This is a genomic window from Brevibacillus daliensis (assembly GCF_021245735.1).
Taxonomy (GTDB): Bacteria; Bacillota; Bacilli; order Brevibacillales; family Brevibacillaceae; genus Brevibacillus_B; species Brevibacillus_B daliensis.
This window is the reverse complement of the sequence record NZ_JAJISB010000041.1, coordinates 1-56625: the sequence shown is the minus strand read 5'-3', so window position 1 is coordinate 56625 and position 56625 is coordinate 1. Positions and strand designations below refer to the sequence as shown.

70 protein-coding genes and 2 other annotated features (1 of these 72 only partly in view) are annotated in these 56625 nt (G+C 42.7%); of the genes, 2 read left to right on the top strand and 68 right to left on the bottom strand.

The features are described from left to right. From LM917_RS21825 to rpsJ, 33 genes are all read right to left on the bottom strand, one after another. Positions 1 to 701 carry the 5' portion of an energy-coupling factor transporter transmembrane component T family protein gene (locus LM917_RS21825; RefSeq protein ID WP_232699824.1) on the bottom strand. The gene continues 103 nt to the left of window position 1, outside the view, so the window shows 701 of its 804 coding nt (coding positions 1-701); the start codon lies at positions 699 to 701; its stop codon lies beyond the left edge, outside the window. Next, positions 698 to 1576 (bottom strand): energy-coupling factor transporter ATPase, encoded by an 879-nt coding sequence (locus tag LM917_RS21820; protein ID WP_232699823.1) that lies wholly within the window; start codon positions 1574 to 1576, stop codon positions 698 to 700. Before LM917_RS21820 ends, LM917_RS21825 begins: the two co-directional genes overlap by 4 nt. After that, positions 1552 to 2415, bottom strand: coding sequence for an energy-coupling factor transporter ATPase (locus LM917_RS21815; protein ID WP_373688819.1), 864 nt, complete (start codon positions 2413 to 2415; stop codon positions 1552 to 1554). Before LM917_RS21815 ends, LM917_RS21820 begins: the two co-directional genes overlap by 25 nt. Positions 2416 to 2526: 111 nt before the next feature. Then, positions 2527 to 2889 (bottom strand): 50S ribosomal protein L17, encoded by a 363-nt coding sequence (gene rplQ, locus LM917_RS21810; RefSeq protein WP_232699821.1) that lies wholly within the window; start codon positions 2887 to 2889, stop codon positions 2527 to 2529. Positions 2890 to 3007: 118 nt separating this feature from the next. Next, on the bottom strand, positions 3008 to 3952 hold the full coding sequence (locus LM917_RS21805) for a DNA-directed RNA polymerase subunit alpha (RefSeq protein ID WP_232699820.1): 945 nt from the start codon (positions 3950 to 3952) through the stop codon (positions 3008 to 3010). A gap of 159 nt (positions 3953 to 4111) precedes the next feature. Beyond that, on the bottom strand, positions 4112 to 4510 hold the full coding sequence (gene rpsK, locus LM917_RS21800) for a 30S ribosomal protein S11 (protein WP_232699819.1): 399 nt from the start codon (positions 4508 to 4510) through the stop codon (positions 4112 to 4114). A gap of 17 nt (positions 4511 to 4527) precedes the next feature. Next, on the bottom strand, positions 4528 to 4896 hold the full coding sequence (rpsM, locus tag LM917_RS21795) for a 30S ribosomal protein S13 (RefSeq protein WP_232699818.1): 369 nt from the start codon (positions 4894 to 4896) through the stop codon (positions 4528 to 4530). Positions 4897 to 4918: 22 nt separating this feature from the next. Beyond that, the gene (gene rpmJ, locus LM917_RS21790; protein WP_003333770.1) at positions 4919 to 5032 is read right to left on the bottom strand and encodes a 50S ribosomal protein L36; all 114 of its coding nucleotides are present in this window, start codon (positions 5030 to 5032) and stop codon (positions 4919 to 4921) included. A gap of 31 nt (positions 5033 to 5063) precedes the next feature. Next, a complete protein-coding gene (gene infA / locus LM917_RS21785) occupies positions 5064 to 5282 on the bottom strand; it encodes a translation initiation factor IF-1 (protein WP_003333772.1) in 219 nt (72 codons plus the stop codon). 133 nt (positions 5283 to 5415) lie between these two features. Continuing rightward, a complete protein-coding gene (gene map / locus LM917_RS21780) occupies positions 5416 to 6162 on the bottom strand; it encodes a type I methionyl aminopeptidase (protein ID WP_232699817.1) in 747 nt (248 codons plus the stop codon). A 6-nt stretch (positions 6163 to 6168) separates the two neighbouring features. Continuing rightward, positions 6169 to 6813, bottom strand: a complete 645-nt coding sequence (locus tag LM917_RS21775; protein WP_232699816.1) for an adenylate kinase — start codon at positions 6811 to 6813, stop codon at positions 6169 to 6171. A 77-nt stretch (positions 6814 to 6890) separates the two neighbouring features. Further along, positions 6891 to 8186: a preprotein translocase subunit SecY gene (gene secY / locus LM917_RS21770; protein WP_232699815.1), complete on the bottom strand. Its 1296-nt coding sequence runs from the start codon at positions 8184 to 8186 to the stop codon at positions 6891 to 6893. Beyond that, entirely contained in the window at positions 8186 to 8626 is a 441-nt protein-coding gene (gene rplO, locus LM917_RS21765; RefSeq protein WP_232699814.1) for a 50S ribosomal protein L15, read from the bottom strand. The genes secY and rplO overlap by 1 nt, the downstream gene beginning before the upstream one ends. 32 nt (positions 8627 to 8658) lie before the next feature. Beyond that, positions 8659 to 8847, bottom strand: a complete 189-nt coding sequence (rpmD, locus tag LM917_RS21760) for a 50S ribosomal protein L30 (protein ID WP_232699813.1) — start codon at positions 8845 to 8847, stop codon at positions 8659 to 8661. A gap of 16 nt (positions 8848 to 8863) precedes the next feature. After that, positions 8864 to 9361 (bottom strand): 30S ribosomal protein S5, encoded by a 498-nt coding sequence (gene rpsE, locus LM917_RS21755; RefSeq protein WP_232699812.1) that lies wholly within the window; start codon positions 9359 to 9361, stop codon positions 8864 to 8866. Between the two features lie 30 nt (positions 9362 to 9391). Then, on the bottom strand, positions 9392 to 9754 hold the full coding sequence (gene rplR, locus LM917_RS21750) for a 50S ribosomal protein L18 (RefSeq protein WP_232699811.1): 363 nt from the start codon (positions 9752 to 9754) through the stop codon (positions 9392 to 9394). A 33-nt stretch (positions 9755 to 9787) separates the two neighbouring features. Further along, positions 9788 to 10324 (bottom strand): 50S ribosomal protein L6, encoded by a 537-nt coding sequence (gene rplF, locus LM917_RS21745; RefSeq protein ID WP_232699810.1) that lies wholly within the window; start codon positions 10322 to 10324, stop codon positions 9788 to 9790. 30 nt (positions 10325 to 10354) lie between these two features. Then, positions 10355 to 10753: a 30S ribosomal protein S8 gene (rpsH, locus tag LM917_RS21740; protein ID WP_232699809.1), complete on the bottom strand. Its 399-nt coding sequence runs from the start codon at positions 10751 to 10753 to the stop codon at positions 10355 to 10357. A 27-nt stretch (positions 10754 to 10780) separates the two neighbouring features. Then, a complete protein-coding gene (locus tag LM917_RS21735; protein WP_232699808.1) occupies positions 10781 to 10966 on the bottom strand; it encodes a type Z 30S ribosomal protein S14 in 186 nt (61 codons plus the stop codon). Positions 10967 to 10990: 24 nt separating this feature from the next. After that, on the bottom strand, positions 10991 to 11533 hold the full coding sequence (rplE, locus tag LM917_RS21730; RefSeq protein WP_232699807.1) for a 50S ribosomal protein L5: 543 nt from the start codon (positions 11531 to 11533) through the stop codon (positions 10991 to 10993). 26 nt (positions 11534 to 11559) lie between these two features. Then, complete coding sequence (rplX, locus tag LM917_RS21725; RefSeq protein WP_232699806.1) at positions 11560 to 11874, bottom strand: 50S ribosomal protein L24; 315 nt, start codon at positions 11872 to 11874, stop codon at positions 11560 to 11562. 47 nt (positions 11875 to 11921) lie between these two features. Continuing rightward, complete coding sequence (rplN, locus tag LM917_RS21720) at positions 11922 to 12290, bottom strand: 50S ribosomal protein L14 (RefSeq protein WP_232699805.1); 369 nt, start codon at positions 12288 to 12290, stop codon at positions 11922 to 11924. 43 nt (positions 12291 to 12333) lie between these two features. Further along, positions 12334 to 12600, bottom strand: a complete 267-nt coding sequence (gene rpsQ / locus LM917_RS21715; RefSeq protein WP_232699804.1) for a 30S ribosomal protein S17 — start codon at positions 12598 to 12600, stop codon at positions 12334 to 12336. A 22-nt stretch (positions 12601 to 12622) separates the two neighbouring features. Beyond that, complete coding sequence (rpmC, locus tag LM917_RS21710) at positions 12623 to 12820, bottom strand: 50S ribosomal protein L29 (protein ID WP_232699803.1); 198 nt, start codon at positions 12818 to 12820, stop codon at positions 12623 to 12625. Continuing rightward, positions 12810 to 13244 carry a 50S ribosomal protein L16 gene (rplP, locus tag LM917_RS21705; protein ID WP_232699802.1) on the bottom strand — a complete coding sequence of 145 codons (435 nt, stop codon included), beginning with the start codon at positions 13242 to 13244 and terminating at the stop codon, positions 12810 to 12812. The genes rpmC and rplP overlap by 11 nt, the downstream gene beginning before the upstream one ends. Before the next feature lie 2 nt (positions 13245 to 13246). Further along, positions 13247 to 13909, bottom strand: coding sequence for a 30S ribosomal protein S3 (gene rpsC, locus LM917_RS21700; protein ID WP_232699801.1), 663 nt, complete (start codon positions 13907 to 13909; stop codon positions 13247 to 13249). A gap of 13 nt (positions 13910 to 13922) precedes the next feature. Continuing rightward, positions 13923 to 14255, bottom strand: coding sequence for a 50S ribosomal protein L22 (rplV, locus tag LM917_RS21695; RefSeq protein ID WP_232699800.1), 333 nt, complete (start codon positions 14253 to 14255; stop codon positions 13923 to 13925). 30 nt (positions 14256 to 14285) lie between these two features. Further along, a complete protein-coding gene (rpsS, locus tag LM917_RS21690) occupies positions 14286 to 14567 on the bottom strand; it encodes a 30S ribosomal protein S19 (RefSeq protein ID WP_232699799.1) in 282 nt (93 codons plus the stop codon). A gap of 54 nt (positions 14568 to 14621) precedes the next feature. Next, entirely contained in the window at positions 14622 to 15452 is an 831-nt protein-coding gene (rplB, locus tag LM917_RS21685) for a 50S ribosomal protein L2 (protein WP_232699798.1), read from the bottom strand. A gap of 36 nt (positions 15453 to 15488) precedes the next feature. Then, on the bottom strand, positions 15489 to 15779 hold the full coding sequence (gene rplW, locus LM917_RS21680; RefSeq protein WP_232699797.1) for a 50S ribosomal protein L23: 291 nt from the start codon (positions 15777 to 15779) through the stop codon (positions 15489 to 15491). Next, positions 15779 to 16402, bottom strand: a complete 624-nt coding sequence (rplD, locus tag LM917_RS21675) for a 50S ribosomal protein L4 (protein WP_232699796.1) — start codon at positions 16400 to 16402, stop codon at positions 15779 to 15781. Before rplD ends, rplW begins: the two co-directional genes overlap by 1 nt. A 17-nt stretch (positions 16403 to 16419) precedes the next feature. Further along, positions 16420 to 17046, bottom strand: coding sequence for a 50S ribosomal protein L3 (gene rplC, locus LM917_RS21670; RefSeq protein WP_232699795.1), 627 nt, complete (start codon positions 17044 to 17046; stop codon positions 16420 to 16422). Positions 17047 to 17183: 137 nt separating this feature from the next. Next, complete coding sequence (gene rpsJ, locus LM917_RS21665) at positions 17184 to 17492, bottom strand: 30S ribosomal protein S10 (RefSeq protein ID WP_003333796.1); 309 nt, start codon at positions 17490 to 17492, stop codon at positions 17184 to 17186. Between the two features lie 263 nt (positions 17493 to 17755). On the opposite strand from rpsJ, the gene LM917_RS21660 reads away from it, so the two are divergent. After that, positions 17756 to 18160, top strand: coding sequence for a globin domain-containing protein (locus tag LM917_RS21660; protein WP_232699794.1), 405 nt, complete (start codon positions 17756 to 17758; stop codon positions 18158 to 18160). 43 nt (positions 18161 to 18203) lie between these two features. Here the strand turns inward: LM917_RS21660 and LM917_RS21655 are convergent, their stop codons facing one another. From LM917_RS21655 to LM917_RS21530, 26 genes are all read right to left on the bottom strand, one after another. After that, positions 18204 to 19130 carry a DMT family transporter gene (locus LM917_RS21655; RefSeq protein ID WP_232699793.1) on the bottom strand — a complete coding sequence of 309 codons (927 nt, stop codon included), beginning with the start codon at positions 19128 to 19130 and terminating at the stop codon, positions 18204 to 18206. Between the two features lie 160 nt (positions 19131 to 19290). Beyond that, positions 19291 to 20481, bottom strand: a complete 1191-nt coding sequence (gene tuf, locus LM917_RS21650; protein ID WP_232699792.1) for an elongation factor Tu — start codon at positions 20479 to 20481, stop codon at positions 19291 to 19293. A gap of 165 nt (positions 20482 to 20646) precedes the next feature. Continuing rightward, positions 20647 to 22725, bottom strand: a complete 2079-nt coding sequence (fusA, locus tag LM917_RS21645) for an elongation factor G (RefSeq protein WP_232699791.1) — start codon at positions 22723 to 22725, stop codon at positions 20647 to 20649. Between the two features lie 69 nt (positions 22726 to 22794). Then, the gene (gene rpsG, locus LM917_RS21640) at positions 22795 to 23265 is read right to left on the bottom strand and encodes a 30S ribosomal protein S7 (protein ID WP_232699790.1); all 471 of its coding nucleotides are present in this window, start codon (positions 23263 to 23265) and stop codon (positions 22795 to 22797) included. Between the two features lie 56 nt (positions 23266 to 23321). After that, positions 23322 to 23744 (bottom strand): 30S ribosomal protein S12, encoded by a 423-nt coding sequence (gene rpsL, locus LM917_RS21635; RefSeq protein WP_232699789.1) that lies wholly within the window; start codon positions 23742 to 23744, stop codon positions 23322 to 23324. A gap of 118 nt (positions 23745 to 23862) precedes the next feature. Continuing rightward, on the bottom strand, positions 23863 to 24117 hold the full coding sequence (locus LM917_RS21630) for a 50S ribosomal protein L7ae-like protein (protein ID WP_232699788.1): 255 nt from the start codon (positions 24115 to 24117) through the stop codon (positions 23863 to 23865). A 171-nt stretch (positions 24118 to 24288) separates the two neighbouring features. Then, positions 24289 to 27909, bottom strand: coding sequence for a DNA-directed RNA polymerase subunit beta' (gene rpoC, locus LM917_RS21625; RefSeq protein WP_232699787.1), 3621 nt, complete (start codon positions 27907 to 27909; stop codon positions 24289 to 24291). A 28-nt stretch (positions 27910 to 27937) separates the two neighbouring features. After that, on the bottom strand, positions 27938 to 31477 hold the full coding sequence (gene rpoB / locus LM917_RS21620; protein ID WP_232699786.1) for a DNA-directed RNA polymerase subunit beta: 3540 nt from the start codon (positions 31475 to 31477) through the stop codon (positions 27938 to 27940). A gap of 333 nt (positions 31478 to 31810) precedes the next feature. Next, positions 31811 to 32407: a class I SAM-dependent methyltransferase gene (locus LM917_RS21615; protein WP_232699785.1), complete on the bottom strand. Its 597-nt coding sequence runs from the start codon at positions 32405 to 32407 to the stop codon at positions 31811 to 31813. 91 nt (positions 32408 to 32498) lie between these two features. Further along, complete coding sequence (rplL, locus tag LM917_RS21610; protein ID WP_232699784.1) at positions 32499 to 32861, bottom strand: 50S ribosomal protein L7/L12; 363 nt, start codon at positions 32859 to 32861, stop codon at positions 32499 to 32501. A 29-nt stretch (positions 32862 to 32890) separates the two neighbouring features. Continuing rightward, a complete protein-coding gene (gene rplJ, locus LM917_RS21605) occupies positions 32891 to 33406 on the bottom strand; it encodes a 50S ribosomal protein L10 (RefSeq protein ID WP_232699783.1) in 516 nt (171 codons plus the stop codon). A gap of 28 nt (positions 33407 to 33434) precedes the next feature. Then, positions 33435 to 33588: a sequence feature (ribosomal protein L10 leader region), on the bottom strand. Between the two features lie 47 nt (positions 33589 to 33635). After that, positions 33636 to 34319, bottom strand: a complete 684-nt coding sequence (gene rplA, locus LM917_RS21600; RefSeq protein ID WP_232699782.1) for a 50S ribosomal protein L1 — start codon at positions 34317 to 34319, stop codon at positions 33636 to 33638. Positions 34320 to 34422: 103 nt separating this feature from the next. Next, positions 34423 to 34848: a 50S ribosomal protein L11 gene (gene rplK, locus LM917_RS21595; protein ID WP_232699781.1), complete on the bottom strand. Its 426-nt coding sequence runs from the start codon at positions 34846 to 34848 to the stop codon at positions 34423 to 34425. 178 nt (positions 34849 to 35026) lie between these two features. Beyond that, positions 35027 to 35563 carry a transcription termination/antitermination protein NusG gene (gene nusG / locus LM917_RS21590; protein WP_232699838.1) on the bottom strand — a complete coding sequence of 179 codons (537 nt, stop codon included), beginning with the start codon at positions 35561 to 35563 and terminating at the stop codon, positions 35027 to 35029. 48 nt (positions 35564 to 35611) lie between these two features. Continuing rightward, a complete protein-coding gene (gene secE / locus LM917_RS21585; protein ID WP_232699780.1) occupies positions 35612 to 35806 on the bottom strand; it encodes a preprotein translocase subunit SecE in 195 nt (64 codons plus the stop codon). A 28-nt stretch (positions 35807 to 35834) separates the two neighbouring features. Continuing rightward, entirely contained in the window at positions 35835 to 35987 is a 153-nt protein-coding gene (rpmG, locus tag LM917_RS21580; RefSeq protein ID WP_255668496.1) for a 50S ribosomal protein L33, read from the bottom strand. A gap of 291 nt (positions 35988 to 36278) precedes the next feature. Continuing rightward, positions 36279 to 36929, bottom strand: coding sequence for an RNA polymerase sporulation sigma factor SigH (gene sigH, locus LM917_RS21575; RefSeq protein ID WP_232699779.1), 651 nt, complete (start codon positions 36927 to 36929; stop codon positions 36279 to 36281). A gap of 83 nt (positions 36930 to 37012) precedes the next feature. Next, positions 37013 to 37537, bottom strand: a complete 525-nt coding sequence (locus LM917_RS21570) for an NYN domain-containing protein (protein WP_232699778.1) — start codon at positions 37535 to 37537, stop codon at positions 37013 to 37015. Position 37538: 1 nt separating this feature from the next. Continuing rightward, positions 37539 to 38294: a 23S rRNA (guanosine(2251)-2'-O)-methyltransferase RlmB gene (gene rlmB / locus LM917_RS21565; RefSeq protein ID WP_232699777.1), complete on the bottom strand. Its 756-nt coding sequence runs from the start codon at positions 38292 to 38294 to the stop codon at positions 37539 to 37541. Continuing rightward, entirely contained in the window at positions 38291 to 38704 is a 414-nt protein-coding gene (locus LM917_RS21560; RefSeq protein WP_232699776.1) for a Mini-ribonuclease 3, read from the bottom strand. The genes rlmB and LM917_RS21560 overlap by 4 nt, the downstream gene beginning before the upstream one ends. A 13-nt stretch (positions 38705 to 38717) precedes the next feature. After that, on the bottom strand, positions 38718 to 40124 hold the full coding sequence (gene cysS / locus LM917_RS21555) for a cysteine--tRNA ligase (protein WP_232699775.1): 1407 nt from the start codon (positions 40122 to 40124) through the stop codon (positions 38718 to 38720). After that, a complete protein-coding gene (cysE, locus tag LM917_RS21550) occupies positions 40090 to 40770 on the bottom strand; it encodes a serine O-acetyltransferase (protein WP_232699774.1) in 681 nt (226 codons plus the stop codon). The genes cysS and cysE overlap by 35 nt, the downstream gene beginning before the upstream one ends. Before the next feature lie 107 nt (positions 40771 to 40877). Next, positions 40878 to 41113, bottom strand: a binding site (T-box leader). Positions 41114 to 41122: 9 nt separating this feature from the next. Beyond that, positions 41123 to 42589: a glutamate--tRNA ligase gene (gltX, locus tag LM917_RS21545; RefSeq protein ID WP_232699773.1), complete on the bottom strand. Its 1467-nt coding sequence runs from the start codon at positions 42587 to 42589 to the stop codon at positions 41123 to 41125. Between the two features lie 48 nt (positions 42590 to 42637). After that, complete coding sequence (ispF, locus tag LM917_RS21540; protein ID WP_232699772.1) at positions 42638 to 43111, bottom strand: 2-C-methyl-D-erythritol 2,4-cyclodiphosphate synthase; 474 nt, start codon at positions 43109 to 43111, stop codon at positions 42638 to 42640. Further along, positions 43108 to 43809, bottom strand: coding sequence for a 2-C-methyl-D-erythritol 4-phosphate cytidylyltransferase (gene ispD / locus LM917_RS21535; protein ID WP_232699771.1), 702 nt, complete (start codon positions 43807 to 43809; stop codon positions 43108 to 43110). The genes ispF and ispD overlap by 4 nt, the downstream gene beginning before the upstream one ends. Before the next feature lie 31 nt (positions 43810 to 43840). Continuing rightward, complete coding sequence (locus LM917_RS21530; RefSeq protein WP_232699770.1) at positions 43841 to 44932, bottom strand: PIN/TRAM domain-containing protein; 1092 nt, start codon at positions 44930 to 44932, stop codon at positions 43841 to 43843. Positions 44933 to 45246: 314 nt separating this feature from the next. Between LM917_RS21530 and LM917_RS21525 the strand changes: the two genes are divergently transcribed. After that, positions 45247 to 45642: a nucleoside triphosphate pyrophosphohydrolase family protein gene (locus LM917_RS21525; protein ID WP_232699769.1), complete on the top strand. Its 396-nt coding sequence runs from the start codon at positions 45247 to 45249 to the stop codon at positions 45640 to 45642. Between the two features lie 318 nt (positions 45643 to 45960). On the opposite strand, the gene pssA is transcribed toward LM917_RS21525, so the two are convergent. The 9 genes from pssA to LM917_RS21480 all read right to left on the bottom strand — a co-directional run bounded on the left by pssA (position 45961) and on the right by LM917_RS21480 (position 56219). Further along, on the bottom strand, positions 45961 to 46680 hold the full coding sequence (gene pssA, locus LM917_RS21520) for a CDP-diacylglycerol--serine O-phosphatidyltransferase (RefSeq protein ID WP_232699768.1): 720 nt from the start codon (positions 46678 to 46680) through the stop codon (positions 45961 to 45963). Between the two features lie 139 nt (positions 46681 to 46819). Next, positions 46820 to 47866 (bottom strand): DNA integrity scanning diadenylate cyclase DisA, encoded by a 1047-nt coding sequence (gene disA, locus LM917_RS21515; RefSeq protein ID WP_232699767.1) that lies wholly within the window; start codon positions 47864 to 47866, stop codon positions 46820 to 46822. 10 nt (positions 47867 to 47876) lie between these two features. Further along, positions 47877 to 49241: a DNA repair protein RadA gene (gene radA / locus LM917_RS21510; protein WP_232699766.1), complete on the bottom strand. Its 1365-nt coding sequence runs from the start codon at positions 49239 to 49241 to the stop codon at positions 47877 to 47879. A 224-nt stretch (positions 49242 to 49465) separates the two neighbouring features. Continuing rightward, the gene (locus LM917_RS21505; protein WP_232699765.1) at positions 49466 to 51922 is read right to left on the bottom strand and encodes an ATP-dependent Clp protease ATP-binding subunit; all 2457 of its coding nucleotides are present in this window, start codon (positions 51920 to 51922) and stop codon (positions 49466 to 49468) included. 40 nt (positions 51923 to 51962) lie between these two features. Further along, complete coding sequence (gene mcsB / locus LM917_RS21500; RefSeq protein WP_232699764.1) at positions 51963 to 53036, bottom strand: protein-arginine kinase McsB; 1074 nt, start codon at positions 53034 to 53036, stop codon at positions 51963 to 51965. A 23-nt stretch (positions 53037 to 53059) separates the two neighbouring features. Continuing rightward, positions 53060 to 53596: a protein-arginine kinase activator protein McsA gene (gene mcsA, locus LM917_RS21495; RefSeq protein WP_232699763.1), complete on the bottom strand. Its 537-nt coding sequence runs from the start codon at positions 53594 to 53596 to the stop codon at positions 53060 to 53062. A gap of 172 nt (positions 53597 to 53768) precedes the next feature. Further along, the gene (locus LM917_RS21490) at positions 53769 to 54233 is read right to left on the bottom strand and encodes a CtsR family transcriptional regulator (protein WP_232699762.1); all 465 of its coding nucleotides are present in this window, start codon (positions 54231 to 54233) and stop codon (positions 53769 to 53771) included. 176 nt (positions 54234 to 54409) lie between these two features. Beyond that, a complete protein-coding gene (locus tag LM917_RS21485) occupies positions 54410 to 55081 on the bottom strand; it encodes an HAD family hydrolase (protein WP_232699761.1) in 672 nt (223 codons plus the stop codon). 16 nt (positions 55082 to 55097) lie between these two features. After that, positions 55098 to 56219: an MGDG synthase family glycosyltransferase gene (locus LM917_RS21480; RefSeq protein WP_232699760.1), complete on the bottom strand. Its 1122-nt coding sequence runs from the start codon at positions 56217 to 56219 to the stop codon at positions 55098 to 55100. Positions 56220 to 56625: the final 406 nt, after the last annotated feature.

Here is a 56625-nt window from a genome sequence, read left to right as displayed (position 1 = left end):
ACATCTCCTCGGTACCCTCTGGCCTCCATAGCAAGAGCAAGGTCCTCAGCACGTCGAAATGCACTGACAAACAACGGAATAACGATCGCAATCATCGCTTTTGCCCGTGATATCATTCCACCACTTTCAAAATTGGCCCCTCGTGACATTTGTGCCTTCATGATCTTGTCCGTCTCCTCCAATAGCGTAGGAATGAAACGAATAGCGATGGAAAGCATCAAAGCCAGCTCATGGACGGGTAGCCCAATCTTTTTGAAGGGACCTAACATTTTCTCTATACCATCAGTCAAATCCATAGGCGATGTCGTCAAGGTCAACAGAGAGCTCATTACAACAATCAACCCAAGGCGCATGGCTATAAAAAATGCCTGTCGTACACCATCTTCCTCAATAGAAAACCATCCCCACTGTACATACACCTCTCCACCTTTCGTCAAGAAAAGCTGGAGAATAATCGTAAATACGAGTAAGAACCATACTGGCTTTAATCCACGGAAAATATAGGCGAGTGACAATTTAGAAAGTCGTAAGGAAAAAATAAGGATAGCGGTAAATACTGCATATAACCATATTTGATTAGACAAAAAAACGACTACTGCGTAGACAAGCAAAAACAAGAACTTACTTCGGGGGTCTAAACGGTGAACAAACGAATCACTAGGAACGAACTGTCCTAATGTAAAATTTTGCAGTATGCTCATCTGCCTTCCCCCTTCTTTTGTTGCAATAGGGTAAGCAGATAGGCAGTCAAATCCTCTTCTTTATAAAGCGTTGGAGATAACTGCTGGTCTTTAGGTAACCTTTCATTGAGACGGTGCACGAACGAGACCGTTTCCGGTACATCAAGTGCCAACTCACGAAGTTCCTCTTTTTTCGAGAACACTTCTTCAGGTGTACCCTGCATAGCTACACGACCATTAGCAAGTACCAACAACTGATCGGCATAACGTGCCACTTCTTCCATGCTATGTGTAACTAACAAGGTAGTCAGTTGCTCAGCCTTGTGAATTTGATAGATTCCGTTAAGAATTGCTTTTCTTCCAGCAGGATCTAATCCAGCTGTCGGTTCATCTAGCACAAGCACTTTCGGTTGCATCGCCAATACCCCAGCGATAGCTACCCGACGCATTTGTCCACCACTCAGATGAAAAGGAGAGCGATCTTTGATTTCCTCAAAAGGAAGACCTACAATTTCCAAAGCTTCTTTCGCTCTTTGGTACGCAAGGTCTTTAGGCAAATCAAAATTCAGTGGCCCGTACATGACGTCTTGTATAACCGTCTCTTCAAACAACTGGTGCTCAGGATATTGAAACACAAGTCCAACTTTACTTCTCAGTGAGTGGACTTTCTTGGTTTCAGGAGTTATTGCTATCTCCCCAACACGTATTGTGCCAGCTGAAGGTTTCAACAGACCATTGACGTGTTGAATCAGTGTTGATTTACCCGAACCAGTTTGCCCGATCACTCCGACAAAAGAGCCAGATGGAATAGAAAAGGAAACATCAGATATAGCAGCCTTTTCAAAAGGCGTTCCCTTTCCATACACATAGCTCACGTTTTCAAAAGAGATTTGCATAGTTCGTCAACCAACTCCTCCTGATCCAGCACTGTTGAAAGAGAAAAGCCATGCTGCTGTAAGAAATGATGCAAACGAACGGCAAAAGGAACATCCAGCCCAATCGCTAGTAACCCTTCCACATCAGCATATACCTCGGATGGTGTACCATCCGCATATATTTTCCCTTGTTCCATGACAATGATTCGATCTGAACCTAGTGTTTCTTCCGGGAAGTGGGTAATATTTACGATGGTAAATCCCTCTTCCAGATGTAACTGATGAACCAGTTGCATGACCTCTTTACGTCCTTGTGGATCAAGCATGGCTGTAGCTTCATCCAGGATAATAATAGATGGACGCATCGCTAGAATGCCGGCAATCGCTACACGTTGTTTCTGGCCCCCGGATAATCGCTGAGGTTGAGATTTTAAATAGGCAGACATCTTGACTGCAGCCAGAGACTCGTCAATGCGTTTGCGCATTTCCTCTCGTTCAATCCCCAGATTCTCCAGACCAAACGCAACATCATCCTCCACAATTGTCCCAACAATTTGGTTATCAGGATTCTGAAAAACCATTCCAACCTGTTGCCTGATCTCCCACAGATACTCTTGTTCACTTGTGGAAAACCCACTAACGATAATAGCACCTTCTGACGGAACTAATAAGGCATTTATTAGCTTGGCTATTGTTGATTTACCAGAACCATTATGACCAATGATAGAGACGAAAGAGCCCTTCTTAATAGAAAAGCTGACATTCTGTAACACGGGAGTAGAGGAACCATCTTCCGATTCATATTGGAACGCAACCTGCTTGGCTTCAATTGTTTGCTCCTGATCTTTCAATGTCTCCACATCCTCAGTTGGCAATATCAATTCATTAAAAAGTTTTCGGGTAAAAGAAAAAAGGGTTGAATCAGAACCCGGATAAACCAGACCCTGTCCTCACCCTTTCTCAACCCGATACTATTCAACTAATTCGATAAAAGCCATTGGTGCTGCGTCTCCACGACGAGGACCAATTTTCAGGATACGAGTGTATCCACCGTTACGCTCAGCATAACGAGGAGCGATATCATCGAACAATTTTTGAACAGCTGTTTTGCCTTCCTCAGTAGCTACTTCGTTACGAACGAAAGCTGCCACTTGACGACGAGCATGAAGATCACCACGTTTTGCTAGAGTGACCATTTTATCAGCGATAGAACGAAGTTCCTTCGCTTTCATTTCAGTCGTTTCAATGCGCTCATTGATGATAAGGTCAGTAACCAAATCACGGAATAAAGCTTTACGAGCCGCACTGCGACGTCCTAGTTTACGGTATGCCATGTTCTTACCTCCTTCTTTCTGGCAGGTTGTGTTCAATCAGCTTGCTTGCCAGATTTGACCCTCTCCCGAATCAAGGAGTGGTGATAAACAATCTGTATCGAAATCTATGCGAAAAGCTCTAATCGTCGTTACGCAATCCCAGACCAAGTTCTTGAAGTTTTTCTTGAACTTCTTCCAGAGATTTACGTCCCAAGTTACGAACTTTCATCATGTCTTCTTCAGACTTCTGTGTTAACTCTTGAACCGTGTTGATACCAGCACGTTTCAAGCAGTTGTAAGAACGAACAGAAAGATCAAGCTCTTCGATAGTCATCTCCAACACTTTTTCTTTCTTATCTTCTTCTTTTTCAACCATGATTTCTGCATCTTTCGCTTCGTCAGTTAGACCAACGAACAGGTTAAGATGTTCTGTCATGATTTTTGCACCAAGGCTGACAGCTTCCTCAGGACGAATGCTTCCATTGGTCCATACTTCCAACGTCAACTTGTCATAGTTGGTCATTTGCCCTACACGGGTATTCTCAACTTGATAGTTTACACGCTTAATAGGAGTATAAATGGAGTCAATTGGAATTACACCGATTGGCTGATCTTCAGACTTATTGCCATCTGCTTGGACATATCCGCGTCCACGACCAGCTGTCATGCGAATATGCAGACGACCACCGTTTGCTAACGTTGCAATATGAAGATCAGGGTTTAAGATCTCCACGTCACTATCAGCACGGATATCTCCTGCTTTAACAATGCCTTCGCCTTCTGCATCAATCTCAAGGATTTTTTCTTCATCAGAGTGGATCTTTAATGCAAGACCCTTGATGTTGAGGATGATCTCGGTTACGTCCTCCACGACTCCATCGATTGTAGAGAATTCGTGCAGTACACCATCAATTTGCACTGAAGTGACCGCCGCGCCTGGCAATGAGGATAGAAGTATCCGTCTGAGTGAGTTGCCAAGGGTTGTACCGTAACCACGCTCAAGGGGTTCAACGACGAATTTTCCGTACAAGTTGTCGTCGTCTAACTCCACAACCTCGATTCTAGGTTTTTCTATTTCTATCATTCTTAACAAACCCTCCTTCAAAACGTCGAAATTCAAGGTGGGCTGTACAGAGCCCACTCAGGAATTTCTTTCGGCGGTTTACCGTTTGCATGCATGTCAAGCCAAAAAAGCAGAATCTACCATTCTATTATGGACATGTTCTGAGTTTTATAAACCCGACTACACGCGGCGACGTTTTGGCGGACGGCAGCCGTTGTGTGGGATTGGTGTAACATCTTTGATCATGTTAACTTCCAAACCTGCAGCTTGCAAGGAACGGATAGCAGCCTCACGACCGGATCCAGGACCTTTAACCAGTACTTCCAAAGATCGCATACCGTGTTCCATAGCAACTTTAGCAGCTGTTTCAGCAGCCATTTGCGCAGCAAAAGGCGTGCTCTTTTTGGAGCCTCTGAAACCGAGGGCACCAGCACTGGACCAAGAGATCGCGTTGCCATGCGGGTCAGTGATCGTTACGATTGTGTTGTTAAAAGTAGAACGAATGTGTGCTATGCCGACTTCAACATTCTTACGATCACGGCGACGGGTACGAGTAGCAGCTTGTTTTCTTTTAGCCATGTCTTATTTACCCTCCTTTACTTCTTCTTGTTAGCTACAGTACGACGAGGACCTTTACGCGTACGAGCATTTGTTTTAGATTTTTGACCTCGAACTGGCAACCCGCGACGATGGCGGATCCCACGATAGCAGCCAATTTCCATAAGACGTTTAATGTTAAGGGATACTTCACGACGAAGGTCACCTTCAACTTTAATGTTCTTATCGATGAATTCACGAAGTTTGTTTACTTCGTCTTCTGTCAAATCGCGAACACGAGTGTTTCCATCTACGCCAGCTTCAGCGATGACGCGTTGGGCAGTGGAGTTACCAATACCAAAAATGTAGGTAAGAGCAATAATAACTCGTTTTTCACGAGGCAAGTCAACGCCTGCAATACGTGCCATTTCTCAAATGCACCTCCTTGATTTATCCTTGTTTTTGCTTATGTTTTGGATTCTCACAAATAACCATTACATTACCTTTGCGACGGATAACTTTGCATTTTTCGCAAATCGGTTTAACCGACGGTCTTACTTTCATGGTTCTTGCCTCCCTTTTCTAGGGGTTTTCATTATTTGTAACGGTACGTAATACGCCCGCGAGTTAGATCGTACGGCGACAATTCGACTGTTACCTTGTCTCCTGGCAAAATTCGAATGAAGTGCATTCTGATTTTGCCGGAAACATGCGCCAAAACTTTGTGTCCGTTCTCCAGTTCAACACGGAACATTGCGTTTGGCAATGGTTCGATGACGGTACCTTCTACTTCAATTACGTCGTCTTTGGCCATCGGCTAGTCTCCTTTCAACTGTTATACAGTCAGACCATGAGTTTTGGCAACTACATGCCTCGAGAAACTTCTCGGTTACTTGAACAAACTTATCGTCAACACGTTGAACGACAATCTTCCAGTTCACCTACGTTTAAGGTCTAGTCAAGATCTCATAGCCATCTTCCGTAATCGCGATGGTGTGTTCATAGTGCGCACACTTTTTCCCATCAACTGTCACGACCGTCCAATTGTCCTCCAAAGTGCGGACATAACGTTCGCCAGCATTCACCATCGGTTCGATTGCTAAAACCATTCCAGGTTTTAAACGTGGTCCCCTGTTCGGAGGACCGTAGTTAGGAATTTGTGGATCTTCATGCAAACTTTGACCGATTCCATGTCCCACATACTCACGGACAATCGTGAAGCCAGCAGCTTCAGCATGTAGCTGAATCTCATGAGAGATATCAGAAAGCCTTGCTCCAGGGACTGCTTTCGCAAGACCTTTGAGTAAGGACTCTTCTGTGACTTGCATGAGTTGCTGATCCGAAAGAGATACTGTACCAACAGCATAGGTCCAAGCTGAATCTCCATGATAACCATCGAATTTAGCTCCGATATCTATACTGATGATATTTCCTTCCTGCAATGTCCGCTTTCCTGGAATTCCATGTACGAGTTCCTCATTAACTGAGGCACAGATACTACCAGAAAACCCACCGTACCCTTTGAACGACGGTATCGCATTTTTACTGCGAATAAAAGTTTCGGCCAGCTCATCAAGTTCCTTCGTAGTGACCCCTGGCTTAATATGCTTCGCCAATTCTTGATGGGTAAGAGCAACAATTCGTCCAGCTTCGCGCATAATTTCGAGCTCTGCTTTTGACTTGATTGTAATCATTATTGGTTACCCTCGTAATAACGCCGCAATATCCTCAAACACTTCCTGAATTTCACGTTCTCCATTGATTGTACGCAAGATACCTTCATTAGAGTAGTAATCCATTAAAAGTTTAGCTTGAGAAATATTGACATCTAGACGTTGCGCTACCACTTCTTCTTTATCATCGTCTCTCTGGAATAGTTTGCTGCCATCTTTATCACAGATTCCTTCCACTTTAGGTGGGTTAAATACTGTGTGATAGCTAGCACCGCATGTAGAACAAATCCAGCGACCAGTTAAACGTTCGATTAACAAATCACGGTGAACATCAATGTTAATCACATGATCGAGTTCACGGCCCAACTCTTTAAGCATTGAGGACAAAGCCTCAGCTTGCGGAACTGTACGCGGAAAACCATCGAGTAGAAATCCCTTTGCACAATCTTCCTTGCTCAAACGTTCACGCACAATACCAATTGTGATCTCGTCTGGTACCAGATTACCTTGATCCATGAAGGACTTAGCTTTCTTTCCCAATTCGGTTTCATTTTTGATAGCTGCACGGAACATATCACCAGTTGAAATATGCGGGATGTTAAATGTTTCAACGATTCGTTCTGCCTGTGTACCTTTACCAGCACCAGGTAGACCCATCAAAATAATGTTCATTAGTATATTCCCCCGTACACTTACAACACGATTTTATCATTTCCTCCTAAGAGGGAAACGATGAAGCCATCTACTCTTTACTTAATAAAGCCTTGATAATGGCGCTGAATCAATTGACTCTCAATTTGCTTCATTGTATCTAGAACTACCCCAATCATGATCAGTAGTGATGTACCACCGATATAGATAGAATCAGGAAGTCCGAAGATCTTGCCAAAAACAAATGGCAATAGCGAAATGGCAGTCAAGAAGATAGCTCCAGTGAACGTCAGGCGGTATAAAGTACGAGTAATGTATTCCTCGGTGTTTTTACCAGGACGGATGCCGGGAATATAACCGCCATTCTTTTTCATATTCTCTGCCATTTGTGCAGGATTCATCTGTACAAATGTGTAGAAGTACGTAAATCCGATAATCATCAATGCGTACAATGTCATACCAAGAGGTGAGTTAATCTGGAAGTTAGTATAAATCCAGTTAGCAACTCCCTCTTCTCCTGAACTAAGCCAGAAGCTGGCAATTGTTGACGGGAACATTACCAGGGATACAGCAAAGATAACCGGGATAACCCCTGCGGAGTTAATCTTCAACGGAATATGAGAAGATTGTCCACCAAACATCTTGCGTCCAACAACTTTTTTTGCATATTGAACAGGGATCTTACGAATACCCTGTTGCATGTAGATAATACCTACAATCAATGCAATGACTGCGACGAGGATCAACAAGATATTAATGATACCAAAGAACATGTTAGCGTTTGGAGCACCAAACTGCATGTCATAAACAACTTTAACTCCACTAGGTATATTGGCGACGATACCCGCCATGATGATAATGGAAATACCATTACCAATGCCCTTCTCGGTAATCTGTTCCCCTAACCATAGCAGAAAGGCAGTACCAGCTGTTAGGGTTAAGGCTATCAGCAAGAAGCTGCTAATCGAAGTGTCAGTTACCAATCCGTTCATCATTCGGTTGAAGCCGTAGGTCATACCCAAAGACTGGATAAAACCTAAAACAATAGCACCATAGCGTGTTACTTGAGAAATTTTACGACGGCCTGCTTCTCCTTCCTTCGACCATTGCGTAAACTTCGGTACTACATCCATAGACAGAAGCTGCATAATGATCGAGGACGTGATGTATGGCATAATACCCATCGCGAAGATGGAGAATTTAAGCAATGCACCACCAGAGAATGTGTCCAAAAGTCCTAAGAAGTTACTCTCGTTACCTTGCAGTAAGGACACATTAATGTTTGGCACTGGAACATGGGTTCCAATTCGGAAGACGACAAGCATCAAAAGAGTGAAAATCACCTTTCGACGCAGGTCGCCTATCTTAAAGATGTTAGAAAAAGACCCTAACATTAGATCACCTCAGTGGTTCCACCGACTTGAGCAATCTTTTCAGCAGCTGCACCAGAGAACTTGTGAGCTTTAACTGTAAGTTTTACAGTAAGTTCACCGTTAGCCAAGATCTTAACGCCATCACGCAATGCGCTAATTACGCCAGTTTCCTTAAGCAACTCAGGTGTAACCACTGTACCTTCAGCGAAACGATTCAACGCATCCAGAGATACGATCGCATACTCTTTGCGGTTGATGTTATTGAAGCCTCGTTTTGGTAAACGACGGAATAATGGGTTTTGACCACCCTCGAATCCAAGGCGAACACCGCCACCAGAACGAGCATTTTGTCCTTTATGACCTTTACCAGCCGTTTTTCCAGTTCCACTACCAATACCACGTCCAAGACGTTTGCGCTCGTGACGAGAGCCTTCTGCTGGTTTCAGTTCATGCAATTTCATAGGTTGCACCTCCTCACTAATAAATCTGTAGCTTATTCTTCGATTTCCTTCACATCAACAAGATGTTTAACTTTAAAAATCATCCCACGCATTGCTGCGTTATCTTGCTTTTGTACTGTTTGATGGATTTTGCGAAGGCCAAGGGCTTTCACAGTTTCCTTCTGGTCAGTCGGACGACCGATAAGGCTACGTGTCAGCGTGATTTGTAATGATTTCGCCATGTCCCGTTCCCTCCTTCTAACCTAACAGTTCTTCGACAGTTTTTCCGCGAAGTTTTGCCACATCTTCAGCAGTTTTCAAACGGCCAAGACCTTCAAGAGTTGCATTAACTATGTTGATAGGGTTGTTAGAACCCAAAGATTTACTCAACACGTCACCTACACCTGCAAGCTCAAGTACAGCACGTACAGGTCCACCAGCGATAACTCCAGTACCTTCAGAAGCTGGCTTGATCAAAACGCGGCCAGAACCAAAGTGGCAGAGTACTTGGTGAGGGATTGTCGTTCCTTTTAGAGGTACGCGAATCAAGTTTTTCTTCGCGTCATCAATTGCTTTACGAATAGCATCTGGTACTTCTTGGGCTTTACCCATACCAGAGCCTACATGACCGTTCTTATCGCCTACTACTACTAGTGCGCTAAAGCTGAAGCGGCGACCACCTTTAACCACTTTTGCTACGCGGTTAACAGCGACGACTCTTTCTTCTAGCTCTAATTTGCTAGGGTCGATACGCATTCTTTTCCCTCCTTGTTTCTTTACGTCTTCTTAGAATTGCAGACCAGCTTCACGAGCTGCATCAGCAAGTGCTTTTATGCGTCCATGATACAAGTATCCACCACGATCAAACACGATTTCCTCGAGACCTTTTTCTTGAGCGCGCTTTGCGATCAATGCACCAACAGCAGTTGCTGCTTCGATGTTAGAACCATTTTTCAGATCCAATTCTTTATCAAGTGAAGATGCAGAAGCAATAGTTGTACCTGCTGCATCATCGATTAGTTGAGCATAAATGTGCTTGGAAGAACGAAAAACGTTCAAACGAGGGCGTGCAGCAGAACCGATCACACGCTTACGGATACGAAGTTGACGTTTTTTCCGAGCTTTGTTTTTATCGCCTTTTGTAAACATTAAGCGGCCTCCTTTCTGATGAAGCTAAGAACCTTATTTACCTTTTTTACCTTCTTTACGGCGAACAACCTCGTTGCTGTATTTAATACCTTTACCTTTGTACGGTTCAGGTTTACGTAAAGCGCGAATTTCAGAAGCAACTTGGCCTACACGCTCTTTACTAATACCTTTAACAACTAGAGTTGTTGGGTTTGTTAGTTCAAGTTCGATTCCTTCTTCAGGAGTAACCTCAACTGGGTGAGAGAAACCTAGAGAAAGACTTACACCGTTAGCACTTTTAGCTCCACGATAACCTACACCTACAAGTTCAAGTGTACGAGTGAATCCTTCAGAAACACCAGTTACCATGTTCGCAACCAAGGCACGAGTAGTACCATGAAGAGAACGATGAAGTTTATTATCAGACGGACGTTCAACCACTACCTCGTTTTCAGCAATGTTAATGTTAATGTCCGGATGAAAACTACGAACGAGAGTACCCTTAGGGCCCTTTACAGTTAACTCAGTATCGTTCAGAGTTAATGTAACGCCTGCAGGAACCGTAATCGGTTTTTTACCGATACGCGACATGACTTGCACCTCCTGTGCGTAAATCTAAGATTACCAAATATATGCTAGCACTTCTCCACCAACGTGTGATTGACGAGCTTGCTTGTCAGTCATAACACCTTTGGATGTAGAGATTAGAGCGAGACCAAGACCACCCAAAACGCGAGGAACTTCATTAGTGTTTGCATAAACACGGTGACCTGGTTTAGAAATACGTTTCAAACCAGTGATTACACGCTCATTGTTAGCACCGTATTTAAGGAACAAACGGATCATTCCTTGCTTGTTATCATCAATAAATTCTGCATCACGGATAAAGCCTTCTTCTTTAAGAAGACGAGCAATTTCCTTCTTCAGGTTAGATGCAGGGATCTCAACCTTCTCGTGGCGAACCATGTTCGCATTGCGGATGCGAGTTAGCATATCTGCAACTGGATCAGTCATTACCATGAGAGAAAAACCTCCTTCCCGTCTATATTACCAGCTGGCTTTCTTTACACCTGGAATTTGGCCTTTATAAGCCAATTCACGGAAGCAAATACGGCACAGTTTGAATTTGCGAAGCACAGAGTGCGGACGACCGCAACGTTCGCAACGAGTGTACGCACGAACTTTAAACTTAGGCTGACGCTGTTGCTTCACGACCATTGATTTCTTTGCCACAATTGTCCCTCCTTACGATAGGGTTTATTTACGGAATGGCATACCCATTTGAGTCAGAAGTTCACGAGCTTCTTCATCAGTCTTCGCAGATGTAACAACTACGATATCCATACCGCGTACTTTATCGATTTTATCGTACTCGATCTCTGGGAAGATCAGTTGTTCTTTCAAACCTAGAGTGTAGTTACCACGACCGTCAAATGCTTTGGATGAAATCCCACGGAAGTCACGTACACGAGGCAGAGAAACGTTCATCAGTTTGTCTAGGAATTGATACATACGCTCGCCACGAAGTGTTACCTTCGCGCCGATTGGCATACCTTCACGTAGTTTGAAACCAGCGATTGATTTCTTAGAACGTGTTACAACAGGTTTTTGACCAGTGATCAATTGTAGATCTTCGATAGCAGTGTCAATAGCTTTTGCATTCGCTACAGCTTCGCCCACGCCCATGTTGATTACGATTTTCTCAACTTTAGGTACTTGCATGATGGACTTGTAGCTAAACTTAGTCATCAAGCTAGGAACGATTTCATTCAAGTACTTATCTTTCAATCTTGCTGCCATTTACGACAACCTCCTTTCCGACCTGACTACTTGTCGATTACTTCGCCAGATTTTTTCGCAACCCGAACTTTATTACCGTTCTCTAATACTTTGTAACCTACACGGGTAGGTTTACCAGATTTAGGGTCAATTAGAGAGACATTAGAAACGTGGATAGCAGCCTCTTGTGTTACAATTCCGCCTTGCGGATTTGCTTGAGAAGGACGAGCATGCTTCTTCACAAGGTTAATACCTTCTACCAACACACGGTCTTTTTTAGGGAAAGCAGCCAATACTTGACCTTCTTTACCTTTGTCTTTGCCCGTAATAACGATAACCGTATCGCCTTTTTTCACGTGCATCGCTGGGTGCACCTCCTATCGAACAAAATGCTAATTTCACTTCAAAACTAGATAACCTCAGGAGCTAGGGAGATGATCTTCATGAAATCTTTTTCACGAAGTTCACGAGCTACCGGTCCAAAAATACGTGTACCACGTGGAGAGTTATCATCTTTAATAACTACAGCTGCATTTTGGTCAAAACGGATATAAGAACCGTCGTTACGGCGAACACCACTAACAGTACGCACGATAACTGCTTTAACTACTTGACCTTTCTTGACAACTCCACCGGGTGTAGCGGTTTTGACAGAGCAAACGATAACGTCCCCGACATTCGCAGTCTTACGACCAGAACCTCCAAGAACTTTAATGCACATCAATTCTTTTGCACCAGAGTTATCAGCAACAGCTAATCTGGATTGTGTTTGGATCACTTTCAGTCACTCCCTTCGGATGTGATTTTTATCCGAGTCTTCCTTATACAATAACTGCTTCTTGTACTACTTTAACAAGACGGAAATTCTTGTCCTTAGAAAGAGGACGAGTTTCCATAATTTCTACGATATCACCGGTCTTAGCGGTATTGTTTTCATCATGTGCTTTGAACTTTTTAGAGTACTTCACACGTTTACCGTAAAGAGTGTGCTTTTTGTAGGTTTCAACCTGAACAACGATGGTTTTATCCATTTTGTCAGATACTACACGACCTACCAGAGTTCTACGCAAATTGCGTTGTGCGGTCATCGTTGGAACCTCCTTCCTTATATTAGCCGATTCCTAATTCACGTTGGCGTAGGATGGTTTTCGCACGAGCGATATCCTTACGCACTTGCTTAATGCGAGCCGTGTTTTCCAATTGGCCAGTCGCTAATTGGAAACGAAGGTTGAACAACTCTTCTTTCAAAGAAGATACGTTTTGTTCGATCTCGGCAGTGGTTTGATTGCGGTATTCATTAGCCTTCATGTGCGTCACCACCCACTTCTTCGCGCTTAACAAACTTACACTTAACAGGAAGTTTGTGCATTGCAAGACGCATAGCTTCACGCGCTACTTCTTCAGATACACCGGCAAGTTCAAACATAACTTTACCAGGTTTAACAACTGCAATCCATTTCTCAACAGAACCTTTACCGGAACCCATGCGGACTTCCAAAGGCTTTTGAGTAATTGGTCTGTCAGGGAAAACTTTAATCCATACTTTACCGCCACGACGGATGTAACGTGTCATCGCAATACGTGCTGCCTCAATTTGACGGCTCGTTACCCAAGCTGGTTCAAGAGCTTGGAGGCCAAATTCACCGAAAGCAACAGTTGTACCGCCTTTAGCGTTTCCAGTCAACTTCGGACGATGTTGTTTGCGATGTTTCACGCGTTTAGGCATCAACATGATTACTTGCCTCCTTCCACTGCAGCTACATTCTTCTTAGTTGGAAGAACTTCACCACGGTAGATCCATACTTTAACACCGATACGGCCGTAAGTAGTATGAGCTTCAGCAGTACCATAGTCAATATCTGCACGCAGTGTGTGAAGAGGTACTGTACCTTCGTTGTAACCTTCAGAACGAGCAATATCAGCTCCACCAAGACGTCCACTTACCAGTGTTTTAATACCTTTCGCACCAGAACGCATAGAACGAGTGATCGTTTGTTTTTGCGCACGACGGAAAGAAATACGATTTTCCAATTGACGAGCAATGTTTTCAGCTACCAAAGTAGCGTCAAGATCAGGTTTCTTGATCTCATTGATATTAATGTGAACACGTTTGCCAGTAAGTTGGGATAGGGCTTTACGAAGTGCTTCAACTTCAGATCCACCTTTACCGATTACCATACCAGGCTTAGCAGTGTGAACTGTAACGTTAACGCGATTTGCAGCGCGTTCGATTTCCACAGTAGATACAGCAGCGTCTTTCAGACGACCTTTAATGTATTTACGAATGTGAAGGTCTTCATGCAACAAAGTTGCGAAGTCCTTATCAGCATACCATCTGGATTCCCAGTCACGAATTACGCCAACTCGTAGACCGACCGGACTTACCTTTTGTCCCACTCAATTTCCCTCCTTATTTTTCGTTTAATACCACAGTGATATGGCTCGTACGTTTATGAATACGGCTAGCACGACCCATTGCACGTGGACGGAATCGCTTCAAGGTAGGACCTTGATCAACGAATACTGTACCTACAACCAAGTTTTCCAAATCCATGTTGTGGTTATGCTCAGCATTAGCGATTGCCGAATTAAGTAGTTTTTCAACTACTGGAGATGCTGCTTTAGGCGTATGTTTTAGGATAGCCAAAGCTTCACCAATCTTCTTACCTCGAATTAAGTCAACCACCAGGCGAACTTTACGAGGAGCAATTCGGATATTACGAGCAATTGCTTTTGATTCCATCATTGTACCTCCCCTCTGTAAAGAGAAAAATTAGCGCTTCTTGGATTTTTTGTCGTTATCGACGTGACCCTTGAAGGTACGAGTAGGTGCGAATTCACCTAGTTTGTGTCCAACCATATCTTCTGTCACGTATACAGGCACATGTTTACGACCATCGTATACTGCAAATGTATGACCGATAAAATCTGGGAAGATTGTAGAACGACGAGACCAAGTTTTTACAACTTTCTTCTCACTCTTTTCGTTCAACTCATCAACTTTCTTCATTAGATGGTCATCCACGAAAGGACCCTTCTTCAAGCTGCGACCCATATATCAGAAACCTCCCTTCGCCAAAGGCGTTCGGTTATTGTGTTATCCGATCTCTTATTTTTTACGACGACGGATAATGTACTTATCGTTTTTGTTCTTTTTCTTACGAGTTTTAAGACCAAGTGTAGGTTTACCCCAAGGAGTAACAGGAGCTTTACGTCCGATAGGAGCGCGACCTTCACCACCACCGTGTGGGTGATCGTTAGGGTTCATTACAGAACCACGAACCGTAGGGCGTTTACCCAACCAGCGAGAACGACCTGCTTTACCAATGTTAAGCAATTCGTGATCTTGGTTACCAACTTGACCGATTGTAGCACGGCATACGTTGTGAATACGGCGAGTTTCACCAGATGATAGACGTACAATTACGAATTCGCCATCGCGACCAAGCAATTGTGCGGATGTACCAGCTGCACGAACCAACTGTCCACCTTTACCAGGTTTCAACTCAATATTGTGGATTGTAGTACCAACAGGAATGTTTACCAATGGTAAGCAGTTACCTGTTTTGATGTCTGCATCAGCACCAGATACGATTTCGTCTCCAACTTTCAAACCTTGTGGAGCAAGAATGTAACGTTTTTCACCATCAACATAGTTGATTAGCGCGATGTTAGCAGAACGGTTTGGATCGTATTCGATAGTAGCTACGCGACCTACGATGCCATCTTTGTTACGTTTAAAATCGATAATGCGGTATTTACGTTTATGACCGCCACCTTGATGACGAACAGTGATCTTACCTTGGTTGTTGCGACCAGCCTTTTTATTGATTGGTGCTAGAAGAGATTTCTCCGGAGTGGAGGTTGTGATCTCTTCGAAGGTAGAAACCGTCATTTGGCGACGAGCAGGAGAAGTCGGTTTAAACTTCTTGATACCCATTCCTTATTCCCTCCTTAAATAAAACTCGTCGAGCTATTAAACACCTTCGTAGAATTCTAGATCTTTACTTTCAGCAGTCAATTTAACGATTGCTTTTTTCCACTCAGATGTATAACCAGCATATTTGCCGTAACGTTTAGGTTTAGCAGCAACGCGAATTGTGTTAACTGCTTCTACTTTAACGCCGAATACTTTTTCGACAGCTTGCTTGATTTCGGTTTTGTTGGCTTTCAAAGGCACTTCAAAAACGTACTTTTTCTCAGCCATCATATCGGTGGTACGCTCAGTAATGACAGGGCGCTTGATAATATCATGAAGGCTCTTCATTATGCGAGCACCTCCTCTACTTTAGCAACCGCATCTTTCGTTACGATTACTTTGTCGTGAGCTACTAGATCAAGAACGTTAATGCCAGCAGCATCGATGCATTTAGCACCTGGGATGTTGCGAGAAGACAAAGCAACGTTTTGGTCGAAGTCAGCAGTTACAATAAGAACTTTGCGATCAGCTTTCAGGTTAGAAAGAATACCAGCAAATTCTTTTGTTTTTGGAGCAGACATTGTTAGTGCGTCTAACACTAGGAATTCGTTGTTTTGCACTTTAGTAGATAGTGCAGATTTCAGAGCCAAACGACGAACTTTACGGTTCAGTTTGTATCCGTATTTGCGAGGTGTAGGACCGAATACTACGCCGCCGCCTTTCCATTGTGGAGAGCGGATAGAACCTTGACGAGCACGACCTGTACCTTTTTGACGCCATGGTTTGCGTCCACCACCACGTACTTCAGAGCGGTTTTTCACGTCATGAGTACCTTGGCGTTGAGATGCTTGTTGCATAACGATTGCATCAAACAGTACTGCATTGTTAGGCTCGATACCGAAGATTGCTTCAGACAATTCGATGTCGCCAACCTGAGCACCTGTTTGGTTTAAAAGAGCTACTTTAGGCATGTCAGTTCCTCCTTTCCTTATTTCTTGACAGCCGTACGAACGACTACATAGCTGTTTTTAGGTCCAGGTATGGAACCTTTTACTAGAATCAGATTGCGATCTGAATCAATTTTAACAACCTCAAGATTTTGGATTGTTACTTGGTTGCCACCCATTTGTCCAGGTAGTTTCGTACCTTTGAAAACGCGGTTAGCAGCGATAGAACCCATAGAACCTGGGCCACGATGGTAACGGGAACCGTGAGCCATAGGACCACGAGAATGATTGTGGCGCTTGATAGAACCAGCAAATCCTTTACCTTTCGTTGCACCAGACACGTCTACCCATTCACCTGCGGCAAACATATCAGCTTTTAGTTCTTGACCTACCTCATAATCAGCGAGGTTAACTCCGTCGATTTCACGGATGAAGCGCTTAGGTGCAGTGTTTGCTTTAGCTGCATGTCCTTTTTCTGGTTTGTTAGCGCGGTGATCTTTTTTAGAATCAAAACCGATCTGAATCGCTTCGTAACCGTCAGTTGCTTGATCCTTCTTTTGAAGAACTACGCAAGGACCTGCTTCGATAACAGTTACAGCTACTGCTGTACCATTTGGTTCAAAAACTTGAGTCATACCCAGTTTTTTACCTAAGATTCCTTTGGTCATTTGTGCCACCTCCTACATTACAATTTACTAAAATGACCTATTGTTGTATCAATGTCCCTACTGACGAGCAGGGGCGCTACGTGGAGAATTCTTTCATTAAGACAACGCCTACCAGCGTGTCATATTCACAACAAAAATTATAGCTTGATCTCAATGTCAACACCTGAAGGCAGATCAAGACGCATCAAAGCATCTACAGTCTGTGGTGTTGGGTTTAAGATGTCGATTAGACGTTTATGCGTACGCATCTCGAATTGTTCACGGGAATCTTTGTACTTGTGCACCGCACGTAGAATCGTGTATACAGCTTTCTCAGTTGGAAGTGGAATCGGACCTGATACATTTGCACCGGAACGTTTCGCAGTTTCAACGATTTTTTCTGCTGATTGATCTAGAATCTTATGATCGTATGCTTTTAATCGGATACGAATCTTTTGTTTTGCCATTATAGTCCCTCCTTTTTCGCCCATATTATAACGGACATTTCTCCGCGGAAATATCCTGCACCCCAGCAATGGCAAAGGAGCCGGGTGTGTCAGCAACCTCCCGCATCATCGCAAGTCCATGACCAACATTCACTATTGTACTAAAAACAAATAGGCAATGCAAGTTATTTTTTATTGTTTCTATGAAAACCTATTTTTAATTAGTATAATAGAAGAAATCACTTTACAACATTTTTGATTATACTATAGAGAGGTGCTTTCGTGTGAGTGAAATATCTGGAAGTCTCTATGATCAAATCGGTGGGGCTCCAACTGTAACTAAACTGGTTAACCACTTTTATAATCTGGTAGCAAAAGACCCTGACCTTAAACCTATCTTTCCAGATGATTTGACGGAAACAAAAGAAAAGCAAACTCTTTTTTTAACACAGTTCCTAGGAGGACCTACACTCTATACTGATACACATGGGCATCCAATGCTTCGTGCCCGTCATCTCCCATTTCCGGTCACAGCGAAAAGAGCTGGAGCTTGGCTACTTTGTATGGAACAAGCGCTACAATGTGCAAATATTGAGGAACCACTCCGTCAAATCATTTTTGATCGTTTAACTTTAACAGCACACCATATGATTAACCAATGGGACGAAGAAACAGGATCACCCTCGTAGGCGATCCTGTTTCTTCTATTATATAGAACTTTTATTTGGCACTTCATATCTCTGTCTGTTTTAATGTAGAGGTTCTCTTTACTAACTTCGGCGTTGTAGAACCTAGATATACACCTGCCACTGTTAACAAAAGGGCAACCGCCACGACAATAGTAAGAGGCTCATCTAGCAAAAGTGTAGCGAAAAACATCCCTGCGATTGGCATTCCATTTAAGAATATGGAAGTACGGCTAGCACCAATTCGTTGAATGCCCATATTCCACCCTAACGTTCCGAGACCCGTTGCCAACATACCTGAAATACCGATTACAAACCAGGTAAACCCATCTATATGAAAGCTTTGTACAATCGTATCCATTGGATAGATAATAAATGATGTAAAAATTAAAAACAACGCTCCTATCCATTGCGAACAAGCAGTTAATAATAAAACAGGTACCCCACTTGAAGTTGCTTTTCTTATTAATAGACCACCCACGACATACATGATCATTGAAATAAATATGATTACATCACCAATATTACTGTTCATGTCAGTGTGAGTGCTTCCACCTACTACAAGCAATACCCCACTAAAGCCCAAAATTACACCGATAATTTTCCGAAGATGGATAGACTCTCTTAAAAAGATAGCTGCTAAGATGGCTGTCACCAATGGATTTAAGGCAAGAATCAAAGATGCATTTCCCGCCGTCGTCATTTGCATGCCCCAAGCGATAAATATCTGATGAAGAGCAATGGAAGTTGCACCAATACCAGCAACATATCCCCATTGTTTTTTTGTGATGTGATACTTGTTGCGATAGGCAAATATTATTGGGGTAAGCGTTAAAGCCGCCACTGTCATCCGAATAGCAGCAATGATTGCTGGTGGAAAAAATGATAGATATTTAATCATGACCGTATTTAAGCCCCAGATCACAATTACCGCAGCTAAAATGATATAGATATGCTGCTCTTTGATCTTCAAAATGATTATCTCCTCTATACCGTATTTGTCATAAGAGATATTGTAGCAGGTAGAACCTAGTTTTACTATGGCGTTTTAAAGTACACCTACCCCACTTTTACCAACAAACAAAATAAAAACCCGAGAGATATACTCTCGGGTTTCATTAATCAAGTAAAGACTACTCAACGATTGTAGATACTACGCCAGCGCCTACAGTACGGCCACCTTCGCGAATCGCGAAGCGAGTACCTTGTTCCATTGCAACTGGAGCAATAAGTTCAACAGTGAACTCAGTGTTATCGCCAGGCATGATCATTTCAACGCCTTCTGGCAATTGAACGATACCTGTTACGTCAGTTGTACGGAAGTAGAACTGTGGACGGTAGTTAGCGAAGAATGGAGTGTGACGTCCACCCTCTTCTTTAGAAAGAACGTATACTTCGCATTTGAATTTAGTGTAAGGTTTTACGGAACCTGGTTTAGCTAGACATTGTCCACGCTCGATATCCTTACGCTCAACACCACGAAGTAGTGCACCGATGTTGTCACCAGCTTGAGCTTGGTCAAGAAGCTTACGGAACATCTCAACACCTGTTACAGTGGAGTTGCGAGTTTCTTCTTGAAGACCGATGATCTCGATAGCGTCACCAACTTTGATAACACCGCGCTCAACACGACCAGTAGCAACTGTACCACGACCAGTGATTGTGAATACGTCCTCTACAGGCATCAAGAAAGGTTTGTCAGTAGCACGTTCTGGAGTTGGGATGTAGCTGTCAACAGCTTCCATCAACTCAAGAATTTTTTGTGCCCATTCACCAGTTGGGTTGTCCAAAGCTTCTTTAGCAGAACCTTTGACTACAGGAGTATCGTCACCTGGGAACTCATATTGAGACAATAGGTCACGGATTTCCATTTCAACTAGTTCAAGCAACTCTTCATCGTCAACCATGTCGCATTTGTTCATGAATACTACGATGTAAGGTACACCTACTTGTTTAGAAAGAAGGATGTGCTCACGAGTTTGTGGCATTGGACCGTCAGCAGCAGATACTACTAGGATCGCTCCGTCCATTTGTGCAGCACCAGTGATCATGTTTTTAACATAGTCGGCGTGACCTGGGCAGTCAACGTGTGCATAGTGACGAGTAGCAGTTTCATACTCAACGTGTGAAGTATTGATTGTGATACCACGTTCGCGCTCTTCAGGAGCAGCGTCAATGCTACCGTAATCCATAGCTTTTGCTCCACCAGCGATTGCAAGTACACTTGTGATAGCTGCAGTTAGAGTTGTTTTACCATGGTCAACGTGACCGATAGTACCGATATTTACGTGGGGTTTATTCCGCTCAAATTTTTCTTTAGCCATTAGAATTTAAGCCTCCTTAAGGATTAAAGGTTATTATAAGTATAGATAGAAAGGTTTACATATCATAGGTTGATTCCCAGACATTATTGTAAACCTTTCTTCTTTCAAGATAAAGAGAAAAATCTACACTCGAAAAAGTACAAATTTACAACATGCAAAGAAGAATTATTCACCTTTAACTTTCTTGATGATTTCTTCAGAGATGTTTCTTGGTACTTCTTCGTAATGATCGATTTGCATAGAGTACTGACCGCGACCTTGAGTACGGGAACGAAGTACAGTAGAGTAACCAAACATCTCGGAAAGAGGTACCATTGCACGGATAACTTGTGCGTTAGCACGAGCTTCCATACCTTCGATACGTCCACGACGAGAGTTGATGTCACCCATAACATCACCCATGTAGTCTTCAGGAACAGTAACTTCTACTTTCATGATTGGCTCAAGAAGTACAGCTCCGCACTTCTTAGCAGCTTCTTTAAGCGCCAAAGAACCAGCCACTTTAAACGCCATCTCGGAGGAGTCTACATCATGGTAGCTACCGTCAACGATAACAGCTTTAATGTCAACCAATGGGAAGCCAGCGATTACACCATTTTTCATGGATTCTTCAATACCAGCTTGCGCTGCAGGGATGTATTCACGAGGAACCGCACCACCGACAACTTTGTTCTCGAACTGGAAGCCTTGACCTGGCTCAAGTGGAGAGAACTCAACCACAACGTGACCGTATTGACCACGACCACCTGATTGACGTACAAACTTACCATCAACTTTCGCAGACCCTTTGAACGTTTCACGGTAAGCTACTTGTGGAGCACCCACGTTAGCTTCTACCTTGAATTCACGTCTCATACGGTCTACGAGGATATCTAGGTGAAGCTCACCCATACCAGCGATGATAGTTTGCCCAGTTTCTTCATCAGTGTGCGTACGGAACGTTGGATCTTCTTCAGACAGTTTAGAAAGGGCGATACCCATCTTGTCTTGGTCTGCTTTAGATTTAGGTTCGATAGCAACTGAGATAACTGGATCAGGGAAAGTCATAGATTCAAGGATAACTGGAGATTTTTCATCACACAGAGTATCACCTGTAGTAGTATCTTTCAAACCTACAGCAGCTGCGATATCACCTGAGTAAACCATCGGGATCTCTTCACGGTGGTTAGCGTGCATTTGTAGGATACGACCAATACGCTCGCGTTTACCCTTAGTAGAGTTAATCAAGTAAGAACCGGAAGAAAGAGTACCAGAGTACACACGGAAGAATGTAAGTTTACCAACATAAGGGTCAGTCATGATCTTGAACGCAAGAGCAGAGAAAGGACCATTATCGTCGGATTCACGAACTGTTTCTTCTTCAGAATCTGGAATAGTACCTTTGATTGCAGGTACATCGATTGGAGCTGGTAGGTAGGCAATTACTGCATCAAGCATTAATTGAACACCTTTGTTCTTGTAAGAAGATCCACAAAGAACAGGTACCAGGTTAACTCCGATTGTACCTTTGCGAAGAGCCATTTTGATTTCATCAATCGTCAACTCTTCACCTTCAAGGTATTTCATCATTAACTCTTCATCTTGTTCAGCCGCTGCTTCAACTAGCTTCATACGAAGTTCTTCGCATTTTTCTTTAAGTTCAGCAGGGATTTCAGATTTCTCAGAGGTTTTACCCAAATCATCTACATAGATGTTAGCTTTCATTTCAACAAGGTCAATAATACCTGTGAAATTATCCTCAGCACCAATTGGGTACTGAATAGCTACTGGATTTGCACCCAGGCGAGTTTTGATTTGGTCTACACACATTTCAAAGTCTGCACCCATGATATCCATTTTGTTTACATAGCAGATACGAGGTACGCCATAACGATCCGCTTGACGCCATACAGTCTCAGACTGTGGCTCAACGCCGCCTTTAGCATCGAACACACACACGCTACCATCAAGTACACGCAAGGAACGTTCAACTTCAACCGTGAAGTCTACGTGACCAGGAGTATCGATGATGTTGATGCGGTGACCTTCCCATTGGGCAGTTGTAGCTGCGGAAGTGATAGTAATACCACGTTCTTGTTCTTGTTCCATCCAGTCCATCGTTGCGGCACCTTCATGTGTCTCACCGATTTTATGAACGCGACCAGTGTAAAACAGAATACGCTCAGTAGTCGTCGTTTTACCGGCATCAATGTGTGCCATGATACCGATATTGCGCGTATTCGCAAGAGAGAATTCGCGAGCCATTAGAGATGCTCCTTCCATACTCATATGTGAGAATATGCGGGTATCCAATATGAATACCCGCTGAGAATTCTACCAGCGATAGTGAGCAAACGCTTTGTTTGCTTCAGCCATTTTGTGAGTATCCTCACGTTTCTTAACAGCTGCACCAGTATTGTTTGCAGCATCCATGATTTCGTTAGCCAAACGCTGTTCCATAGTTTTTTCACCACGAAGACGAGCATAGTTTACCAACCAACGAAGTCCTAGAGTCGTACGGCGCTCAGGTCTAACTTCAATCGGTACTTGGTAGTTAGCACCACCTACACGGCGTGCTTTAACCTCAAGTACTGGCATGATGTTTTTAAGAGCTTCCTCGAACACTTCCATAGGGTTGCGTCCTGTACGTTCTTGGATGATGTCGAAAGAATTATAAAGAATGTTTTGCGCTACACCACGCTTACCATCCAACATCAAACGGTTGATCAAACGAGTAACCAACTTGCTGTTATGAATTGGATCTGGCAATACGTCACGGCGCGTAACTGGACCTTTACGAGGCATCAAATTTCCCTCCTTTACTTAGAGATAAGTTCAAATAACCACCGGTGGTGATTATATTATTTTTTTGCAGCCTTAGGACGTTTAGTACCATATTTGGAACGTCCTTGCATACGGTTGTTAACACCCGCAGTATCAAGCGCACCACGAACGATGTGATAACGAACCCCTGGTAAGTCTTTTACACGACCACCGCGAACTAGCACTACGCTATGCTCTTGGAGGTTGTGACCAATACCACCGATGTAAGCAGTAACCTCGATACCGTTAGTTAAACGTACACGAGCATACTTACGAAGCGCGGAGTTTGGTTTTTTAGGTGTCATTGTACCTACACGAGTACATACACCGCGTTTTTGAGGTGAGCTTTGGTTCGTTTGGGACTTTTTGAAGCTATTGTACCCTTTTTGTAGAGCAGGGGACTTAGACTTTTCAATTTTGTCTTGACGACCTTTGCGCACTAATTGGTTAATTGTAGGCATGATCTTTTTCCTCCTTCCTCAATTTCTTATTGTAAGACCACAGATCCAGGTGAGTCACAAACGGGCAAAATGAAATGCCTTTGCTGACGCCAGATGCAGGGATCAACAAAAACATGACTTAACTACTTTTTTTAATAGCGCAAGCAGCTGCCCCAACTTGAATTCCACACGCCTTACCAAGACGTTTCATAGAATCCACATAGTTGATGGGAACACCCTTTTCTTTACATAGAAGTGCGATCTTTTGTATTAAACGCTTGTCTGCATCCTTAGCAAGAAACACTTCCATTGCCTGGTCATGCTCAACAACTTTAGTTGTCTGGTTAATACCGATCGTTAACTCCTTTGCCCACTCTACTTTTTCATAAGACATGATTATCATATCCTCCAAAGTGATGAGTATCAGGCACACTCGAATATCATACCAGTTTCAAACATAGAAGTCAATCATTTATTCTATATTTTTTATACTGGAAAAATGTAGATAGAAAGGCAACCATATAAATGATATGGCTGCCATCTAATCTAGCATTTTTTTCGCTATCTATTTCTCTGCTGAAGCTGTTTCCAGTACTTCTACTGGATTACCCTCTTCATCTTTACCTGTAAGTAGCTTAGCATTGCGGTAACGTGACATTCCTGTACCCGCTGGAATTAACTTACCAATAATAACGTTCTCTTTCAGACCTAATAAGCGGTCCACTTTACCCTTAATTGCGGCATCAGTTAGGACACGAGTAGTCTCCTGGAATGATGCAGCAGACAAGAAGGAATCAGTTTCAAGAGATGCTTTGGTAATACCAAGCAGAACTGGACGTCCTACAGCAGGACTCTTACCTTCAATGAGAACTTTGGCATTTGCCTGTTCGAACTCATGTACTTCAACATAAGATCCTGGTAATAGATCGGTATCTCCACTATCACTAACACGCAGCTTGCGAAGCATTTGACGAATCATTACCTCGACGTGCTTGTCGTTGATTTCTACCCCTTGCATACGGTAAACCTTTTGTACCTCTTGCAAGATGTAGTTGGATACACCGCGTTGTCCGCGAACTTTCAGCATTTCTTTTGGATCAACAGAACCCTCTGTTAACTCGTCACCAGCATTCAGCTTCTGACCAACAGTTACCTTAATACGCGATCCATATGGTGCAGCGTATTCTTTGTTTTCTGCTTCACCGCGAATTTCGATAATACGCTTATCTTTATCTTCACGAATACTTACTACTTCACAGTCAATCTCGGTAATAACAGCCTGACCTTTTGGATTACGAGCTTCAAACAACTCTTGAATACGTGGCAAACCTTGTGTAATATCGTCCCCTGCAACCCCACCGGTATGGAACGTACGCATGGTAAGCTGTGTACCAGGTTCTCCGATGGATTGTGCAGCGATAATACCAACTGCTTCTCCGATTTCTACTTCTGCACCTGTTGCCAGGTTACGTCCATAGCAACGTTTGCATACACCATGACTGGTGCGGCAAGCTAGAACGTTACGGATGTAGACTTCAGAAATTCCAATTTTAACGATGTATTCAGCCATATCCTCTGTGATTTCCTCATTACGACGAACGAGAACTTCACCTGTTTCTGGATGGCGTACTGTTTCAAAGCATGTACGACCAACCAAACGGTCAGACAGTTTTTCAATTTCTTCTTTACCATCTTTGATGGCAGTAACACGAATACCTTTATCAGTTCCGCAATCGATTTCGCGAACGATAACGTCTTGTGCTACGTCAACCAGACGACGAGTCAGGTAACCTGAGTCAGCTGTACGCAGAGCGGTATCGGCCAAACCTTTACGCGCACCATGCGTAGAGATAAAGTATTCAAGTACTGTCAGACCTTCACGGAAGTTAGATTTGATCGGCAACTCGATGATACGACCAGATGGGTTCGCCATCAGACCGCGCATACCAGCCAGCTGTGTGATCTGAGATACATTACCACGGGCACCGGAGTTAGCCATCATAAAGATCGCATTAAACTTATCCATGGACTTCATCAATACTTCTGTTACTTCATCTTTCGACTTAGACCAGATAGAGATAACTCGGTCATAACGCTCATCTTCGGTGATTAGACCGCGACGGAATTGCGCCATAACGGTATTAACTTTTTCATCTGCAGCAAGAAGAATATCTTTCTTCTCTTCAGGAACAACGATATCAGCTACGGCAATTGTAATACCAGCTTTTGTCGAGTACTTGAAGCTAAGTTCTTTGATTTTATCAAGAATCTCAGAAGTTTTAGTTGTACCAAAACGACTGAAGCATTCAGCAATGATTGTACCAAGGAAACCTTTTTTCACAGCACCTGGATCTTTCAGATTACGAATAAATTCATTCGTATCTTGGCCTTTTTCAAAGATAAAGAACTCATCAGATACCTGGTCACGTAGGTTTTCTCTTGTTGGAGCGTTGATAAATGGCAAGTCAGTAGGGAAGATTTCATTAAAGATAACCTTACCAACAGTAGTAACAAGCAATTTATCTTTTTGTTTTTCCGTGAACGATTCCTTATTCAAGCTGTTAGCTGGAATAATGATACGTGTTTGCAAGCTAATATAACCATTTTCATAGGCAGCAATGGCATCAGCAGGATCACGGAAAATGGAACCTTCACCTATATCGCCTTCGCGTTCCAGTGTCAGATAGTAAGAACCAAGCACCATATCCTGAGAAGGAGTAACAACTGGCTTACCATCTTTCGGGTTCAAGATGTTTTGTGCTGCAAGCATCAAGATGCGTGCTTCAGCCTGCGCTTCTGCAGAAAGCGGTACGTGAACAGCCATCTGGTCACCGTCAAAGTCTGCGTTGTAGGCAGTACATACAAGCGGGTGAAGACGGATTGCGCGACCTTCTACAAGCACCGGTTCAAACGCCTGGATACCCAGACGGTGCAAGGTAGGGGCACGGTTCAACAGTACCGGATGTTCTCTAATTACTTCCTCTAAAACATCCCATACTTCATGTTGTACACGCTCAACCTTTCGCTTTGCACTCTTGATATTATGAGCAAGACCTTTAGCTACCAACTCTTTCATTACGAAAGGCTTGAATAGCTCAAGAGCCATTTCCTTAGGCAAACCGCATTGGTACATTTTCAGGTTAGGTCCTACAACGATAACGGAACGACCAGAGTAGTCAACACGTTTACCCAACAGATTTTGACGGAAACGACCTTGTTTACCCTTAAGCATGTGGCTCAAGGATTTCAACGGACGATTACCCGGACCTGTTACAGGACGACCACGACGACCATTATCGATCAATGCGTCAACAGCTTCCTGAAGCATACGTTTTTCGTTTTGTACGATAATGTCTGGAGCGCCTAATTCAAGAAGACGCTTTAGACGGTTATTACGGTTAATTACACGACGGTATAAGTCATTCAAGTCAGAGGTAGCAAAACGACCACCATCCAACTGTACCATCGGACGAAGCTCTGGAGGGATTACTGGCAATACATCAAGAACCATCCAGTCTGGGCGATTGCCGGAGTTACGGAATGCTTCCAAAACTTCCAGACGCTTAATCGCACGACTGCGGCGTTGGCCTTGTGCTGTTTTCAGATCTTCCTTCAGATTAGCTACATCTTTCTCCAGATCGATTTCTGCTAATAGACGACGAATCGCTTCAGCACCCATCATTGCTGTGAAAGATTGACCATACTTCTCACGATAGTTACGGAATTCCTTTTCAGACAGCAATTGTTTCTTGTCAAGAGGTGTGTCACCAGCATCTACTACTACATATGAAGCGAAGTAGATAACTTCCTCAAGTGAACGAGGAGACATATCAAGCACAAGACCCATACGGCTAGGAATACCTTTGAAGTACCAGATATGAGATACAGGAGCAGCTAGCTCAATGTGCCCCATACGTTCACGACGAACTTTGGCACGTGTTACTTCAACACCGCAACGATCACAAACTACGCCTTTATAACGTACACGTTTGTATTTACCGCAATGACATTCCCAGTCTTTGGTTGGCCCGAAAATACGTTCACAGAACAAGCCATCTTTTTCTGGTTTTAATGTACGGTAGTTGATTGTTTCGGGTTTTTTCACTTCCCCGAAAGACCACGAACGGATCTTATCGGGGGAAGCGAGACCAATCTTCATATATTCGAAATTATTGACATCAATCACAGGGCGTTACCTCCCTTATACCGGAATCTTACTCTTCTTCTGCTACACCAATACTTTCAGGTAAGAGATTTAATTTTTCTCCAGTGCCTTCATCCTCATCATCGGACTCACGCATTTCAATCTCTTTCTCGTCCCCTGAGAGAATTTTTACGTCCATACCCAAGCTTTGTAATTCCTTAATCAATACTTTGAAGGATTCTGGAACACCTGGTTCAGGAACATTTTCACCTTTGACAATTGCTTCGTACGTCTTCACACGACCGACAACGTCATCGGATTTTACAGTAAGGATCTCTTGAAGTGTATAGGCAGCACCGTATGCTTCAAGTGCCCATACCTCCATCTCCCCGAAGCGTTGACCACCAAATTGGGCTTTACCACCCAGTGGCTGTTGCGTAACGAGTGAGTAAGGTCCAGTTGAACGAGCATGAATCTTATCATCTACCAAGTGAGCTAGTTTCAACATGTATACGCATCCGACGGTTACACGACGGTCAAAAGATTCACCTGTGCGTCCATCATACAATAGGGTCTTACCATCACGATCAAGACCAGCTTCTTCCAGCGTATCAAGCACATCTTCATATTCCGCTCCATCGAATACCGGAGTCGCAACATGAATGCCTAGAATTTTCGCAGCCATACCCAAGTGCGTTTCAAGTACCTGACCGATGTTCATACGAGATGGTACGCCCAATGGATTCAATACGATCTCAACTGGTGAACCATCAGGTAAGAATGGCATATCTTCTTCCGCCATGATACGGGCAATAACCCCTTTGTTACCATGTCGACCAGCCATTTTATCCCCAACGGAAATTTTGCGTTTTTGAGCAATATATACGCGAACCAACTGGTTTACACCTGGTGGCAATTCATCACCATTATCGCGAGTAAATACTTTTACATCAACGATAATACCGGATCCACCATGTGGTACACGCAGGGAGGTGTCACGAACTTCACGTGCTTTCTCACCAAAGATCGCATGTAGTAGACGCTCTTCCGCAGTAAGTTCAGTTACACCCTTAGGTGTTACTTTACCAACCAGGATATCGCCATCACGGATTTCGGCACCAACGCGGATAATACCACGCTCATCCAAATTCTTAAGCGCTTCTTCCCCTACGTTAGGGATGTCACGTGTGATTTCTTCAGGTCCAAGCTTAGTGTCACGCGCCTCTGATTCATATTCTTCAATATGAATGGACGTGTAAACATCGTCTTTAACCAGTTTTTCACTTAGCAATATCGCATCCTCGTAGTTGTAACCTTCCCAGGTCATAAACGCTACGATTACGTTACGTCCAAGAGCCAATTCGCCCTTTTCAGTAGAAGGACCATCACCAATAATGTCACCAGGTACAACCCAATCGCCTGTTTTTATAATAGGGCGTTGGTTGATGCAAGTACCTTGGTTGGAACGGATGAATTTGTGTAGCTTGTATTTATCAAGATCGCCAGCAACTTGCTTGCCATCGATTTCTTTATAACGACGTACCCAGATCTCACGTGCTGTTACACGTTCAACCTGACCAGGCCATTTCGCAACAATGGCAACACCGGAGTCTTGCGCTGCTTTATGTTCCATTCCAGTACCTACGAAAGGCGCTTGAGGAATCAATAGTGGAACGGCCTGACGCTGCATGTTTGATCCCATTAGCGCACGGTTGGCGTCATCGTTCTCTAGGAACGGGATCAAAGCTGTTGCAACAGAAACAACTTGCTTCGGAGATACGTCCATGAAGTCTACCTTATCGCGAGGGATGTTAACGATCTCACCCTTACGACGGCAGATAACCATTTCATTGGCAAAACGTCCATCTTCACCTAGAGGTTGGTTCGCTTGAGCCACATTGTATACATCTTCTTCATCAGCTGTCAGGTAATCGATCTCAGTAAGAACTACTCCTGTTTCCGGATCAATCTTACGGCGTGGTGTTTCAATAAAGCCGTAATCATTGATACGTGCAAATGAAGACAGAGAGTTAATCAAACCGATGTTTGGTCCCTCTGGAGTCTCAATCGGACACATACGACCATAGTGAGAGTGGTGAACGTCACGCACTTCGAAACCAGCGCGCTCACGAGTCAAACCACCTGGTCCTAGTGCAGATAGACGACGTTTATGCGTCAACTCAGCAAGAGGGTTGGTTTGATCCATGAACTGAGACAATTGGGAGCTTCCGAAGAACTCTTTAATTGCCGCAATAACTGGACGGATATTAATAAGTGCCTGCGGTGTAATTTGATTTTGGTCTTGAATGGACATACGTTCACGAACAACGCGCTCCATACGAGACAAACCAATACGGAATTGGTTTTGTAACAACTCACCTACAGAACGCAGACGACGGTTACCCAAGTGATCGATATCATCTGTTGTACCAATATTATGCAACAGGTTAATGAAATAGTTGATTGCAGACACGATGTCAGCTGGCGTAATATTTTTTACGGACATGTCAATGTTGGCATTACCGGTTACTTTTACTACCTTACCTTCATCATCAAAGATGTCTACAGATTGCAGTGTGATCGTTTCGTTTTCCAAAACGCCGCCATGCGTACGAACATCAACATAATTCACTCCGCCTTCTAACATTGGTAAAATTCTTTCCATCAGACGACGATCAATAACCTGACCTGCCTCTGCAATAATTTCACCCGTTTGCGTATCAACCAATGACTCAGCAAGACGTTGGTTAAACAGACGGTTCTTAATATGAAGCTTTTTATTCATTTTATAACGACCAACAGATGCTAGATCATAACGTTTTGGATCAAAGAAACGAGAAACTAGCAAACTCTTAGCATTCTCTACTGTAGGCGGTTCGCCTGGACGAAGACGCTCATAGATTTCGATAAGAGCTTTTTCTGTTGAATCAGTGTTATCTTTTTCAAGCGTATTGTTTACATGCTTTTCATCATGACCCAAGAGATCAAGAATATCTTTATCAGTTCCAAAACCTAAAGCACGTAACAAGACAGTAACTGGAATCTTACGAGTACGATCGATACGAACATAGATGATATCTTTCGCATCTGTCTCAAGTTCCAACCAAGCACCACGGTTAGGAATTACTGTAGCGCTGAAAGTCTTTTTACCGTTCTTATCGACTTTAGTGTTATAGTAAACACTAGGGGAACGAACGAGCTGACTGACGATAACGCGCTCCGCTCCATTAATTATGAAGGTACCCGTTTCTGTCATCAGTGGGAAGTCTCCCATAAAGACCTCTTGCTCCTTCACTTCGCCCGTCTCTTTGTTTAAAAGACGCACTTTAACGCGCAATGGAGCAGCATACGTAACGTCACGTTCCTTCGATTCATCGACATCATACTTCGGCTCACCCAAGCTATAATCGATAAATTCCAACACTAAGTTACCAGTGAAGTCTTGAATCGGAGAAATATCTTGAAACATTTCTCTTAAACCCATATCCAAGAACCATTGGTAAGATTTTTGCTGAATCTCAATTAGATTTGGAAGCCCTAGTACTTCGTTAATGCGAGAATACGTGCGACGCTGGCGGTGTTTACCGCTCTGGACCAGTTTACCTGCCAACTCATTCACCCCTCATTTATTGTTGCAACACCTGAATCAGCCGGTGTTGACCGCAACATGCTCTCTTTAGTCAGAAAGCGATAAGCATCTAGCAGAAGTATCACTACATGCTGAAAGCACAAAAATAAAAATGGGTTAAACCTCTTAACCTCATTTTTTGATAAAAAAGCCTATTCTAAAAGAATTCCCAACTTTTCACAAGATCACACCTTTTCCCTTAGAAAACCTCGAAAAAGGGTATTGACAAATTAGGATTTGCTGAGTTTATACAAAAAACCCATATTGACATTTTATAATGTTAACATATTGCATTTATAGCGTCAAGGTTAATCACTATTTTCTTGCACAAATAATAAAATAACCCTTGCTTTTATCTACAATTTGTACATCATCAAAGTATTCTTCTAGTCTTTTAATGGCAGATGGTGCTCCTTGCTTCTTCTGAATAACTACCCACATGCTCCCGCCTGGTACCAGCAGATTGTATCCTTCCGTAAAAATCCGGTGTACCGTCTCTTTTCCTGCGCGAATAGGAGGATTGGTAAGAATAACGTCAAATTGACGATCTGCTACTTTCTCATATAAATCACTCACCATGATTTCTACATTCCGGATGCCATTCTGCTCTGCATTTCGCTTCGCAAGCATAACTGCACGTTCATTAATGTCAATCATGGTTACTTTTCCTTCATTCGCCAAAACTGCAGCCGGCAATCCCATAGCTCCATATCCGCAACCGACATCCAGCACTTGTGCTTGAGGAGAGAATTGCATGGTTTCAATCAATAAAACACTGCCGAAATCGACCCTATCTCTTGAAAAAACACCCGTGTCTGTAGTAAAGCAATATGTTTTTCCTCGCAGATCAAACGTAAATTCCTCTTCCTTGTGCGCCGCACTCGGCTGATTTGTGTAATAGTGGTCACTCATCTAAAGATGGTCGCCCCTTTCTGCTATTCACCATAGATAGCAGAAATCCCCCGGCCAAGAGGCAAGGGGATTTCTATAAAAAGTAGGTAGACTACTTAACTTCTACTACTGCGCCAGCTTCTTCAAGCTTAGCTTTGATACCTTCAGCATCTTCTTTAGAAATGCCTTCTTTAAGTGCTTTAGGAGCGTTGTCAACTAGATCTTTTGCTTCTTTCAAACCAAGACCAGTGATTTCGCGAACTACTTTGATTACGTTGATTTTGGAAGCACCAGCAGAAACTAGGTTCACAGTGAACTCAGTTTGCTCAGCAGCAGCTTCACCAGCGCCACCAGCCATAACAGCTACAGGAGCTGCTGCAGTAACACCAAATTCTTCTTCAATTGCTTTTACTAGATCGTTTAGTTCAAGAACGGACATGCCTTTGATAGCTTCTAGAATTTGTTCGTGACTCATTTATAAATCCTCCAATCGTATTATACAGATTAGGCGCCTTGGCCTTCTTTTTGTTCAGATACAGCTTTAACCGCAAGGGCGAAGTTGCGAACTGGTGCTTGTAGTACGCTGAGAAGCATAGACAACAAACCTTCGCGAGATGGTAGAGAAGCAAGTGCTTTGATTTCTTCAGCGCCTACAACCTTACCTTCGATAACGCCACCTTTGATTTCAAGTTTATCGTTTTTCTTTGCGAAGTCAGCAATGATCTTCGCAGGAGCGATTACGTCATCCTTAGAGAAAGCAATCGCGTTTGGTCCCAACAGGTGGGCATCCAAATCGCTCAAGTTTTCTTGAGCTGTAGCTAGGCGTGCCAAAGAATTTTTGTATACTTTATACTCAACGCCAGCTTCACGCAACTGTTTACGAAGTTCAGTTACTTGAGCAACTGTCAAACCACGATAATCTGCAACTACTACGGTTTGGCTTTCACGCAATTTTGTAGCGATCTCGTTGATAACTTGTACTTTCTCTTCACGGATAACCGTTGGACGAATTTCTGCCATTGTTACACCTCCCGTGCTTCAATCCTACTAATTAAATTGAAAATGCCCTCGCAGACATTCGCGAGGGCACTAAGTAACAGATTAAAACAATCTATCGTTCAGCACACACCTCGGATGGATATTAAGTAACTCACTCAAGAGTTCGTTACACCTTCTGTCTACGGTATGACATATTCTCTTTAACAACAGGTATTATCATATCAACTTCAGCAAGTGAAGTCAACTGGTATTATTTTACTTCAACGCGTACACCAGGTCCCATAGTGGAGCTGATTGTTACGTTTCTCATGTAAACACCTTTAGCAGCTGCTGGTTTAGCACGGTTAAGTGCTTCAGTCAAAGTTGCTAGGTTTTCAGCTAGTTTCTCAGCATCGAAAGATACTTTACCGATAGGAGCATGGATGATACCAGTCTTGTCTACGCGGTATTCGATTTTACCAGCTTTGATTTCGTTAACTGCTTTTGTAACATCAAATGTTACAGTACCAGTTTTAGGGTTTGGCATTAGACCTTTAGGACCCAATACGCGGCCTAGTTTACCAACTTCACCCATCATGTCTGGTGTAGCAACAATTACGTCAAACTCAAACCAGCCACCTTGGATTTTTGCAAGCATGTCAGAATCGCCTACATAATCTGCTCCAGCTGCTTCAGCTTCTTTCGCTTTTTCACCTTTAGCAAATACAAGTACGCGTTGTACTTTACCTGTACCATGTGGCAATACAACTGCACCACGAATTTGTTGGTCAGCACGCTTAGGGTCTACACCCAAACGGTATGCTGCTTCAATTGTTTCATCGAACTTTGCAGTAGCTACTTTTTTCACCAATTCTAGTGCTTCGCTAACTGGGTATACTGTGTTTTTATCAATCTGCTTTGCAGCTTCAAGATATTTTTTACCATGTTTTGGCATTTGTGCAAATCTCCCTTCAATGTGGTCGTAGCGGTTTAATATCCTCCCACATGAACAAGGGCACAGCTTGTACCCTCATCCATTCCAAGCAATCAAAAGACAATTAGTCTTCGATTACGATACCCATAGAACGGGCAGTACCTTCAACCATGCGCATTGCTGCTTCAACAGAAGCTGCGTTCAGGTCAGGTTGTTTCAACTCAGCGATTTCACGAACTTTATCGCGTTTTAGTGTAGCAACTTTCTTCTTGTTAGGCTCACCGGAACCGGATGGGATTCCTGCTGCTTTTTTCAATAGAACTGCTGCTGGCGGAGTTTTTGTAATGAATGTGAAAGAACGATCTTCAAATACAGTAATTTCTACAGGAATGATCATTCCTGCTTCGCTTTCTGTACGAGCGTTAAATTCTTTACAGAAACCCATGATATTAACCCCAGCTTGACCGAGTGCCGGACCTACTGGAGGTGCAGGGTTTGCCTTTCCTGCTGGAATTTGTAGTTTAATTACGCGGATTACTTTCTTAGCCACGTAATACACCTCCTTCTTCGTGTGTGGTAATGCGGGGAATTTTCACCCCTCCCACTCTATTTCGGAAAATCCCTATAAAGGGGACTTATCTATAGTGAGATTGGGAACCGCATTCTTCTGCAGATTCCAGAATCATCATGAAATGTATCATAACCTACGCTACTTTTCAAGATGAGACTTAATCCAGTTTATCAACTTGTGTGTAATCTAATTCGACCGGTGTCTCTCGACCAAAAATGTCAAGAAGAACACGAACCTTTTGTTTGTCGGATTGAATCTCAATGATTTCGCCAGTACGGCCCGTGAAAGGACCATCCTTTACGGAAACCATATCGCGAAGCTCAAAATCGATCCTAACTTTCGGCGCTTCCATTCCCATATGCTTGAGAATGTTATCCGCTTCTTCAGGAAGCAACGCAGTCGGTTTAGAACCAGCTCCGGCGGATCCGACAAAGCCTGTGACCCCTGGGGTATTACGCACGACATACCAAGAATCGTCCGTCATTACCATTTCAACAAGAACGTAACCCGGGAACACTTTTTTGGTGACTGTGCGCTTCTTGCCATCCTTGCTCTCTACTTCTTCTTCAGTAGGAACTAGAACGCGGAAGATTTTGTCCTCCATGCCCATTGACTCAACGCGCTTTTCCAGATTCGCTTTTACCTTGTTTTCATACCCAGAGTAAGTATGAACGACATACCACGCTTTTTCCATATCCACGAGGACGATAGACGTCCGTCCCTCCTAAGAACCGAATAATACCTACTTTTTAAGAATAAGACCGATTAACTCTGAGATTCCAAAGTCCACTACAAACATAAATAGAGCCAAAAATGTTACTGCCAATAGTACAGCTATTGTATAGTTAACAAGCTCTTTTCGGTTCGGCCAGCGAACTTTTTTTAACTCAGCGACAACCTCTTTCAAAAACGAACCCGTTCTGGAAAAGATACTCATATGCTACCTCCAGACTTTTTGCCCATCATTACTTAGTTTCACGATGAACTGTGTGCTTTTTATCACGGGAGCAATACTTTTTCTTTTCGATGCGCTCAGGATTCGTACGCTTGTTTTTCGTGCTGATATAGTTACGTTCACCACAATCGGTGCACGCTAAAGTAATATTTACTCGCATCATTGCCACCTCCATCTTTTCTCATACCTAAAGACTATAACTGTAACCCAACTAAACTCGGGAAAAACCGCTACTTTTTTCCGTGCGTTCACGCAAGTAACCATAGATTCATCTCTATGGTTACCTAAACAAATTTATCACATGTAGACTCACAATGTCAACGAAATACCTTGACAATTTTAGACATTAACGATCTAAGTTCAGTGTGATGAAAAATACTCGACAAAAAACAGGAATATTTCATGTTAAGGCGAATACTTCTTCCAATAGATTCGAACTAGCAACCTAGTAACCTTACAGATTAATTTCTCTACCTTCTAAATACCGTTCCAATTTCCGTTTTACGCGTTGAAGAGCATTGTCAATTGACTTGACGTGGCGATCAAGCTCCACAGCAATTTGCTGATAGGAACGACCGTCCAGATAGAGCATCAACACCTGACGCTCTAAATCACTTAGAATTTCACTCATTTTACCTTCTATGTCGTCAAATTCTTCTCGGTTGATAAAAAGCTCTTCAGGATCTGTTACTTTGGTTCCACATATTACATCGAGCAAAGTACGATCTGAATCCTCATCGTAAATAGGCTTGTCCAACGATACGTAAGAGTTGAGAGGTATGTGCTTCTGCCTTGTTGCCGTCTTAATTGCTGTAATAATTTGACGGGTGATACACAACTCAGCAAACGCTTTAAACGACGTGAGCTTGTCACCTCTGAAATCTCGTATAGACTTATACAGGCCAATCATACCTTCCTGTACAATATCTTCACGATCCGCCCCAATCAAAAAATAAGAACGAGCCTTGGCCCGTACAAAATTTTTATACTTATTGATCAGGTATTCAAGGGCCTCAGCATCGTTCTCTCTTACTAACTCTACTACTTCTTCGTCGGACATCAGATCATATTGAGTATGTTTTAACTCTCTCAGATCAACACTCATTATCATCCCTCCGACACCTGGCTACATAAGATAGATAGTGTTATTATACATGAATGGGTAAAATAGCGTCAACAAAAGTCGTTTTACTCTCTTCTCCATTTTTCGAATATTTTCGCTATTTCATCAGAGATCGGAATTTTGCTTGAGAACTTTTCTTCCTTGATTTTTCTAACCTCCTGCTGGATCTCCTTCCCAGCATTCTCTACCTCCAGAAGTAGCTCCCTCGCTGATTTTCGCAATGCACCCTGACCAAAAATTACTCGCTGTGACGTATAATCTGAAGTAGCCACATAGATTTGTCGATTTTTCTCGAATAATTCAAAGACTAGTTTTTCAATTTTTTCATCTGCTGTCTCTTTTTTCTTTGTAAAATAGACATCTATTTTATATTCCTGCTGTTTCCGCCCTGGACTCGGTATCATATATGCGTCAAAAACAACAATCACCTTCATGCCAGTAAAGCCTTGATACTCAGCTAACTGGGAGATGAGCAGATCGCGCGCCTCATCCATCAAATCCTGGTCTTTCAAAGCGCGCAACTGTGGCCATGCTCCTATGATATTGTAACCATCTACAATGAGTAGTTGTTTTGATTTACGCTTGGCCATCTCATTTCACCCGAGGCGTTAATGGACTCCTGAAACGGTAAACCTCATACATCAAAATAGCTGCTGCAACTGAAGCATTAAGGGAGGTAACTTGTCCTACCATCGGCAGTCGGTATAGGAAATCACAGTTTTCCCGCACGAGACGGCTCATCCCTTTTCCTTCACTGCCAATAACCATGGCTAGTGGCATGGAATAATCACCTTCACGAAAATCTTGTTTACCTGACGCATCCGTTCCTGCAATCCAGAAACCTTTTTCCTTCAATTCTTCTATAGCTCGTACAATATTGGTTACGCGAGCTACCGGTACATACTCAATCGCCCCAGCAGACGCTTTGGCTACAGTTGCAGTCAAGGAAACGGAACGACGCTTGGGAATAATAACACCATGCGCACCCACCGCATCTGCGGTACGCAGGATAGACCCTAAATTATGCGGATCTTCCAATTCGTCGAGAATAATAACAAATGGCACTTCATTACGTTCTTCTGCTCTAACCAAAATATCATCTATTTCTACATAATCATAAGCAGCTACAGAAGCAACTACCCCTTGATGATTATCGCTATTTACAAGTTGATCCAGCTTTTTACGATTTGCTGTTGTAATAACGACCCCATTCTCTTTAGCCAGATTAAAAATGGGACCCATCTGATTTTTGTTCGCGCCTTCCGCCATCCAGATTTTATTGATGGTACGACCTGAGCGCAATGCCTCAATTACTGGATTTTTGCCCAGAATCCATTCTTCATTCATGCTTGTTGTGCTCCTTCCACGATGGCGAATGCGCGGTTAATAATCTCTTGCATCCGCTCTTCTTTTCCTTCCAGATATAAATATCCAATCAACGCCTCAAACGCTGTAGCATGCCGATAATCAATAATATCTGCATTTTTGGCACTTGAACCTGATTTAGCATTACGCCCTCGCTTTACCTGTACCATTTCCTCCTCAGTTAATTCAGGCATAATGGTAAGCAGGATATTGGCTTGTGCTTTAGCAGATACATAACGATTTGCTGTTTTATGCAAGAGATTAGGCTTGACCATTCCTTTTGCAATCAAATGGTAACGTACAAAGTGAGAGTAGGTCGCGTCTCCCAAAAAGGCAAGCACGAGCGGGTTGCTCATTTTGGGATCGCGAGCTAATGATTCTCTTTCTATCATAGTTAAGTACTCCTTATTTTCGGCGCCAACGAATTCCTTGTGGCGTATCTTCCAAAACAACTCCCATTGCTTGAAGCTGATCGCGAATCTCGTCTGCACGAGCAAAGTTACGTGCCTTTCTGGACTCTGTTCGCTCTACAATCAGTTTCTCAATCTCTTCATCAAGAAGCTCAGCTTCTTCCTCAAGAATAAGACCTAGTACACCTGCCAGCTCTACTAACAGTGCACGGTATGCCCTCACCTCTGTCTCTCCAACATTAGCGTTGCGTAGATAGAGATTCGCTTCCTTCGCTACATCGAACAAAACAGTAATGCCGTTTGCTGTGTTTAGATCATCATCCATTTCTTTGATAAAGCGGCTACGCAGTTCTTCTATTAGCTCTGCCTGTTCCTTAGCAACTCCATTCGGTTCTTCTGCTCTTGCCGTAGAGAGACGGTGCCCCAAGTTCACATAAGCGTTCTTAATGCGCTCTAGACTGTTAGCCGCCTGTTCCAAAAGATCTTCACTAAAATTGATCGGACTGCGATAATGACCACTAAGCATAAAGAAACGGATTAACTGTCCTGTATATTTGCCAATCAGATCACGAGCTAATAAAAAGTTCCCAAGTGATTTTGACATTTTTTCGTTATCGATATTTAGCATTTCATTATGCATCCAATAGCGGGCAAATGGCTTATTTGTATAGCACTCAGATTGAGCGATTTCATTTTCATGATGAGGGAAGGTTAAATCGGTTCCCCCTGCATGAATGTCGATCGATTCGCCCAAAAAGCGGAGAGCCATAGCGGAGCACTCGATGTGCCATCCCGGACGACCAGCACCCCAAGGACTATCCCAAGAAATCTCTTGAGTCTTGGCTGCTTTCCACAGAGCAAAATCAAGTGGATTTTCCTTTTTCGCACTGATCTCAATGCGTGCACCTGCTTGCAGGGCTTCTAGTGGTTGATGAGAAAGCTTTCCGTATTCCTCAAAACGATTCGTGCGGAAATAGACATCCCCTTCACTTTCATAAGCGAAGCCTTTTTCAATTAGTCCCTCAATAAAGGAAATGATCTCAGGCATAGTATTCATAACACGAGGTTGGATATCAGGTGCAAGTACATTCAAGCCTTCTAAATCCTCGTTATATGCGTTGGTATAGCGGTCTGCCAATTCCGTAACAGTTGTATTCTCCTCATTAGCCCGACGAATCAGCTTGTCTTCTACATCAGTAATATTCTGAACGAACGTTACTTTATATCCTCTGTAAGCAAGGTATCGACGCAGAGTATCAAAAACGATACTTGGTCGAGCATTACCTATATGAATATAATTATAGACTGTTGGACCGCAAACATACATTTTTACCTTACCCTCTTCTAGGGGTATAAACTCTTCTTTTTCACGCGTCATTGTGTTGTATAAGTGTATGCTCATAACGGTCCTTCTCCTTTTTTAACATATCGATTTCCGTTTTTAACGAACGAATTTCTTTTTGCATTTCACAAATCATCTCATGAATAGGGTCTGGCATATTCACATGATCCAGATCACATTCTACCTTCTTACCATTCTGTATTTTTATCCGACCAGGTATCCCTACAACCGTAGAATTGGGTGGTACAGGTTGCAGAACCACGGAACCTGCACCTACTTTGGAATGATCTCCAATTTTAAAAGAACCTAAAACCTTAGCACCAGAAGCGATGATGACATTATTACCGATAGTAGGATGTCGTTTGCCTTTTTCTTTGCCTGTTCCCCCAAGCGTTACCCCCTGATAAATCGTTACATTATCACCAATTTCACAGGTCTCACCGATTACAACACCGGCTCCATGGTCAATAAACATTCTCCGTCCAATGGTAGCTCCCGGGTGAATCTCGATGCCGGTAAAAAACCGTGTCGTTTGGGAGACAATTCTCGCTAATGTTTTCCAATTTCGTTTCCATAAAAAGTGTGAAAATCGATGACCCCAGATCGCATGTAAGCCAGCATACGTTAATACTACTTCTAACGTACTGCGAGCGGCAGGGTCCCTTTCAAAAACAACTTTAATATCTTCTTTCATTTTGGAAAACATGGTACGCCTCCTCTCTTTTCACAGCAATACGATAGCCTCTATGGTGTCCACTTCAAATCTTATTCGCTCATATACAGGAAAAACACCGTCTCATATGCCTAAATAGGCTCAGAGACGGTGTTTACCGCGGTTCCACTCTGCTTAAATGGTGCACTCGTGCATCATTTCGCTTAACCCCCAATATCGGAGGGGACCCGATCCACCTACTTACAAACAAAAGTTTGGTATGTTCAATGGATTGCTCTCAGGTGCATTTCCCAATAAAGTCAACAAGCGGTTTCCACCTTACCCGCTCTCTCTGATGATGACCCTTATTAGTACTTCTCCTGATCCCAGCACTTATTGTATATGCTTACAGGCTTTTAATTACCTGTTCCAATCGTTTTGCTACTTTTTCCTGACCAATCAAGAAAATGGTTTGACCTAAATCACGACCGTGCGCCTGGCCAGTAATCGCCACACGTACAGGCATGAACAACGCTTTACCTTTGCAGCCTGTTTCCTTCTGCGTAGCTTTTAGCGCAGCGGAAATAGCTTCTACAGTATATTCAGCACTTGCATTTAGGTGCTGTCTAAAACTGGTTAATACCTCTTTTACTTGTGGCTCTTTCAGCACAGCCTTAGCATCCTCTTCGTATGCCACCTCTTCTAGGAAGAAGAGAGCAGAAAGCGGAACGATCTGTGCGCAATAGGACATTTGTTCCTGATATAGCGCAACTAGTTGCTTCACCCATTCTTTGCGTTCAGGAGTAAGCTCAGCTTCCAGGAAGTCTGCTTCTTTTAAAGGAGGGATGCACATTTCCATAATCTCATCCACAGGTCTAGATTTCAGATAGTGGTTGTTCATCCAGTTCATTTTTGTGCTATCAAAAACAGCAGGCGATTTATTTACACGATCAAAGCTGAACAGTTTCTCTAGTTCAGAAAGCGTGAAAATCTCCTGCTCTCCTCCTGGAGACCAACCAAGAAGAACTAGGAAGTTAACAATTGCTTCCGGCAAATAACCCATTTCACGGTATTGTTCGATGAATTGTATGATACTCTCATCGCGCTTACTCATTTTTTTGCCATCCTGATTCAAAATAAGAGCCAGATGGGCAAACTCAGGTACTTCCCAGCCAAATGCTTCATAAATCATCAATTGACGTGGTGTGTTGGATAGATGTTCTTCTCCACGCACAACATGACTGATTTTCATCAGATAATCGTCAATAACTACAGCAAAGTTATAAGTAGGAATTCCGTCAGGACGACAGATAACAAAGTCCCCACCCATTTCCTTTGTTTCAAAGGTTACTTCTCCACGTATCAAGTCATGCACGGTATAAGAGCGATCCTCAGGAACAATGAAATGAACGGATGGTTTACGTCCTTCTTTTTCAAAAGCTTCTTTCTGTTCTGGTGTAGCATGGCGATGCTTCTCGTCAATACGAGGGGTTTCGCCACGAGCAATTTGCTCTTCACGCTCCGTATCCAACTCATCCTTGGTAGCGTAGCAGTAGTATGCTTTTCCTTCTTCAAGAAGCTGATTCATATATTGATGATAAATGTCTAGTCGATCCATACAACGATAAGGACCATAAGGACCGCCGATATCATCGCCTTCGTCCCACTCTACACCTAACCATTTGAGGTTTTCCATTTGGCTTTCAGCTGCATTCTCAACATTACGAGTCTGGTCTGTATCCTCAATACGAACGATAAACTTGCCGCCTAAACGACGTGCATACAAATAATTAAAAAGCGCTGTGCGGGCTCCCCCAATATGTAAGTGTCCAGTTGGACTTGGAGCGTAGCGCAAGCGAATTTCCCTTGTCATGGTGACACCATCCTTATCCTTCTCTTCCCTGTAATGATACTACTAGACTTATACATTGACAAGCAGACAGACAGCCTGTGAGGCAATGCCTTCTCCACGTCCTGTAAAGCCTAACTTCTCCGTTGTCGTTGCTTTAATATTCACCTGGCTTAAGTCAGCATCAAGCGCGTTACTAATCACTTCTCGCATCTGCGGAATATACGGTGCCATTTTTGGCGCTTGGGCAATAAGGGTGGCATCCAAATTCCCCAATCGATACCCCCGCTCTTTTACTAACTTCCAGACATGAAGCATTAATTCTAAACTATCTGCATCCTTAAAATTAGAATCCGTATCAGGAAAATGACGTCCGATATCTCCCTCTCCAATTGCTCCAAGGAGCGCATCAGTGATTGTATGCAAAAGTACATCGGCATCAGAGTGACCTAACAATCCCTTTTCGTACGGAATTGTTACCCCACCAATGATACACGGTCGTCCTTCTACAAGCTGATGTACATCGAACCCTTGTCCAATTCTCATCGCTTCCGTTTCCTTTCCTCCAACCGCCTCTTCATGATCTCTTCTCCCAACCACAAATCATCTGGCGTTGTTATCTTAATATTTTCATAGCTTCCATCCACGATTGATACAGCATGCCCCAGCATCTCAACAAGCATCGCATCATCTGTACCCGTCTTGTTGTGTTCCTGAGCATAGCGATGCGCATCTTTTACAAGTGAAAGCGGAAAAGCTTGTGGCGTTTGTACAGCCCACAAGCTCTCTCGTGCAGGCGTCGCTTTTACAATTCCGTCAGGACCCACAACCTTAATGGTATCCTTCACGGGAACTGCCATAACGACTGCCTGCTGATCCTTCACTTTTTCTATGATATTTGTTATCTGTTCATGTGTAATAAAAGGTCTAGCTGCATCGTGAATCAGCACATGTGTACAACTGTCTGACAAAGCATGTAGTCCGTTGCGGACGCTGTCTTGACGCTCTGCTCCTCCAATTTCCAAGATTATAGAGTGAGGCATGCGTTTACACCATTTTTCCATTTCTTGATAATCCTGTTCGTTAATAACCAGAACTATCTCCGCAATCCCCGGATGATTGGCAAACACTTCAACGGTGTGTTGAAAAATCGGCTTGTGTTGCAAAGATAACCAAACCTTGTTCTTACCTGCCCCCATGCGCTTGCCAGACCCGGCGGCTACGATCACCACGCTTGTTTCCACACATACCCTCTCCATCATCTAATCAATACATCTACAATGCCTTTTCTAGCATTTTCGGTTTAGCAAAAATCATTCGACCAGCAGACGTCTGCAATACACTGGTTACCAGAACATCTATGTCTAGACCAATAAAATCGCGACCGCCTTCAACTACGATCATGGTACCATCATCTAAATAGGCTACGCCCTGTCCGTATTCTTTTCCATCTTTAATCACTTGAACATGTAATTCTTCCCCTGGTAATACTACAGGTTTTACGGCATTTGCCAAGTCATTAATGTTTAAAACAGAAACTCCTTGTAACTCGCAAACCTTATTCAGGTTAAAGTCATTCGTAACTACTTTTCCGTTAAGAACCTTAGCCAGTTTAATTAGTTTACTATCCACTTCGGCAATATCCTCAAAATCGCCTTCATAGATTTGCACATTTACTTTCAACTCTTTTTGAATACTGTTCAAAATATCTAATCCTCTGCGTCCACGGTTACGTTTTAACACATCAGAAGAGTCCGCAATATGTTGAAGTTCTTCCAGAACAAAGCCCGGAATAACCAGTGCCCCTTCAATAAAACCAGTGCGACAAATATCAGCAATACGTCCATCGATAATAACACTCGTATCAAGGATCTTATGCTCTACATTAGCCCCAATGCCACCAGTTTCTTTTTTGGCCTTTTCTTTTCGACCAATGGAAAAGAGGGACATAATCTCATCCCTTTTGCGGAAACCAACCTGAAACCCCATATATCCTAGCAGACCAGATACAAACAGTGGTAGAAGATCATTCAGAACCGGAATCGGAATACTATTCATGGGAAGGTATAATAAAAATGCAACTATGAGTCCAATAATCAGCCCTAAAGCTCCGAACATGACATCCGTGATAGGCAGGTTAAGCAGTCTTTCTTCCGCCCAACGAAGTACATTTACCAGTGAATCAACCACAATATTAGACAAGAAGTAAAACAGAAAAGCTCCTATTGCAGCCCCGATGTAAGCAGACTGTGGAACCGATCCAAAATTGAGCAATTCGTGTAAAAAGGCAAAAAAGGCTGGTCCAAATTGATATCCAAGTCCACCACCCAAAATGACAATAAAGAATTTGCAAATACGCTTTAACATAGGGTCACCTCCTCTTATTAATATAGACAGAAGATCTGGCAATAAAACCTGATCCCCCGCAGATTAGCAGATTGAAATTATTCATGTTACTTATCCCTCACTATAACAAAATAATTTTTTAGGTGTCAAATTGGTCGGAAATTTTAACACAATTTGGTCCAAGCAGTCAATATGATAAATAGATGCTACCTTGAAATAATTCTAGAATGTAACGAATCTGTTTGACATGAAGAATAAGGTCTTCTTATAATAACCATAAACAGAGGATTGAATTTTCTGACTCAGCCTTCATCCCAGAATAGAGGTGAATTTCAATGTCAAAACATGCTCTTGATGAGTTTCAGACTCAAGTATCACAACTGCTGATTCGACATAGAAGCGTGCTTGATATTATGTCAAAAAATCAGGAAGCTACGGCACGTACCAACCGCGCACTAACCAAAGCAGTAACCGAATGTGGTTGTGTCGAAATCACTGCTCACAAGCAGACGTATGATCCGGCCAGCTCACTCCATGAGAATCAACCACATCTTGACACTCACTTTTCTGGACACCTATGTGAACCTTGTCGCGAAATTCTTACAGCAGAGCTAGGTAAAAATCTGTTTTATCTCGCAGCTTTATGTAATGTAACTGACATCTCTCTATCTCAAGTAGTAAAAGATGAAGCCGACCGTTTGCAAACCCTTGGTGTTTTTAACCTCTCGTAACTAAAATGACACGTGCCATATCTATTAGTACTACGTACAATAAGCAATGAAAGTTTCAGGTGATTGTGGTTCAAAGTAGTGACATTTATTTTTGAATTACTACTCCCCAACAGATAGTAACAAATACTATTTGCATAAAAAAAACCTCCAATCTCTCATTTACAGTGAGATCGGAGGTTTTTTACCTGTATAAGTAAAGTGTAAACTTCTGGGCTTCACTTTCTTATACGCAAGAAAAACATCTGCTAATGAAGAACCAGCTTCTTCAAAAAACTTCGATAGAAATTTTTCTTATCAGTCACTACAAGCCAAGCATGTTTACATGGTGTGGTGCTCTTCTTCTGGAACATCTTTCTTTTTTGATTTTCTTATATAATATTCAACGTTTTTTTTTATCCCATATAGTGCATAGAGAGCTAGTGGTACAAACACCAGCTTAGAGATCATACTTGGGAACAGTACAGCAATGATGATAGCGCCAACTACTATAATTGGAATAATCCAGTAAGCTGATTTCGGAATCCCTACTTTTTTGAAGTTCGGATACTTCACTTTTGATACCATTAGATAAGCCAGCATCAGCATACATAAACTAAGAACAATAGTCGGGAATACCTCATGGAACAAAGCTAATGTTGCTAGTACACCACCTGCTGCCGTAATAGGCAGACCGATGAAATAGCCGGGTACTCCAGCCTGAACATTAAATCGCGCTAGACGAAGCGCTCCACAGATCGGGAACATCCCTGTAATGAGGATCCCCAAGAAGCTCATTTCTTGTAATGCTACTACGTACATGATAAATGCAGGTGCAACTCCGAAAGATATAACATCTGATAATGAGTCCAATTCTTTACCAAATTCACTTTGTGCGTTCAGCATGCGAGCTACTCGCCCATCCAAACCATCTAGCAGCATTGCAACAATTACCGTAATCGCTGCAAGGTCAACCATGTCACTAAACGCCAAAACCATTGCAACTATGCCCAGAAACAGATTGCCAAGCGTCAGCAAGTTTGGCAATGCTTTTACAATCATAGTCTACCTCCGTATTATCATCCCACGCTGTTCTATTTCTACACATGGTTCAATTCCACTTATTAAGTAGAAAAAAGGGGATATTTATACTTTTATAACTTTTTGAAAAGTGTCGCATGATCCCTTAATACTAGTGGAACTAAATGTGCCTGTCAATGAACACTTGCTCCTGGATTCTTCTAAGTCCGTCCTTAACAGCACGCGCTCTAATCTCGCCAATCCCTTCTACATCATCCAGTTCCTCTATAGTTGCCAACATTATATGATGCAAATAACCAAAGTGAGAAACAAGGTTAGTAACCACACTGTTAGGCAATCGAGATATTTTACTTAAAATCCGGTATCCTCTAGTTAGTACCGCTTCATCGGACATTTTCTGTGTAATGCTAAAACCTAATAACCTGAGGAAAACGCCTGGTTCCAACAATTCTTCCGGTGTCAATTTGCTCATCTCTGTAAGAATACGTTTGGTTTCGACCTTCTCCTCCTTAGAGTAGTCAAGAATTAGCATCTCAGCCTCATGTTCTATGTTAGCTACCAGCTCTTCCAGCTGCATGCTGATGAGTCTTCCCTCAGTACCTAATTCAAGAATATATTTTTTCATCTCAATCTTAATACGAATAACCATCTCTAAGCGTTGCATAATTGTAACAATTTCTTGGATTGTCACCAGTTGCTCAAACTCAAGTGCGCTTAAATTGGTCAATGCTTGTTCCAACACTAGCTTATATCGTTCTAAGGTTTGAAGGGCTTGATTTGCTTTGGAAAAGATAACGGAAATATCCTTTAACACATATCGCTGTGATCCTCGAAAAAGGGTAATCAGATTCCGCCGCTGAGAGATGGCAATTACCAGATGATTAGTCTGTCTCGCTGTCCGGTCGGCTGTGCGATGCCTAGTTCCTGTCTCATTAGAAGGAACAGAGCCGCTTGGCAACAATTGAGCATTTGCGTACAAAATTCGTTTTGCATCTTCACTGACAATAATTGCCCCGTCCATTTTAGCCAGTTCATAAAGATGGGCAGGCGTGAAATCACAATTAATAAAAAATCCCCCATCTATGATGTTTTTCATTTGTGGACCGCAACCTACCACAAGTAAAGCTCCCGTTTTTGCACGCAACACATTTTCCAAGCCCTCCCGAAAAGGTGTGCCTGGGGCAATAAAGCGCAACTCTTCCAGCATACGAAATACATTACCCCCTTAACGCTTCATGCAATGCTTCCTCCACATTATTTACGCCAATGACTTTAATGGTAGTCGGTAATTCTAGACCTCTCAGGCTCCGCTCTGGTACGATCAATCGCTTGAAGCCCAGTTTTTCAGCTTCCTTGATACGTTGTTCCATACGAGATACTCCTCTTACTTCACCTGTAAGACCAATTTCACCAATTACGACGTCATATGGGTTCGTTGCCTGATCTCGAAAGCTGCTGGCAATACTAATGGCAATTGCCAAATCTACAGCTGGTTCATCCAGACGTACACCACCAGCAACATTCACATAGGCATCTTGATTTTGAAGCATGAGTCCTATGCGCTTCTCCAACACTGCCATTATCATCGCTACCCGCTGGTGATCCACTCCTGTCGCCATCCGGCGTGGTGTCACAAAGCTAGTGGGTGATACTAATGCCTGTAACTCAACCAAAACTGGTCTTGTTCCCTCCATACTGGCAACAACGGTAGAACCAGCAACCCCCATAGGTCTCTCCGCTAAGAATAGCTCCGATGGATTAGAAACTTCCTCAAGTCCTTTTTCCTTCATTTCAAAAATACCTATCTCATTGGTTGAACCAAATCGGTTTTTCACTGCCCGAAGAATTCGGAAGGTGTTATGTCGATCACCTTCGAAATAGAGTACTGCATCCACCATATGTTCCAACATGCGTGGACCAGCAATTGCCCCTTCCTTCGTAACATGTCCGACAATAAAAATAGCAATCCCTTTTGTTTTGGCTAGGCGCATGAGATGACCTGTACATTCCCTTACCTGAGCGACACTGCCAGCTGCTGAGGTAACATCGGGATGAAAGATGGTTTGAATGGAATCAATGATGACAACTTCAGGTGTCACAAAATCAATCTGCTCCTCTATCTGCAATAAATCGGTTTCCGTTACCACTAATAATTCAGGCGTTTGTGCACCTAAGCGATCCGCCCTCATTTTAATTTGTTTGACTGATTCTTCGCCTGAAATGTACAACACTTTATTTTTCTGATGAGCCAGAGCAAAGGAGGTCTGCAATAGTAGAGTAGATTTACCGATCCCCGGATCGCCACCAACCAAAACAAGCGAACCAAGTACCAATCCGCCCCCCAGTACTCGATTCAATTCTGCCATGGTTGTATTAAGACGGGGTTCTTCATCGCTAACTACTTCCGTAATAGGTTGCGCAGTCTGTTTAACTGGCATACCCCTTTCCCTGCCACTTGTTTGTTTAAAAGAGATTTCTTCCACCATCGTGTTCCAGTTATTGCACCCTGGGCATTTACCCATCCACTTTGGACTTTCATATCCGCAATCCTGACAAGCAAATTTGGTTTTTACTTTTGACATATAACATACTCCCGTATCTACAATTTATTCCTACACTCTGTTCGAGAAAGAAAGGTGTATATCCTGCTCTTTTTCTTGGCTGATGGTAATGGGGTTTCTTGAACTATTAAACATCTAAACCATAACTGTATCAGATTACATATATGCAATACTCTCCTAATCATGCAGAAAAAATAGATCCCCGAACGATTTCATTCGGGGATGTATTCTTATTTATCATGTTTTTACTTTGTAGCCTTTTCTCTCTTCTTAACAATCATCTTTTCATCTTCCACGTCAATATCTACGGTATCTCCTTTAGCAATCTCACCTTTTAGGAGTTCCTCCGACAAGCGGTCTTCGATATTACGCTGGATAGCGCGACGAAGTGGACGGGCACCGTACGCTGGGTCAAAACCTTCTTTAGCAAGAATTTTCTTCGCTTCTTCACTCAAGTTGAACGTAATTTCCTGTTCCATCAGACGCTTACGCAGATCTTCTGTCATGAGCGTTACGATTTGTTCGATGTGCTCTTGTTCTAGAGAGTGGAACACGATTACTTCGTCAATACGATTCAGGAATTCTGGACGGAAGCTCTTTTTCAGCTCATCCATTACTTTGTCCTTCATGTCCTGATATTTTTTCTCGGAATCATTAGCAGTAAATCCAAGAGTAGAATTCTTTTTAATCATGTTTGCCCCTACGTTAGAGGTCATGATTACTACCGTATTGCGGAAGTCAACAGTACGGCCTTTGGAATCAGTTAAGCGTCCATCATCCAATACTTGTAAAAGGATATTAAATACATCTGGATGGGCTTTCTCAATCTCATCTAGCAGGATAACAGAGTATGGTTTACGACGAACTTTCTCTGTTAACTGACCACCCTCATCAAATCCTACATATCCTGGAGGCGCACCAACCAAACGAGCTGTGGAGTGTTTCTCCATGTATTCAGACATGTCGACGCGAATCATCGCATCCTCGTCTCCAAACAGCGTTTCAGCTACGGCACGTGCCAGTTCTGTTTTACCTACCCCTGTTGGGCCAAGGAAAATGAATGAACCAATTGGACGTTTCGGATCTTTTAGCCCTGCACGTGCGCGTCGTACGGCACGAGCGACAGATTTAACTGCGTCATCCTGACCAATGACACGATTATGCAGAATGTCTTCCATTTTTAGAAGTCTTGCTGTTTCTTCTTCTTTTAATTTTACAACCGGAATACCTGTCCAGTTTTCTACAACATGAGCAATATCGTCCGGTGTTACTTCCATGTTCAATTTGCCTTGACGCTCTTTCCAATCTTTCTTGGTAGATTCCAGTTCTTCACGTAGCTTCTGCTCTTGATCACGAAGAGCAGCTGCTTCTTCGAACTCCTGGGATTGAACGGCAGCATCTTTCTCTTTACGTACCTCTTCTAGACGGGTTTCCATTTCCTTCAGATTAGGTGGTACAGTAAAAGATTGCAGGCGTACTTTAGATGCAGCTTCATCAATCAGGTCAATTGCCTTATCCGGCAAGAAGCGGTCTGTGATGTAACGGTCAGACAAGCGTACTGCCTGATCAATTGCTTCATCTGTAATTTTTACACGGTGGTGAGCTTCATAGCGATCACGTAGACCACTCAGGATCTTAATAGCATCCTCCACGTTTGGCTCGTCAACTCGAATTGGCTGGAAGCGACGTTCCAATGCTGCATCTTTTTCAATATATTTGCGATACTCATCCAATGTAGTGGCACCTACGCACTGTAATTCACCACGAGAAAGAGCTGGCTTCAAGATATTCGAAGCATCAATCGCTCCTTCTGCGCCACCGGCACCAATCAATGTATGCAATTCATCAATAAACAAGATGATATTACCCGCTTGGCGGATCTCATCCATGATTTTTTTCAAACGATCCTCGAACTCACCACGATATTTGGTACCAGCTACTACGGTACCCATATCAAGAGTCATAACCCGCTTATCGCGAAGGGTTTCTGGAATTTCGTTGTGAATGATTTTTTGGGCGAGACCTTCTGCAATCGCTGTCTTACCAACTCCCGGCTCACCAATAAGCACTGGATTGTTTTTCGTACGACGGCTTAGCACCTGCACAACACGCTCAATCTCTTTTTGACGACCGATCACAGGGTCTAGGCTGCCCTCTTTGGCAATCGCTGTCAGATCGCGTGCTAGACTGTCCAGTGTCGGTGTACTAGCAGATGGGTTGCCTCCTGAAGGCTGATGAGACGACATCATTTCAGAGCTACCTAACAGTTGTAGCACTTGTTGACGTGCCTTGTTCAAGCTGACACCCAAATTATTCATGATACGTGCAGCAATTCCTTCGCCTTCACGGATCAAACCAAGAAGAATATGTTCAGTACCTACGTAGGTATGACCTAGTTTACGAGCCTCATCCATGGATAGTTCAATTACTTTTTTAGCACGTGGGGTGTAATTAGGTGTGTAGTTACCCGGTTGGGACGGCTGTTCGGGGGCACGCCCAATCAGCGATTCTACTTCGCTCTGGATTTTATCCAGCCCTAGTCCCAATGCTTGCAAAGCCTTTGCGGCAATGCCCTCTCCTTCGCGCACAAGACCAAGAAGCACGTGTTCTGTTCCAATATCTTTATGTCCCAGACGAATTGCTTCCTCTAAGGCTAAAGCCAAAACTTTTTGAGCTCGCTCTGTAAAACGACCAAACATCATAATTCTAGCACCTCCGTTACTTTTTCTCTTTTTATTTGAACTAGCTTATTTCTGATGGTGATATTAAGCGCTCTCTGATGACACGAGCGCGTCGTTCGTCTCGTTGATCCACAGTCAGCTTCTGTCCTGCATCATATTGTAAAAACCCTGGTTGGGTACTAACCAGTAATTCATTTACGACAAATGGATTACAAGTAGGGAAATACCCTAAATCTATTCCAAGACGCACATCGGATAAGCGTTGTGCAGCCTCTTTTGATTCAATTGTTCTTGCATGAGTCAGAATCCCGTAAGATCGATAAATGCGATCTTCCAGTGAAATTTGATTATGCTCTCGCAGGTATTCACGTGCTTCCCGTTCTTGCACGATGATTTGGCTAGCTACACTATACAGGTTAGTAATAATATCTCCCTCAGACATACCCAGCGTTACCTGATTGGATAGCTGAAACAGGTTACCAACGGCTTCGCTTCCCTCACCATACAAGCCTCTTACGACAAGACCCACCTGTGTTGTTGCTTGTAAAATTCGGTTGATCTGTTGAGTCATGACCAAAGCGGGAAGATGCAGCATGATGGAAGATCTAATCCCTGTTCCTACATTTGTTGGACAACTTGTCAGATACCCTCGTTTTTCATCAAAAGCATAATTTAATTGTTTCTCAAACACGTCATCAATTTTACTTCCGATATCCCAAGCCTCTTTTAATTGAAAGCCTGGTAGAAATACCTGAATGCGCAAATGATCTTCTTCATTAATCAGTACACTGATCGCTTCATCTTCACTAAGGATGACCGCGCCTTTGCGCGATTCCTCTGCAAGGTTAGGACTGATCAAATGTTTTTCGACTAGAACTTTTTTCTCCAAAGGCTGCAGTTCTTCCATCCGCAAAAGTTCAAACTGACCTTTTTTCTTCATGGAAGCAGATTGATTCACCTCTTCCACTTTACGCACAACCTCTTCAGCCTGTGAGTCAGTCGCTAGTAATGGAAAAGGATGATGACGCAGGTTACGAGCTATACGCAACCGCGTACTGATTACAATATCTGAATCAGGTCCCTCCCCTTTCATCCAGTGGGTCCAGGGATGTTCAACAAAACGCTGTAGAGACATCTGCTTTTTCACCTCCACCATACTTACTTAGATTGTTCGATTTTTTGCTCCAGAGCGCGAATCCGGTCGCGAATCTCTGCTGCCTTCTCAAACTCTTCGGTGGCAATATGCTGTTGCAACGCCATTTTTAGTTGTTGCAGTTCTTTTTTCACCTTTATTTGACCACCTGTTCGTTCCGGTACCTTACCCATGTGATGGGTATTTCCATGGATACGTCTGAACAGTGGGTCCAGTTTTTCACCAAAGTGAGTATAACAATCACTACAGCCAAATCTGCCACTTTTACTAAATTGAGCATAGGTTAGTCCACATGTCTCACAGCGGGTAGCCGGTGAAAAAGTGGATTGTTGTAACTGGGGGTTATTTACCCCTTTGGTCATCGGATCAAAATTAAGTAATCCCGCCAATAAGTTATTAATACCGAAATTACCTAGACCTGAAATGAACTGCCCTTTATCTTTGGCACATTGCTCACAAAAATGGGTTTCAGTCTTTTCACCATTAATAATCTTAGTAACATGTAGAGTAGCAGGTCTTGTACCGCATTCTTCGCAATTCATAAAGAACCCTCCTATCCCGAAGGATTGTTTCACAGTTTTTAACTGTTTCAGAAAGTATAAACTGCGGAGCTTCTCATCCTGATATGCATGAAAAACATCCTCTAAGGAAGAACCAGCTTCTTCGAAAGGACTTCGATAGAAGTTTTTCTTACCGTTCACAAAGGCTCGACTTTTATCTTATTAAAATAGAAATAATCATATGCTTTAAGATATTGGCACGAAGTTGTTCTCGTAACGGGGTATCTACAAAAAGAACCTGTCTTGAGGTTGCAATTTTTATCAGAGTAGCTTCACGCTGAGTCAATAAGCTCTCCTCTAATAATCGTTCCACAATGGAATCAGCAGTTGGTTGCGTAATACTAGTACCAATCAGTTCTTCAGTCAAAACTTCCTGATAGGTATTCTTACACAGGATCTGTGCTTTACGAATCCGAATAAAGCCACCGCCGCCTCTTTTACTTTCTACAACGTACCCTTTTTCTATTGAAAAGCGGGTATTAATGACATAGTTGATCTGCGAGGGTACACATTGAAATTTATCGGCAAGTTCACTGCGCTGAATCTCGATAGCTCCATTCGCGCTTTCCTGGATTACTCGCTTCAAATGTTGTTCAATGATGTCCGATATATTACGCAAAGTGTCACCTCCTTGCCTAAAATATGGTGTGTGATAGTAAGATGTCACCCCATCATATTTGACTTTGACTATCTTTGACTTTAATTATAAGAAGTTTTTATGTGCATTTCAACCCTTTCTCCATACTCTTTTTATTTTGTTCAAAAATCCCCTTACTTAAACGAAAAAGCCACCTATTAGGTGACTTTTTCATATGCTATATGGTTAGTTATTTCAGCAAAACTTTTTATTTTTATATGTGCCCCGTCCAATTCTCCTGGATGTGCAAATCCAAAATCACAACCAATGGTTTTTAGACCATTCTTTTTACCAGCTTCAATGTCCGACTTTCGGTCACCTACCATTACACCGTCTTGGACATTGTAGGTTTTAATTAAATGTGCCACCAGATCCACCTTGGATTTGGTTTGGAAGCGACCTGCTGAATAAAGGTCAGTAAATAAGTGCGTGATAGAAAAGTAATCACAGATCCATTCTACATATCCCTCTTGTGCATTCGAAGCAACAAATAATGCATTCCCAGCCTCGTGCAAAGCAGTAATCTGCTCGATTACTCCAGGATATAAATGTACACACCCCTCTGAAACCAGGTGTTCTTCGTGTTTTGATAGCAATTGTGTCGCAATTTCATGGGTTTTCTCATCTGAACCTGGTATGAGTTTAGGCCAGATTTCTTCAGCGATCATTCCTAGTGTTTCCGTAATTTGTCGGTCCGTAGGTAGATCTCCCTCATATAAACCCATTTCTTTCAAATCCTTTAATGCACCACGAAAACTAGGAACAGCTAGTGTCTCTGATTGTAGTAAAGTTCCATCCATGTCAAAAATGACTGCGTGCTGAATACTCACTCCATCACCCCAAAATCTAGTTGGTATACTCATTTTCTGATTCCATAGCCTTCTTTATATATAGGGCTATTTCAAGAGCTGCATAAGGTTTTGCTATCCTTCCTGCATTCTCCTGCATTTGCTGAGCCATATGGTCATCAGATAACAGTTGCTCAATTGAGTATATCAAATCTTGGCTCTCTGTGGCGTGAATTGCACAACTATTATTCAACAAAAAGTGGCTGTTTCTCTCTTCTTGTCCTGGTAACGGATTAAAGATTATCATGGGTACCTGTTTACTCATTACCTCTGCTGTAGTCAAACCACCTGACTTACTCACAATTGCGTCGGAAACTTCCAAGTATTCATGGAAGTTGTCGATATATTTACGAGCTACAACCTCTTGGGAGTATGTATGACTATTTACGTTACGATATAATTTTTCATTTATGCCTGTTAAGACAAATATCTTGAGCGGTTGTTTTATCCCGTCAAGCCCTTCCAAAACTCTCTCCATGGGCCCTAGTCCCAATCCTCCACCTGATAAAAGAAGTACCTTTTGCTCCGGCTTTATTTGAAATTTTTCTAACAAAGCTTCCCTATCTAATTCTTGACGATACTTTTGCATGATAGGAATTCCAGTTGGAATAAATTTTTGATGATCTTGTTTATACAAATCAACCAAATAAAAAAGCTGATCGCTGGCAATAAAATAATTTGTGATATGATGATTAACCCAAGATGGATGAATCGTATAATCGGTTATTACCGTATAAATCGGTTCTTTCCAATTATTCCGCCCTTTTAATATTGATAACATGCAACTGGCAAAAGGGTGGGTAGCAATAAAACCATCGGGTTCAACACTGGCAATCAACTTCTTTAAATTATTAGCCAGCATCTTGTTGAATATCACATTCATATCAAACACTCTTGTTTTTTCTGTGTTGTGATAGATCTTACCCCAGACACTTGGTGATAGCTTTAATAAACTGGTGAAACCCTCCAATAAGATCTTGTGAAAGGTAGGACTTATATATTCTAGGGTGTCAATTATCATTGAGGCGTACCCCAGGTTGCTTAGCTCTTCCTGAATAGCACGCGCAGCTTGATTATGACCATTACCAATGGAGGCGGAAAAGATCAATATCCTTTTCATTTCTACTCTCCTTCGCTGTCTATTCCCAAGCACTTTACAAATATAACCAATTAGATGCATGTTGGCAAGGTATCTTCATTATTCTTTTATTATTTGCAAAGGAGTATCTTGGGAATGGTCTTCACCTATTATATCACTGCTATCTATGTATTCCATCTTATTCTACCCATTGCGTGATACTTGAAAACGATATACAGCATGTTTACTACAATCTGGTCCTCTCAATAAGACGAGTGAAAGACCTAGAAAGATTCATCTTTCAGGCAAGGTTTTCCTGCATATCGGGTTGAAATCTTGGGCGTCTAAGCTTTCCGATATAGTAAAAAAACTCTCCCTATATCGATCAAGGAGAGTTTTTGTATATGTTATTCCTTCAAAACTGGATAATGAATCAGCATATTGGCAA

Bases quoted from the DNA above. Each gene is read 5' to 3' on its own strand.
- LM917_RS21820 (WP_232699823.1), bottom strand. From the start codon at position 1,576: ATGCAAATCTCTTTTGAAAACGTGAGCTATGTGTATGGAAAGGGAACG.
- rplQ (WP_232699821.1), bottom strand. From the start codon at position 2,889: ATGGCATACCGTAAACTAGGACGTCGCAGTGCGGCTCGTAAAGCTTTA.
- LM917_RS21805 (WP_232699820.1), bottom strand. From the start codon at position 3,952: ATGATAGAAATAGAAAAACCTAGAATCGAGGTTGTGGAGTTAGACGAC.
- rpsK (WP_232699819.1), bottom strand. From the start codon at position 4,510: ATGGCTAAAAGAAAACAAGCTGCTACTCGTACCCGTCGCCGTGATCGT.
- rpsM (WP_232699818.1), bottom strand. From the start codon at position 4,896: ATGGCACGTATTGCAGGCGTTGACTTGCCTCGTGAAAAACGAGTTATT.
- rpmJ (WP_003333770.1), bottom strand. From the start codon at position 5,032: ATGAAAGTAAGACCGTCGGTTAAACCGATTTGCGAAAAATGCAAAGTT.
- infA (WP_003333772.1), bottom strand. From the start codon at position 5,282: ATGGCCAAAGACGACGTAATTGAAGTAGAAGGTACCGTCATCGAACCA.
- map (WP_232699817.1), bottom strand. From the start codon at position 6,162: ATGATTACAATCAAGTCAAAAGCAGAGCTCGAAATTATGCGCGAAGCT.
- LM917_RS21775 (WP_232699816.1), bottom strand. From the start codon at position 6,813: ATGAACATTATTTTGATGGGTCTACCTGGTGCTGGTAAAGGTACACAG.
- secY (WP_232699815.1), bottom strand. From the start codon at position 8,186: ATGTTAGGGTCTTTTTCTAACATCTTTAAGATAGGCGACCTGCGTCGA.
- rplO (WP_232699814.1), bottom strand. From the start codon at position 8,626: ATGAAATTGCATGAACTGAAACCAGCAGAAGGCTCTCGTCACGAGCGC.
- rpmD (WP_232699813.1), bottom strand. From the start codon at position 8,847: ATGGCGAAATCATTACAAATCACGCTGACACGTAGCCTTATCGGTCGT.
- rpsE (WP_232699812.1), bottom strand. From the start codon at position 9,361: ATGCGTATCGACCCTAGCAAATTAGAGCTAGAAGAAAGAGTCGTCGCT.
- rplR (WP_232699811.1), bottom strand. From the start codon at position 9,754: ATGTTTACAAAAGGCGATAAAAACAAAGCTCGGAAAAAACGTCAACTT.
- rplF (WP_232699810.1), bottom strand. From the start codon at position 10,324: ATGTCGCGTATCGGTAAAAAACCGATTACGGTTCCTGCAGGCGTTACA.
- rpsH (WP_232699809.1), bottom strand. From the start codon at position 10,753: ATGGTAATGACTGATCCAGTTGCAGATATGCTAACTCGCATCCGCAAT.
- rplE (WP_232699807.1), bottom strand. From the start codon at position 11,533: ATGGCAGCAAGATTGAAAGATAAGTACTTGAATGAAATCGTTCCTAGC.
- rplX (WP_232699806.1), bottom strand. From the start codon at position 11,874: ATGCACGTGAAAAAAGGCGATACGGTTATCGTTATTACGGGCAAAGAC.
- rpsQ (WP_232699804.1), bottom strand. From the start codon at position 12,600: ATGACCGCACAACGCAATTTGCGTAGAACTCTGGTAGGTCGTGTAGTA.
- rpmC (WP_232699803.1), bottom strand. From the start codon at position 12,820: ATGAAGGCTAATGAATACCGCAATCAAACCACTGCCGAGATCGAACAA.
- rplP (WP_232699802.1), bottom strand. From the start codon at position 13,244: ATGTTGATGCCTAAACGCGTGAAACATCGCAAACAACATCGTCCGAAG.
- rplV (WP_232699800.1), bottom strand. From the start codon at position 14,255: ATGGAATCAAAAGCAATTGCTCGTAATATCCGAATTGCTCCTCGTAAA.
- rpsS (WP_232699799.1), bottom strand. From the start codon at position 14,567: ATGGGTCGCAGCTTGAAGAAGGGTCCTTTCGTGGATGACCATCTAATG.
- rplB (WP_232699798.1), bottom strand. From the start codon at position 15,452: ATGGGTATCAAGAAGTTTAAACCGACTTCTCCTGCTCGTCGCCAAATG.
- rplW (WP_232699797.1), bottom strand. From the start codon at position 15,779: ATGAAGAGCCTTCATGATATTATCAAGCGCCCTGTCATTACTGAGCGT.
- rplD (WP_232699796.1), bottom strand. From the start codon at position 16,402: ATGCCTAAAGTAGCTCTTTTAAACCAAACAGGTGCTCAGGTTGGCGAC.
- rplC (WP_232699795.1), bottom strand. From the start codon at position 17,046: ATGACCAAAGGAATCTTAGGTAAAAAACTGGGTATGACTCAAGTTTTT.
- rpsJ (WP_003333796.1), bottom strand. From the start codon at position 17,492: ATGGCAAAACAAAAGATTCGTATCCGATTAAAAGCATACGATCATAAG.
- tuf (WP_232699792.1), bottom strand. From the start codon at position 20,481: ATGGCTAAAGAAAAATTTGAGCGGAATAAACCCCACGTAAATATCGGT.
- fusA (WP_232699791.1), bottom strand. From the start codon at position 22,725: ATGGCTCGCGAATTCTCTCTTGCGAATACGCGCAATATCGGTATCATG.
- rpsG (WP_232699790.1), bottom strand. From the start codon at position 23,265: ATGCCTCGTAAAGGTCCAGTTACGCGCCGTGACGTATTGCCAGATCCA.
- rpsL (WP_232699789.1), bottom strand. From the start codon at position 23,744: ATGCCTACAATTAACCAATTAGTGCGCAAAGGTCGTCAAGACAAAATT.
- LM917_RS21630 (WP_232699788.1), bottom strand. From the start codon at position 24,117: ATGTCTTATGAAAAAGTAGAGTGGGCAAAGGAGTTAACGATCGGTATT.
- LM917_RS21615 (WP_232699785.1), bottom strand. From the start codon at position 32,407: ATGAGTGACCACTATTACACAAATCAGCCGAGTGCGGCGCACAAGGAA.
- rplL (WP_232699784.1), bottom strand. From the start codon at position 32,861: ATGAGTCACGAACAAATTCTAGAAGCTATCAAAGGCATGTCCGTTCTT.
- rplJ (WP_232699783.1), bottom strand. From the start codon at position 33,406: ATGGCAGAAATTCGTCCAACGGTTATCCGTGAAGAGAAAGTACAAGTT.
- rplA (WP_232699782.1), bottom strand. From the start codon at position 34,319: ATGCCAAAACATGGTAAAAAATATCTTGAAGCTGCAAAGCAGATTGAT.
- nusG (WP_232699838.1), bottom strand. From the start codon at position 35,563: ATGGAAAAAGCGTGGTATGTCGTTCATACTTACTCTGGGTATGAAAAC.
- secE (WP_232699780.1), bottom strand. From the start codon at position 35,806: ATGAGTATCTTTTCCAGAACGGGTTCGTTTTTGAAAGAGGTTGTCGCT.
- rpmG (WP_255668496.1), bottom strand. From the start codon at position 35,987: ATGATGCGAGTAAATATTACTTTAGCGTGCACCGATTGTGGTGAACGT.
- sigH (WP_232699779.1), bottom strand. From the start codon at position 36,929: ATGAGTGTTGATCTGAGAGAGTTAAAACATACTCAATATGATCTGATG.
- LM917_RS21570 (WP_232699778.1), bottom strand. From the start codon at position 37,537: ATGGCCAAGCGTAAATCAAAACAACTACTCATTGTAGATGGTTACAAT.
- rlmB (WP_232699777.1), bottom strand. From the start codon at position 38,294: ATGAATGAAGAATGGATTCTGGGCAAAAATCCAGTAATTGAGGCATTG.
- LM917_RS21560 (WP_232699776.1), bottom strand. From the start codon at position 38,704: ATGATAGAAAGAGAATCATTAGCTCGCGATCCCAAAATGAGCAACCCG.
- cysS (WP_232699775.1), bottom strand. From the start codon at position 40,124: ATGAGCATACACTTATACAACACAATGACGCGTGAAAAAGAAGAGTTT.
- cysE (WP_232699774.1), bottom strand. From the start codon at position 40,770: ATGTTTTCCAAAATGAAAGAAGATATTAAAGTTGTTTTTGAAAGGGAC.
- gltX (WP_232699773.1), bottom strand. From the start codon at position 42,589: ATGACAAGGGAAATTCGCTTGCGCTACGCTCCAAGTCCAACTGGACAC.
- ispF (WP_232699772.1), bottom strand. From the start codon at position 43,111: ATGAGAATTGGACAAGGGTTCGATGTACATCAGCTTGTAGAAGGACGA.
- LM917_RS21530 (WP_232699770.1), bottom strand. From the start codon at position 44,932: ATGTTAAAGCGTATTTGCAAATTCTTTATTGTCATTTTGGGTGGTGGA.
- LM917_RS21525 (WP_232699769.1), top strand. From the start codon at position 45,247: ATGTCAAAACATGCTCTTGATGAGTTTCAGACTCAAGTATCACAACTG.
- pssA (WP_232699768.1), bottom strand. From the start codon at position 46,680: ATGATTGTAAAAGCATTGCCAAACTTGCTGACGCTTGGCAATCTGTTT.
- disA (WP_232699767.1), bottom strand. From the start codon at position 47,866: ATGCTGGAAGAGTTGCGCTTTATTGCCCCAGGCACACCTTTTCGGGAG.
- radA (WP_232699766.1), bottom strand. From the start codon at position 49,241: ATGTCAAAAGTAAAAACCAAATTTGCTTGTCAGGATTGCGGATATGAA.
- LM917_RS21505 (WP_232699765.1), bottom strand. From the start codon at position 51,922: ATGATGTTTGGTCGTTTTACAGAGCGAGCTCAAAAAGTTTTGGCTTTA.
- mcsB (WP_232699764.1), bottom strand. From the start codon at position 53,036: ATGTCTCTACAGCGTTTTGTTGAACATCCCTGGACCCACTGGATGAAA.
- mcsA (WP_232699763.1), bottom strand. From the start codon at position 53,596: ATGAATTGCGAAGAATGCGGTACAAGACCTGCTACTCTACATGTTACT.
- LM917_RS21480 (WP_232699760.1), bottom strand. From the start codon at position 56,219: ATGAAAAGGATATTGATCTTTTCCGCCTCCATTGGTAATGGTCATAAT.